Origin of the sequence: Marinobacter halotolerans, assembly GCF_008795985.1 — a bacterium.
Lineage (GTDB): Bacteria > Pseudomonadota > Gammaproteobacteria > Pseudomonadales > Oleiphilaceae > Marinobacter > Marinobacter halotolerans.
In genome coordinates this window covers 1-56,068 of the sequence record NZ_VMHP01000003.1, presented here as the reverse complement: position 1 = coordinate 56,068, position 56,068 = coordinate 1, and the positions used below count along the sequence as shown (strand labels likewise).

64 protein-coding genes and 5 tRNA genes (1 of these 69 cut by a window edge) are annotated in these 56,068 nt (G+C 56.4%); 1 reads left to right on the top strand and 68 read right to left on the bottom strand.

Features of this window, described 5'->3' with window-relative positions; translation table 11 throughout:
- The 18 genes from FPL19_RS16865 to FPL19_RS16775 all read right to left on the bottom strand — a co-directional run.
- Positions 1 to 2,663, bottom strand: the 5' portion of a protein-coding gene (locus FPL19_RS16865) for a DUF6701 domain-containing protein (protein WP_150914395.1). 1,690 nt of this gene lie to the left of the window's left edge; the window shows 2,663 of its 4,353 coding nt (coding positions 1-2,663); its start codon is at positions 2,661 to 2,663; its stop codon lies off the left edge, out of view.
- A 284-nt stretch (positions 2,664 to 2,947) separates the two neighbouring features.
- Positions 2,948 to 3,361: a hypothetical protein gene (locus FPL19_RS16860; RefSeq protein ID WP_150914393.1), complete on the bottom strand. Its 414-nt coding sequence runs from the start codon at positions 3,359 to 3,361 to the stop codon at positions 2,948 to 2,950.
- Positions 3,351 to 4,127: a type II secretion system protein gene (locus FPL19_RS16855; protein ID WP_150914391.1), complete on the bottom strand. Its 777-nt coding sequence runs from the start codon at positions 4,125 to 4,127 to the stop codon at positions 3,351 to 3,353. The genes FPL19_RS16860 and FPL19_RS16855 overlap by 11 nt, the downstream gene beginning before the upstream one ends.
- Positions 4,127 to 4,636, bottom strand: a complete 510-nt coding sequence (locus tag FPL19_RS16850) for a type IV pilus modification PilV family protein (RefSeq protein ID WP_150914389.1) — start codon at positions 4,634 to 4,636, stop codon at positions 4,127 to 4,129. The genes FPL19_RS16855 and FPL19_RS16850 overlap by 1 nt, the downstream gene beginning before the upstream one ends.
- Positions 4,633 to 5,112: a pilus assembly FimT family protein gene (locus FPL19_RS16845; RefSeq protein WP_150914387.1), complete on the bottom strand. Its 480-nt coding sequence runs from the start codon at positions 5,110 to 5,112 to the stop codon at positions 4,633 to 4,635. Before FPL19_RS16845 ends, FPL19_RS16850 begins: the two co-directional genes overlap by 4 nt.
- Positions 5,113 to 5,258: 146 nt before the next feature.
- Positions 5,259 to 5,729, bottom strand: coding sequence for a type II secretion system protein (locus FPL19_RS17800; protein ID WP_318527397.1), 471 nt, complete (start codon positions 5,727 to 5,729; stop codon positions 5,259 to 5,261).
- Positions 5,730 to 5,771: 42 nt separating this feature from the next.
- Positions 5,772 to 6,299 (bottom strand): type II secretion system protein, encoded by a 528-nt coding sequence (locus tag FPL19_RS16835; protein ID WP_150914385.1) that lies wholly within the window; start codon positions 6,297 to 6,299, stop codon positions 5,772 to 5,774.
- Between the two features lie 34 nt (positions 6,300 to 6,333).
- Entirely contained in the window at positions 6,334 to 6,918 is a 585-nt protein-coding gene (locus tag FPL19_RS16830; RefSeq protein WP_150914383.1) for a hypothetical protein, read from the bottom strand.
- Between the two features lie 3 nt (positions 6,919 to 6,921).
- On the bottom strand, positions 6,922 to 8,151 hold the full coding sequence (locus FPL19_RS16825; protein WP_150914381.1) for a type II secretion system F family protein: 1,230 nt from the start codon (positions 8,149 to 8,151) through the stop codon (positions 6,922 to 6,924).
- Positions 8,151 to 9,935 carry a GspE/PulE family protein gene (locus tag FPL19_RS16820; protein WP_150914379.1) on the bottom strand — a complete coding sequence of 595 codons (1,785 nt, stop codon included), beginning with the start codon at positions 9,933 to 9,935 and terminating at the stop codon, positions 8,151 to 8,153. The genes FPL19_RS16825 and FPL19_RS16820 overlap by 1 nt, the downstream gene beginning before the upstream one ends.
- Before the next feature lie 3 nt (positions 9,936 to 9,938).
- Positions 9,939 to 11,078, bottom strand: coding sequence for a tetratricopeptide repeat protein (locus tag FPL19_RS16815; protein WP_150914377.1), 1,140 nt, complete (start codon positions 11,076 to 11,078; stop codon positions 9,939 to 9,941).
- Positions 11,075 to 11,914: an ExeA family protein gene (locus tag FPL19_RS16810; protein ID WP_150914375.1), complete on the bottom strand. Its 840-nt coding sequence runs from the start codon at positions 11,912 to 11,914 to the stop codon at positions 11,075 to 11,077. The genes FPL19_RS16815 and FPL19_RS16810 overlap by 4 nt, the downstream gene beginning before the upstream one ends.
- 1 nt (position 11,915) lies before the next feature.
- On the bottom strand, positions 11,916 to 13,646 hold the full coding sequence (gene mshL / locus FPL19_RS16805) for a pilus (MSHA type) biogenesis protein MshL (protein WP_225314476.1): 1,731 nt from the start codon (positions 13,644 to 13,646) through the stop codon (positions 11,916 to 11,918).
- A complete protein-coding gene (locus FPL19_RS16800; protein WP_225314475.1) occupies positions 13,643 to 13,981 on the bottom strand; it encodes a hypothetical protein in 339 nt (112 codons plus the stop codon). The genes mshL and FPL19_RS16800 overlap by 4 nt, the downstream gene beginning before the upstream one ends.
- A 1-nt stretch (position 13,982) precedes the next feature.
- On the bottom strand, positions 13,983 to 14,678 hold the full coding sequence (gene gspM, locus FPL19_RS16795; protein WP_150914374.1) for a type II secretion system protein GspM: 696 nt from the start codon (positions 14,676 to 14,678) through the stop codon (positions 13,983 to 13,985).
- A complete protein-coding gene (locus FPL19_RS17690; RefSeq protein ID WP_225314474.1) occupies positions 14,675 to 16,027 on the bottom strand; it encodes a PilN domain-containing protein in 1,353 nt (450 codons plus the stop codon). The genes gspM and FPL19_RS17690 overlap by 4 nt, the downstream gene beginning before the upstream one ends.
- A gap of 323 nt (positions 16,028 to 16,350) precedes the next feature.
- Positions 16,351 to 16,851 (bottom strand): single-stranded DNA-binding protein, encoded by a 501-nt coding sequence (ssb, locus tag FPL19_RS16780; protein ID WP_150914372.1) that lies wholly within the window; start codon positions 16,849 to 16,851, stop codon positions 16,351 to 16,353.
- Positions 16,852 to 16,909: 58 nt separating this feature from the next.
- Positions 16,910 to 18,280, bottom strand: coding sequence for an MFS transporter (locus FPL19_RS16775; RefSeq protein WP_150914370.1), 1,371 nt, complete (start codon positions 18,278 to 18,280; stop codon positions 16,910 to 16,912).
- Positions 18,281 to 18,452: 172 nt separating this feature from the next.
- Here FPL19_RS16775 and uvrA point away from each other — a divergent pair, with 172 nt between their 5' ends.
- On the top strand, positions 18,453 to 21,287 hold the full coding sequence (uvrA, locus tag FPL19_RS16770) for an excinuclease ABC subunit UvrA (RefSeq protein ID WP_150914368.1): 2,835 nt from the start codon (positions 18,453 to 18,455) through the stop codon (positions 21,285 to 21,287).
- A gap of 61 nt (positions 21,288 to 21,348) precedes the next feature.
- Here uvrA and rplQ read toward each other — a convergent pair whose 3' ends face one another.
- The 50 genes from rplQ to FPL19_RS17685 all read right to left on the bottom strand — a co-directional run.
- Entirely contained in the window at positions 21,349 to 21,747 is a 399-nt protein-coding gene (gene rplQ / locus FPL19_RS16765) for a 50S ribosomal protein L17 (RefSeq protein WP_150914366.1), read from the bottom strand.
- Between the two features lie 33 nt (positions 21,748 to 21,780).
- Positions 21,781 to 22,785 carry a DNA-directed RNA polymerase subunit alpha gene (locus FPL19_RS16760; protein WP_150914364.1) on the bottom strand — a complete coding sequence of 335 codons (1,005 nt, stop codon included), beginning with the start codon at positions 22,783 to 22,785 and terminating at the stop codon, positions 21,781 to 21,783.
- Positions 22,786 to 22,819: 34 nt separating this feature from the next.
- A complete protein-coding gene (gene rpsD / locus FPL19_RS16755) occupies positions 22,820 to 23,440 on the bottom strand; it encodes a 30S ribosomal protein S4 (RefSeq protein ID WP_150914362.1) in 621 nt (206 codons plus the stop codon).
- 18 nt (positions 23,441 to 23,458) lie between these two features.
- Entirely contained in the window at positions 23,459 to 23,848 is a 390-nt protein-coding gene (rpsK, locus tag FPL19_RS16750; RefSeq protein WP_004580767.1) for a 30S ribosomal protein S11, read from the bottom strand.
- A gap of 13 nt (positions 23,849 to 23,861) precedes the next feature.
- The gene (gene rpsM / locus FPL19_RS16745; protein WP_150914359.1) at positions 23,862 to 24,218 is read right to left on the bottom strand and encodes a 30S ribosomal protein S13; all 357 of its coding nucleotides are present in this window, start codon (positions 24,216 to 24,218) and stop codon (positions 23,862 to 23,864) included.
- Positions 24,219 to 24,359: 141 nt separating this feature from the next.
- On the bottom strand, positions 24,360 to 24,473 hold the full coding sequence (gene rpmJ, locus FPL19_RS16740) for a 50S ribosomal protein L36 (RefSeq protein ID WP_008174902.1): 114 nt from the start codon (positions 24,471 to 24,473) through the stop codon (positions 24,360 to 24,362).
- A gap of 29 nt (positions 24,474 to 24,502) precedes the next feature.
- Positions 24,503 to 25,825: a preprotein translocase subunit SecY gene (gene secY, locus FPL19_RS16735; RefSeq protein WP_150914357.1), complete on the bottom strand. Its 1,323-nt coding sequence runs from the start codon at positions 25,823 to 25,825 to the stop codon at positions 24,503 to 24,505.
- Between the two features lie 17 nt (positions 25,826 to 25,842).
- Complete coding sequence (gene rplO, locus FPL19_RS16730) at positions 25,843 to 26,277, bottom strand: 50S ribosomal protein L15 (RefSeq protein ID WP_150914356.1); 435 nt, start codon at positions 26,275 to 26,277, stop codon at positions 25,843 to 25,845.
- Position 26,278: 1 nt separating this feature from the next.
- Entirely contained in the window at positions 26,279 to 26,467 is a 189-nt protein-coding gene (gene rpmD / locus FPL19_RS16725; RefSeq protein WP_036134920.1) for a 50S ribosomal protein L30, read from the bottom strand.
- 4 nt (positions 26,468 to 26,471) lie between these two features.
- Positions 26,472 to 26,972: a 30S ribosomal protein S5 gene (gene rpsE, locus FPL19_RS16720; RefSeq protein ID WP_150914354.1), complete on the bottom strand. Its 501-nt coding sequence runs from the start codon at positions 26,970 to 26,972 to the stop codon at positions 26,472 to 26,474.
- A 12-nt stretch (positions 26,973 to 26,984) separates the two neighbouring features.
- Positions 26,985 to 27,332 carry a 50S ribosomal protein L18 gene (rplR, locus tag FPL19_RS16715; protein WP_150914352.1) on the bottom strand — a complete coding sequence of 116 codons (348 nt, stop codon included), beginning with the start codon at positions 27,330 to 27,332 and terminating at the stop codon, positions 26,985 to 26,987.
- Positions 27,333 to 27,341: 9 nt separating this feature from the next.
- A complete protein-coding gene (rplF, locus tag FPL19_RS16710) occupies positions 27,342 to 27,875 on the bottom strand; it encodes a 50S ribosomal protein L6 (protein WP_150914350.1) in 534 nt (177 codons plus the stop codon).
- 9 nt (positions 27,876 to 27,884) lie between these two features.
- Positions 27,885 to 28,277: a 30S ribosomal protein S8 gene (rpsH, locus tag FPL19_RS16705; RefSeq protein WP_150914348.1), complete on the bottom strand. Its 393-nt coding sequence runs from the start codon at positions 28,275 to 28,277 to the stop codon at positions 27,885 to 27,887.
- A gap of 88 nt (positions 28,278 to 28,365) precedes the next feature.
- Positions 28,366 to 28,671 carry a 30S ribosomal protein S14 gene (rpsN, locus tag FPL19_RS16700; RefSeq protein ID WP_150914346.1) on the bottom strand — a complete coding sequence of 102 codons (306 nt, stop codon included), beginning with the start codon at positions 28,669 to 28,671 and terminating at the stop codon, positions 28,366 to 28,368.
- A gap of 12 nt (positions 28,672 to 28,683) precedes the next feature.
- The gene (rplE, locus tag FPL19_RS16695) at positions 28,684 to 29,223 is read right to left on the bottom strand and encodes a 50S ribosomal protein L5 (protein WP_150914344.1); all 540 of its coding nucleotides are present in this window, start codon (positions 29,221 to 29,223) and stop codon (positions 28,684 to 28,686) included.
- A 15-nt stretch (positions 29,224 to 29,238) separates the two neighbouring features.
- Positions 29,239 to 29,559 (bottom strand): 50S ribosomal protein L24, encoded by a 321-nt coding sequence (gene rplX / locus FPL19_RS16690; RefSeq protein ID WP_135804367.1) that lies wholly within the window; start codon positions 29,557 to 29,559, stop codon positions 29,239 to 29,241.
- Positions 29,560 to 29,575: 16 nt separating this feature from the next.
- Positions 29,576 to 29,944 (bottom strand): 50S ribosomal protein L14, encoded by a 369-nt coding sequence (gene rplN, locus FPL19_RS16685; RefSeq protein ID WP_008940679.1) that lies wholly within the window; start codon positions 29,942 to 29,944, stop codon positions 29,576 to 29,578.
- A gap of 18 nt (positions 29,945 to 29,962) precedes the next feature.
- On the bottom strand, positions 29,963 to 30,229 hold the full coding sequence (gene rpsQ / locus FPL19_RS16680; RefSeq protein WP_007154006.1) for a 30S ribosomal protein S17: 267 nt from the start codon (positions 30,227 to 30,229) through the stop codon (positions 29,963 to 29,965).
- Position 30,230: 1 nt separating this feature from the next.
- Positions 30,231 to 30,422 (bottom strand): 50S ribosomal protein L29, encoded by a 192-nt coding sequence (rpmC, locus tag FPL19_RS16675; protein ID WP_007154007.1) that lies wholly within the window; start codon positions 30,420 to 30,422, stop codon positions 30,231 to 30,233.
- Positions 30,422 to 30,835 (bottom strand): 50S ribosomal protein L16, encoded by a 414-nt coding sequence (rplP, locus tag FPL19_RS16670; RefSeq protein WP_150914342.1) that lies wholly within the window; start codon positions 30,833 to 30,835, stop codon positions 30,422 to 30,424. Before rplP ends, rpmC begins: the two co-directional genes overlap by 1 nt.
- Positions 30,836 to 30,847: 12 nt before the next feature.
- Entirely contained in the window at positions 30,848 to 31,531 is a 684-nt protein-coding gene (rpsC, locus tag FPL19_RS16665) for a 30S ribosomal protein S3 (RefSeq protein ID WP_007154009.1), read from the bottom strand.
- A gap of 11 nt (positions 31,532 to 31,542) precedes the next feature.
- Complete coding sequence (rplV, locus tag FPL19_RS16660; protein ID WP_127330394.1) at positions 31,543 to 31,875, bottom strand: 50S ribosomal protein L22; 333 nt, start codon at positions 31,873 to 31,875, stop codon at positions 31,543 to 31,545.
- Positions 31,876 to 31,891: 16 nt separating this feature from the next.
- The gene (gene rpsS, locus FPL19_RS16655) at positions 31,892 to 32,167 is read right to left on the bottom strand and encodes a 30S ribosomal protein S19 (RefSeq protein ID WP_150914340.1); all 276 of its coding nucleotides are present in this window, start codon (positions 32,165 to 32,167) and stop codon (positions 31,892 to 31,894) included.
- 23 nt (positions 32,168 to 32,190) lie between these two features.
- Positions 32,191 to 33,018 (bottom strand): 50S ribosomal protein L2, encoded by an 828-nt coding sequence (gene rplB / locus FPL19_RS16650; protein ID WP_150914338.1) that lies wholly within the window; start codon positions 33,016 to 33,018, stop codon positions 32,191 to 32,193.
- 17 nt (positions 33,019 to 33,035) lie between these two features.
- A complete protein-coding gene (rplW, locus tag FPL19_RS16645) occupies positions 33,036 to 33,329 on the bottom strand; it encodes a 50S ribosomal protein L23 (protein ID WP_150914336.1) in 294 nt (97 codons plus the stop codon).
- The gene (gene rplD / locus FPL19_RS16640) at positions 33,326 to 33,931 is read right to left on the bottom strand and encodes a 50S ribosomal protein L4 (protein ID WP_150914334.1); all 606 of its coding nucleotides are present in this window, start codon (positions 33,929 to 33,931) and stop codon (positions 33,326 to 33,328) included. The genes rplW and rplD overlap by 4 nt, the downstream gene beginning before the upstream one ends.
- An 11-nt stretch (positions 33,932 to 33,942) precedes the next feature.
- Complete coding sequence (gene rplC, locus FPL19_RS16635; protein ID WP_150914332.1) at positions 33,943 to 34,581, bottom strand: 50S ribosomal protein L3; 639 nt, start codon at positions 34,579 to 34,581, stop codon at positions 33,943 to 33,945.
- Between the two features lie 74 nt (positions 34,582 to 34,655).
- Positions 34,656 to 34,967 (bottom strand): 30S ribosomal protein S10, encoded by a 312-nt coding sequence (gene rpsJ, locus FPL19_RS16630; RefSeq protein WP_077529290.1) that lies wholly within the window; start codon positions 34,965 to 34,967, stop codon positions 34,656 to 34,658.
- Between the two features lie 189 nt (positions 34,968 to 35,156).
- Complete coding sequence (gene tuf, locus FPL19_RS16625) at positions 35,157 to 36,353, bottom strand: elongation factor Tu (protein ID WP_150914310.1); 1,197 nt, start codon at positions 36,351 to 36,353, stop codon at positions 35,157 to 35,159.
- A gap of 35 nt (positions 36,354 to 36,388) precedes the next feature.
- Entirely contained in the window at positions 36,389 to 38,494 is a 2,106-nt protein-coding gene (fusA, locus tag FPL19_RS16620; RefSeq protein ID WP_150914330.1) for an elongation factor G, read from the bottom strand.
- Positions 38,495 to 38,513: 19 nt separating this feature from the next.
- A complete protein-coding gene (gene rpsG / locus FPL19_RS16615; protein ID WP_150914328.1) occupies positions 38,514 to 38,984 on the bottom strand; it encodes a 30S ribosomal protein S7 in 471 nt (156 codons plus the stop codon).
- A gap of 113 nt (positions 38,985 to 39,097) precedes the next feature.
- Positions 39,098 to 39,472, bottom strand: a complete 375-nt coding sequence (gene rpsL / locus FPL19_RS16610) for a 30S ribosomal protein S12 (RefSeq protein WP_007154021.1) — start codon at positions 39,470 to 39,472, stop codon at positions 39,098 to 39,100.
- A gap of 170 nt (positions 39,473 to 39,642) precedes the next feature.
- Positions 39,643 to 43,857 (bottom strand): DNA-directed RNA polymerase subunit beta', encoded by a 4,215-nt coding sequence (rpoC, locus tag FPL19_RS16605; RefSeq protein ID WP_150914326.1) that lies wholly within the window; start codon positions 43,855 to 43,857, stop codon positions 39,643 to 39,645.
- Between the two features lie 76 nt (positions 43,858 to 43,933).
- The gene (rpoB, locus tag FPL19_RS16600; protein WP_150914325.1) at positions 43,934 to 48,010 is read right to left on the bottom strand and encodes a DNA-directed RNA polymerase subunit beta; all 4,077 of its coding nucleotides are present in this window, start codon (positions 48,008 to 48,010) and stop codon (positions 43,934 to 43,936) included.
- Positions 48,011 to 48,249: 239 nt separating this feature from the next.
- Positions 48,250 to 48,627 (bottom strand): 50S ribosomal protein L7/L12, encoded by a 378-nt coding sequence (gene rplL / locus FPL19_RS16595; protein ID WP_150914323.1) that lies wholly within the window; start codon positions 48,625 to 48,627, stop codon positions 48,250 to 48,252.
- A gap of 39 nt (positions 48,628 to 48,666) precedes the next feature.
- Positions 48,667 to 49,197: a 50S ribosomal protein L10 gene (rplJ, locus tag FPL19_RS16590; protein ID WP_150914320.1), complete on the bottom strand. Its 531-nt coding sequence runs from the start codon at positions 49,195 to 49,197 to the stop codon at positions 48,667 to 48,669.
- 218 nt (positions 49,198 to 49,415) lie between these two features.
- Positions 49,416 to 50,114, bottom strand: coding sequence for a 50S ribosomal protein L1 (gene rplA, locus FPL19_RS16585; protein ID WP_150914318.1), 699 nt, complete (start codon positions 50,112 to 50,114; stop codon positions 49,416 to 49,418).
- 1 nt (position 50,115) lies between these two features.
- Positions 50,116 to 50,547: a 50S ribosomal protein L11 gene (gene rplK, locus FPL19_RS16580; RefSeq protein WP_150914316.1), complete on the bottom strand. Its 432-nt coding sequence runs from the start codon at positions 50,545 to 50,547 to the stop codon at positions 50,116 to 50,118.
- A gap of 121 nt (positions 50,548 to 50,668) precedes the next feature.
- The gene (gene nusG, locus FPL19_RS16575) at positions 50,669 to 51,202 is read right to left on the bottom strand and encodes a transcription termination/antitermination protein NusG (RefSeq protein ID WP_150914314.1); all 534 of its coding nucleotides are present in this window, start codon (positions 51,200 to 51,202) and stop codon (positions 50,669 to 50,671) included.
- Positions 51,203 to 51,214: 12 nt separating this feature from the next.
- Entirely contained in the window at positions 51,215 to 51,583 is a 369-nt protein-coding gene (gene secE / locus FPL19_RS16570) for a preprotein translocase subunit SecE (protein WP_150914312.1), read from the bottom strand.
- Positions 51,584 to 51,613: 30 nt separating this feature from the next.
- Positions 51,614 to 51,689 (bottom strand) — tRNA-Trp (locus tag FPL19_RS16565).
- Between the two features lie 36 nt (positions 51,690 to 51,725).
- Positions 51,726 to 52,922 (bottom strand): elongation factor Tu, encoded by a 1,197-nt coding sequence (gene tuf, locus FPL19_RS16560; protein ID WP_150914310.1) that lies wholly within the window; start codon positions 52,920 to 52,922, stop codon positions 51,726 to 51,728.
- 51 nt (positions 52,923 to 52,973) lie between these two features.
- Positions 52,974 to 53,049, bottom strand: a tRNA-Thr gene (locus tag FPL19_RS16555).
- Positions 53,050 to 53,065: 16 nt separating this feature from the next.
- Positions 53,066 to 53,140, bottom strand: a tRNA-Gly gene (locus FPL19_RS16550).
- Between the two features lie 10 nt (positions 53,141 to 53,150).
- A tRNA-Tyr gene (locus tag FPL19_RS16545) sits at positions 53,151 to 53,234 on the bottom strand.
- Positions 53,235 to 53,277: 43 nt separating this feature from the next.
- Positions 53,278 to 53,353 (bottom strand) — tRNA-Thr (locus tag FPL19_RS16540).
- Between the two features lie 31 nt (positions 53,354 to 53,384).
- Positions 53,385 to 54,143, bottom strand: coding sequence for a hypothetical protein (locus FPL19_RS16535; protein WP_150914308.1), 759 nt, complete (start codon positions 54,141 to 54,143; stop codon positions 53,385 to 53,387).
- Positions 54,140 to 54,874, bottom strand: coding sequence for a type III pantothenate kinase (locus FPL19_RS16530; protein ID WP_150914306.1), 735 nt, complete (start codon positions 54,872 to 54,874; stop codon positions 54,140 to 54,142). Before FPL19_RS16530 ends, FPL19_RS16535 begins: the two co-directional genes overlap by 4 nt.
- A complete protein-coding gene (locus FPL19_RS16525) occupies positions 54,871 to 55,839 on the bottom strand; it encodes a biotin--[acetyl-CoA-carboxylase] ligase (RefSeq protein WP_150914304.1) in 969 nt (322 codons plus the stop codon). The genes FPL19_RS16530 and FPL19_RS16525 overlap by 4 nt, the downstream gene beginning before the upstream one ends.
- Before the next feature lie 39 nt (positions 55,840 to 55,878).
- A partial coding sequence (locus FPL19_RS17685) for a hypothetical protein (protein ID WP_225314473.1) occupies positions 55,879 to 56,068 on the bottom strand: 190 nt, incomplete at its 5' end.

Genomic DNA, 56,068 nt, shown 5'->3' with positions numbered 1-56,068 from the left:
ACCAGGTTCTGGATCCGGCTGGTCAGATCACCGGCCTGATGAAAAATGAATCCCGTTTCCGCAAAGACAATATTCGGATCAAAAGAGGCAAGTTCGCCGATACTGCCCTCAGTGACATTGACGTTAACCGTATCCGCAAGGGTATGTCGAAGGTTGAGCGTAGCCACGCCGCTGTCTGCCGCAGAGAAGCTGTAGGTTGCCCTGCCGGAGTTTCCGGGCCCGCGAACCAACGCGCCACCGGCACCCGTGCCAGACGACCAGTCTCCAAAACCCGTGGAGGTAGTCAGATCCACTGCGCCGGTGTAATCCGTGACCGGCTGACCATTGGCATCGCTGGCTTGAATAGTCACTGGGGCTGGGCTGCAGGTAACGGCATTGCCACCACTGATAATACGAAAATGATCCAGGGCATCAGCGGCCTCGGGGCAATTAAACAGAGCTGACGCCGGCACGATCTCAAAACCGCTCGACTCCGGGGTGTCCCAGAACAATTGCGCCACCGCACCACCGCCGTTTTCGTACATCTCCATCTTTAGAGCGTAGGCCTGACCCTGCTGAAGAGTGAGTACGCCAGATTCATGGTTGGTGGGTGACTGATCGACCCATTCGTTGATGATGGGGTTACTCAGGTCCTGGACCCAGAGCCGCACGCCGTCGTCAGTTCGTGTCCTGAAGCGATAATCCCCGGTTACAGAGGGCACAATGAAGCCGGTCCAGCGGATAGAGAACCGATCATTGTTCACTGTGCCGGGGATTGGGCTGCCATTGCCGTAATTTTCATCAATGGTGGCGGAAACCTCCTGGGCCACAGTCGGACCACTGAGATCGCGATTGTTCCAGTAAAAGGTACTCAGCCCGGTGCTGCTCGCTTCAAACTCAACCGTTGCCGGGTTCGGCGACATAACAACGCCGCCAACATCCTGAATATCCGATACAGTGATCTGGTAGCTTTCCTCGCTTGAAAGGGGCGTCGACAGGTTCAGCAGAACGCTGTAACCGGACGACTCCAGCGAGGCCGATGCCACGCTGATGCTATCGCCTGAACCAACCGCTTCTATTGAGTAGAACGAGGTGTTTTCAACGGAAGCGCTATCAAGCATGCGGGTTCGCGATGACTGGTCAAAGCTTACCCGCAAGAGATCGGAAGCACCGCACACTGCCGACGCAGACTGCAGGACCGGTGCCGACACGGGCAGACAGGCAAAAAGGTTCTGCTCGGGGATGATTTCAAAGCCGCCTCCCCCCGGTCTGTTCCATTGCAACTCCGCCACCGCCTGACCGCCATTCTCATAGAACTGCATGCGGATAGCGTAGCGACGGCCGGCCTCGAGCCTGATAGCATCACTGGTGTTATTGGCAGCTGACTGGTCGTTCCAGTCATCAATGATAGCGGCACCAAAGGTCAGATCCTCAACCCACAGACGGACGCCGTCGTCAGTGCGCGTGCGAAACTCATACAGGCCGGTTTCAGGGACCTCTATCGCCCCCTGCCACTGAGCCGCAAAGTCATTATCATCAACCACCGGGTCCGGAGAACCATTGCCCCAGTCGAAATCCACACCGGGGTCGAGACGGGTCAGAACCGGGGAATCCGGGAAAGGCTGATTGCTCTGGTAGTTATTGTAGAAAGTGGCCTCGAGGCCATTCTGGTAACAGGTACACTGGACCACGTCCGTCCAGCGCTCACCAGCCGCCACCTGGCCCACCTGTATGCTTTCCCCGCCACCGAGGTTCTCGGAACGGAGGCCCAGCTCCGTAATTTCTGTGACCTTGTTACTGGGGTTGCGGAAAATGGTCGCGGAAGGGGTGGGCGGTGGCGAATCGGTACACTGGGGATTCACCCACAGACGCCCCCGATCAAAGAAGTCGCCGCTGTTCTTATCAAAGCGGGCCACCAGCAAGTAGGTCTGGTCCGCCTGGAAATCCGTTGAATAGGCGGCGTTGGTATCAAGTCGAACAAAGAAGTCAGCGTTGCCACCGCCGCCCTCATTGACTTTTACCCCGAACTGCGGCGAGTCACCGAAGCCTGGCCGTTGAACCCAGAAGCCCAGAAAATCATTGTCGCCAGGCGTGCCCTGGAACCGTACCAGCATACTGAGATAGACCTGGTCACTCGAGAAAGCATCCGACAACGCGCGCGAGGCGACCCGGTTATTGTTTCCGACAATTTCAAGGGTCGTTAGCGAGCGAATACTCAGACCATTGCTTGCTTGAAACAGAAGAGGATTAACGCTGGTATCAACGATGCTCTGCCCACTGCTTCCCTGCCAGCTGTCGCCCCAGCCAGTGCCGCCATTGAGTCCAGTTATTGTGCCGGGGGTGTAGGTTTCGAAGTCGTCGAAAACAGGCAATGGGCCAGCCCCTGCGCCGGATTGACAAAGCCCGTCCAGCAAGTCTGGATTGACATCTGATGGTTCAAAATCAATTGGTCGATTGCCCGTCACAACGGCGCCGGCGGCGGCGACTGCACCTTCAATATAAACGTTACTTCCGATGGTTGCGGAACCCGCCGCATAGAGCAGACCGTTGATAACCACCCGGTCGCGGGCGCTATTGCCGCCACCATCAATCGTAAGACTTCCACGGATCACAATGAGCAACTGACTCGGGGAGCCACCCGCATTTAGGCGAGTCCCTCTTTCAATGGTCAGGCTACCATTCACGAAAATGACCGTCTGTGCACTTGACTGGAGGACAAGTTGATAATCTGCGCCCGGATTCCCGGAGACATACTTTCCCCCCCCTGACACTGAGTCGCCAGTAGGTGGCCACGAACCGTTACTCCAACTAACGTCAGCCAGGTCAAGTGTGTTGCCGGAGGCCTGTAGATTATCATTCACACCATTCGAAGCGCTGAAGACATCGGAGCACTGGGCCGCAAATGACTGTGGTGACAAAAGAATAGCGAAAACGATCGCCAGGCCCGACAGGTAACATTTGACAACGCTCATCTCACGCGCACCTCAATTGTTCGTTCTGCCTGTTCACTACCAGACCCGCACTGACCGGCACTGACTAGGGTATAAATCGTCTCGGGTGCGGGACTACCGCTAATATCAGCCTGCACTGCAGAACAACTAAGACCGGCGCTACAACCAGTCAGCCCAGCCTGCGCGAAACTTAATGAACTCGGGACAGAACCACAGCCACTGCCATAAAGCGCCTCCGTGACACCGGCCTGAGCCCCGCTTTCCGCCGCATAAAACGCCCGCTGGGACAGGATCTGCTGACTGACGGCCAACCCCGTACTTTGTTGCTGCTGGGCCATACCCGCAACAATCAGCGCCAGCGCAGTAATCACGAAGATGGCGATGGGCAGGCCTGCACCGCGCTGGTGTTTCCGGAATCTGTCAGGGCACATTGCGGATCTGTACCTCCTGGCTGACGGTGGTGGTTTCTTCGCCGTCCGGGCTTTCCAGCTCAAACGTGAACTGAACAACTGCTGCACGCTGAAGGGTTGCCGGCATTACGCGGAAATCCACGGTGCCGGTCAGGCTGGCTGCCAGCACTTCCGGTGTTCCGGAGGGCGGCTCCGGCTGGGTGTCGCTCGGCGAGTAACCGCTGTACCGATACAGGAAACGCCCGCTCTGGCAAACACTTACCGGCTCGCCCACCACAAAAAGGCGCCGCGACGGGGAGTTGGTATTGAACCGATGGCTGGACGACAGGGTAATGGTTGCCGGTGACGCCGTGTTATTAATGGCAGAAATTGTCGACGACACGGGGCCAGGATCCGATGCGGTATACAGGTCACCGGTACTGGTGCCGTAACCGTAGATCACCGCCCGGGTATTCCCGGTCGCAGGTGGCTGGGCGAAAGCGGCAATCTCGATTTCATCAAAATCCGGGCCCCGGGTGCGCCTGAGATAATTGGTGCCCGCTTCCAGCGGTAGCCACTCAATGCAGGAACCATTGGTTCTTACCGATAGCGGGAAGGCCGCCCGCAGCTCCCGGGTCAGCTGCTCGCTGATCACCACCGACTGCAAGGCCCGCAATTGGCGTGTACTGGTATCCAGCGCCCCCTGTGTGGAGAGGCCGACAAACCGCACCGACACCGTCGCCACAATGCTGAGCAGCACGATCACCATGATCAGTTCAATCAGCGTATAGCCAGTCTGGCGGGTCATCAGAAATTCGCCCTGTACGCTGAGAAACCATAGTCCTGACCGCTGGGATCGGTGATCGTCAGGTCAACGCGCTTGGCCTCGTCCGCCGCCAGTCCGATCTCATCACCGGCACACTGCACCGTCACAGACACACGGAAATTGCCATAGTCCGCCCCCAACGCCGTACCCTCGGCGTTCTCTGGCGTGGCATTGCTGATGGCATTGTAGTCATCCACATCGTCGTAATCCGAACGATCGGCTTCTTCGGTATCGATGTCGCAGCCCGGCTGCCGGGGATTGCCGCCAACCGGGGTGTCCTCGTCGTAACGCCGGCTGAGAATTTCGTCCATGTAGATTTGCGCCAGAGCCACCGCCCGGGTCTGGTTCAGCGGGTCGGCGCTTCGCCCGGTAATCAGCGCAAAGGCGCCCACCACGCCGGCAATTGCCACGCTGATGATCACAATGGTGATGACCAGCTCCACCAGGGTGGCACCGCGTTGAAAGCGCGTGATGCTTTGCCGGCCAGTCATGGGCAGGTCCCTTCAAAGACCGCACCAAGCGAGCTCAGGCAAAGGTTGAAGGTACTATCGCCGGCGATGCGAAAATCGATGCTGGTTCTCGCCGCCGGGGATGCGACTCGCCCGAGATCATCAAATCCGATGGTCACGCCGCCAGAAGGAACGTTGGTGAACGAATTGCCACCCACGCTGAAGGCCATGGTGGCGCCGCTGCGCTGAAGGCTGAATTGGGAAGAGGCCGCTGAAAATAGCAGCTCGTCACTCGTCTGCCGGATGGTCAATGTGTCAGACGCATTCCCTGCCAGCGCTGCCTGCTGAGCAAGCAGCGTGGCCGAGGATAGCTGCTGGGTAGCCAGCAAGGGAGAAAAGGCAGACCGACCTGCAAATAGTCCAATTCCAACCGCCGACAACACGCCGATCAGAATAATGACCATCACCAGCTCGACCAGGGTGAACCCCGATGCCCTCGGGGCGATCTTTGTTCCCATGCCCCCTCCCGGATTCCCCATGCCACCTAGTCACAACGCAAAAAACGTAGGTCGGATTAGGCGAAGCCGTAATCCGACATTGGGTGGCACGGTGATCAGATTTGTCGGATTACGCTGCGCTAATCCGACCTACAGAACTAAACTTTTTAACTGCAAGTTTCATCACCAGCAATCGCAGGTGGCACCGTCTCCGAGGTCGCCTGAGTGTAGGTTACGGTGCAGTCAGATGCGATCGTCACAGTGACCGGATCAGCTGATGCATCAAAATCGACTCCATCCAATTGAGCTGCACCCGCGATTCCAACACCCGAGTCCGCAACAGATGCGGGATAACCGTACACCATATCTACCGTCACACCTTCCAGTGTTATTGTTGATGTAGCGGCTGAATTCGAGCATGTGCTTGATGCAAGACACTTCGCGTGAGCGATGGAGCTAGCGGACCTGATGGCCCCGGCAATTCCATCTCTAGATGCAGAACGTGCATCACCACCAAAATCCGCAAACCGCGGCAACGCAAACGCCGCCAGAATCCCCAGAATCACAATCACCATGACCAGTTCGATCAGGGTGAAACCTTTTTCTTTTCTTGCTGCAATAGCTGTCATCGCTTTCATAAGAGTACTCCGTCTTCGTTCGCCAATTGGCTTTAAGTTTGATCAGTTAATCGTTGTGTTAATTTCGCCAGTGTCGGCGTCATAGGTAATCGTGCTGCCCTGGCCATCCAGCTCATAGGTGAACACACAGTCAGCACCGGGGTCGCCGTCCGCGTCTGGCTGCACGGTAACCGTGTAATCGGCATCTGCGCCTGCAATCGTGGGGGCGTTCGATTGCAGAACACCGGCCCACACCTGCTGACAGCGAGCAACCGTCATGTCGGGACTCGTGTTATCGTTGGTCGCCGTCGGCCAGCCGTCGCCACTCACATCCACATTGTCGTTACCGAAACCCTGAACATCCGTGGTCGCGGCTGTAAATCCATTGGAAACCCACTGGGTTTTCGTCAGTGCCACACCGGCCGCCAATGCGCCAGCGGTAGCCCGAATCGTGGACTGATGCGCCTGCTCCGAAAGCTGCGCAAACCGTGGTAGCGCAAACGCCGCCAGAATCGCCAGGATGGAAATAACCACCACCAGCTCGATCAGGGTGAAACCCCGTTGTTGGTCTTGTCTGTTCATCTGTTTCATGGTCACTATTCCCCCGGCATCTTAGTGTTTAACATCAACGTAGCGCCTCACTTGACGCATTCGCCGACCTTTCAGTCAACGACACTGGCACCATCCTTAGACCGGTAAGTCGTTCGTTTTTTTCGCGCTGTCCGTTTCCATTGCGATCTGAAAATTGCGTTTCCACTTTCCAGGCCAGGGGTTCATCACCTTCAGTTTGCCGACTCTGAATGCTCATCGGCTGCTTTGGGTTGTAAATTAACCACCCCCTGCCCGGCTTTACTGTTTCTTTTTGTGTCCTTTCCCTGAAGCACCAGACCCCTGGCTCCGGCCTGTCACCGCCACACTGCCCGGCGTAGTTAGCCCATTGATGGGTCATCAGTTCAAAAGGGTTGATGCCCTCTTGCTCTGCCAGGCTGGCATGCTGGTCAAGCATGACCTCAGCCCCCTTCACCACCAGTGCCGAGCGCAATTGGCTAAGCACCAGGGCGACGGCCTGCTCTTCGGCTCTCTGCAGTTCCCGCTCCAGCGCGTCCAGCAGGAACCACAACAAAACAAACAACAGGATCACGGCAACCAGGTTCCGGAACCAGCGGGCACTCTTCAGGCCTCCGGAGTCCCTCAGACGCTGCCCTGCCATGGTTTATCCCCGCCCCATGGCGGCCGCCCCCAGATCCCAGATCGGCAGAAACACACCCAGCGCCAGAATCAGAACGAGTATGCCCATGGCTACAATCAGTATTGGCTCTATGGATTCCGCCAGTCGTTTGAGGCCGTAATCCACGTCTTCATCGTAAAAATCCGCAACGTTAACCAGCATATCGTCGACCGAACCGGTCTCTTCACCCACTGCAATCATCTGCAGGATCAGGGGTGTGAACATATTGCTGTGTCTTGCGGTTCGCAGCAGGCTTTCGCCCCTCTCGATACCGTAACGCATCTCTTTGATATGTTTCGATATCCATGCATTGTCGGTGGCATCTGCCACCACGCTGAGGGCGTGGGTCACCGGCATACCAGCCGCCAGCATGCTGGCAAAGTTGCGGGCGAAACGGCTGAGGGTGATCAGCTCAATTAACGGCCCGATGATGGGCATTTTCAGTTTGTAGCGATCCCATATCAGGCGGCCCTGTTCGGTCGCCTTCCACTGTTTCACCAGTATGGAGCCGGCGATAATGGCCGCCAGCAAAAAGTACCAGTAAGCCAGCAGAAAATTGGAGGTGCCCACAAGCACCTGGGTCAGAAACGGCAGGTCGGCGCCCAGCTTGTTGAACACGGTGGCAAATTTGGGAATGACCAGAAAATTCACCACCATAAGCGCAGCGAAAAGGGCAATAACCACAAAAGTCGGATAGCGCAGGGCCTGCTTCAGGCGCCGCTTGGTATCCCGTTCCAGCTCGAGAATCTCCGATAACCGCTTGAAAGCATCATCCAGCTGGCCGGTGTTCTCGCCAACGTGAATCATAGCGATAAACAGGTCCGGAAAAACCTTCGGGTGCGCCTGCATGGCCGTTGCCATGGTGGAGCCGCCTTCGAGTCGGGTAGTAACGTCGTCCAGTACCCGACCCAGTTCCGGCGACCGGGTGGTATCCGCCAGGCCTCGCATGGTGCGGATCAGCGGAATGCCAGCTTTGGTCAGGGCATACATCTGGCGACAAAAAACGATCAGTTCATCCAGGGAAATCTTTTTCCGGAACAGGGGCAGTTCCGACAGCTTGTCCGTCAAGGACTCAGTCTGCTGCACCTCGCGGATGGACAGGGGCGTAATACCACGGCGCATCAGTTCGGATGCGGCGGCGTCCGCATTGGGTGCGGCCAGAGCACCTTGCTGGGTCGAGCCCCGGCTGTCTTTGCCACGGTAGCTAAACTGCATCAGTTACCTCCCCCCGGGGCCGGATGCTCGCTGGCTATTGCATCCTGCAATTCAGGCACGTCTTCCAGGGATACCTCGCCTTCTGATGTCGCTGCTACCCGGGAGACTTCCTCAAGGGTGGTCACGCCCTGCAGAGCAAAGTCCATGGCGCAAAGGCCCAGAGGACGGTAAAGCGAGCTCTCGCGGGCTTCGCGGGTGAACAGGGCAATATCCTGTCGACGCAGGGCATCGAGCATGGATTCGTTCATTTCCAGCATTTCGTAGACGCCAAGGCGTCCGCGATAACCGCTGTTGCCGCACTGGTAGCACCCTTTGCCGTGCACAAAGCCCGCTTCCAGATCCAGCGGGTCCAGATTAAAACCGGACAGCCACACCTTTTCCTGATCCGTGGGCTCGTAGGCCTCGACGCAGTTATCGCAGACCTTGCGCACCAGTCGCTGTGCTACCACGCCCAGCAGCGAGCTGGCCACCAGGAAAGGCTCCACGCCCATGTCGATCAGGCGCATGGCGCTACTGATCGAGTCATTGGTGTGCAGAGTGGAAAGCACAAGGTGACCTGTCATGGCGGCCCGCAGCCCGATCTCGGCGGTTTCGTGGTCCCGCATCTCGCCCACCAGAATCACGTCCGGATCCTGCCGCAAAGCGGCCCGCAGCACGGTGGCGAACTCAAGTCCGATCTTGGGATTGACCTGCACCTGGGTAATCCGCGGTAGCCGGTATTCCACCGGGTCCTCGGCGGTAATGATCTTTACCTCCGGGCGGTTCAGTTCCGTCAAGGCCCCGTAAAGCGTGGTAGTTTTACCGCTACCGGTGGGGCCGGTAACCAGAATCATGCCGTGGGGTTTTTTGATCATCCGTCGGAAGTGCTCTAGCAGCATCGGCGGCATGCCGGTACTTTCCAGGTTCAGCATGCCCTGACTCTGGTCCAGCAGACGCATAACCACGGATTCGCCATACTGCACCGGCATGGTGGACACCCGCACGTCGATACTGCGGCCCTTCACGCGCACGTTGAAGCGCCCGTCCTGGGGAATCCGTTTTTCGGAAATGTTCAGCCCGGCCATCAGTTTCAGGCGCAGGACCAGGGCGGAATTGACCCGTTTCTCCTTCATCACCTGCTCCTGCAGCACGCCATCTACACGCTGTCGAATCCGCACCACAGTCTCGTCCGGTTCGATGTGAATATCCGAACTGCGGGCCTGAACAGCGTCCTCAAACAGAGTCTGAAGCAGTTTAACAACAGGTGCTTCCGCGCTTTCTGATTCGGCAGACAGGTCCGCCAGGTCGAAGGCGTCATCCCCCAGTTCGTCTTCCAGCTCTTCCGCCAGGGACGCAATCTCATCCGTGCGTCGGTAGACCAGATCCAGTGTGCTGAGCAGTTCGCTTTCGCGCACCACCGCCTGTTTGATGGGCTGCTTCAATACACGAACCAGCTCATCGTAGGCAAAAATATCAAGCGGGTCGGCCATGCCCACCAGCAGCTCCCCGCGCTGCTCCGCCAGTACAATACTGCGGAAACGGCGGGCCAGGGCTTCCGGTAGCTTCTTCACCAGCTCGTTGCTGAACTGGTAGTGGCGAAGCTGAACGAAAGGCACATCCAGCTGACTCGATAGGATATTGAGAAGGTTGTCCTCTTCCACGTACCCCAGATCAATCAGCGTGCGCCCCAGCTTGCGACCGGTATTTTTCTGCTCTTTCAGAGCGGTCATCAGCTGTTGCTCGGTGATAACCTCGTTCTGAACCAACAGGTCGCCGATACGGATCTTTTTCTTTGCTTCAGCCATGGATTATCCTGCCCTCAGTGACGCTAGCCGGCGCTGGACGTAATCCGCCAGCGACGGCGGCAGCCCCGGCAATTCAGCTGCCTGCCGGTAGGCCCGGGCGGCACCACGGACTTCTCCCTGATCCTCAAGGGCAATGGCAAGCCCCACCCACCAGGGCGCGCGACTGTCATCCCAGGCGATCAGTTCCGCCCACTGGGCGGCGGCCTCCTGGCCCTGCCCCTGCTGCTGCAGAAGCGTTGCCAGGGTCACCCGATAGGCTGGCAGCTCGGCGACGGCCGGCACGTTCGATTCCAGGGTCGCCACCGCTGCATCAAGCTCGCCACTGGCATGAAGCGCTCTGGCCCGTAGCATGCGCAGATTCGCATCCGCTGCCGCGGCGTCCCGGGGAAGCCAGTCCAGGGCTCGATCGACATCGCCATCCACCAGTAAGGATCGGGCCAATACAAACCGGCTGAGCGGAGCCATTTGAGTCTGCGTCAGTGCCGCCAGGCGGCGTTCTGCCTGGGTCATCTGCCCATTCGCCAGCAGCGTTTCAAGTTCCCGGGCCGTTCTGCGGTCAATCGCTTCCGGAGTCTGTGGGATTGTTTTCACCACTGACGGCGGGTCGGACGCCGCTGGCTCCTCTGAAGCCTTCATTTCAGGGGCTTTCGCAGCTGATGTTTCTGCCTGGATCGTTTCAGGTTCTGGTTCTGGTTCCGGCTCAGGCGGTGCCGCTCTGACTAAAGGCTGCTGCGCTACCTCGGGCTTCGGTGTCGCCCTCTCAACAATAACGTCCTGGCCGGGTGTTTCCGGAGGGACCGGCTCCGGTTCAAGCGAACGTTCCGGTTCAGGCTCGGTCACCGCTTCAGATTGCTGCGCCACCGCCCCGTCTTCCTCTGGTTTTTCCACTGCAGTCCGCTCAACCTGGCCCTGTTCAGGGTCAGGCTGAGCAACAACAGCGGGGTTTTCCGGTATCGCAGGCTCGGTCATACCAAACCAGTAAACGCCGAGACCGGCCAGTACAAGGATCACCAGGACCAACAGAAAAATCAGGCGCGGCGGTCCTTCACGATTCTGCTGAACAGCGCCGGTATAGGCGCCCGCGACTTCCGGGCGGCTCTGACGCTGTTCGGCTTCACGCAGTGCATTGTTGAGCAGGCTCATATCCACCTCGCAAACAGGCCAGGCATCCTGGCGCTGTCGGTGTCGCGGATGGCCAGCATCACGTGGGCACGGTCGACCTGACGGTCGCCCTTGCCCCAGGCCGCCAGCAGGGCTTTGTGAGCAATAATGTTCACCAGCCGGGGAATGCCTCCGGACGATCGGGTGATCAGCTTCAGGGCAGATGACGAAAACAAGTCCCCACCGTTGTAACCGGCCTGGGCAAGCCGGTGTCGCAGATACTGGGCAACCAGCACCTTGTCCAATGGTGCCAGGTGGTATTGAAAGGTAATCCGCTGTTTGAGCTGGCGAAGGCTGTCACGCTTCAACAGTTCATCCAGTTCCGGCTGCCCGAAAAGCACCACCTGCAAAAGGCGGATGCTCTCGGTTTCAAGGTTGGTGAGCAGTCGCAGCGCTTCGATGGTTTCTTCCGGCATGGCCTGGGCCTCATCAATCACCAGCACCACCGGGCGCTGTTCCATGGCGAGGCTGATCAGCCGTTCGTTCAGCGCCTTCAGGATCTGATGGGTGTTGGCGCAGGTATTCACGTCCACGCCCAGCTCTTCCGCCACGGCGGCGTAGAGAGTTTCCGGCGTCAGGTGCGGGTTGGGTATATAGGCGGTGTAGGCTTCCTGCTCCAGTTCATTGAGCAGCAACCGGCACAGCAGGGTTTTGCCGGTGCCCACCTCGCCGGTGATCTTAATAAAGCCCTCGCGCTCACGCAGCGCCACCAGCAGCAGTTCCAGGGCGTCATTATGGCTACGCGCCCGCAGGAAGTAGCGAGTATTGGGCGTCAATGCGAACGGTGCTTCCTGCAGTCCGAAATGGGATTCGTACATGCTAGCGATTGGGCTCCGCAGCCTGGGGCATGGTGGATTCCGCCGATTCCAGCACCTCACGAAGCACGCTCATGCGCTCCCGGCTTGCGGCGACATCGCCTCTCATTTCCTCAGCGCCGGCCACAACCGGGCGCAACAGGATCACCAGCTCGCTCTTGGTGGATTCGAAGCGGCGCTGCTTGAACAGTTCACCCACGACCGGTATTTCACTGAAGAAAGGAACGGCCGAATTCCTGTCCTCACTGCTGTTCTGGATCAGGCCACCGATCACCACGATCTGGCCGCTCTCGGCCCGGATCACGCTGTCGGTTTCGCGGACGGTACTTCTGGCCAGGGGCAGAGTGACATCCTGGTTGCCCACGGTGATCAGTTTTTCCTGATCGTTCACTTCACTGACTGAGGGGTGGACATGGAGAATAATGGTGCCGTTCTCGGAGATCTGCGGCGTCACATCCAGGGAGATACCGGAGAAGAAAGGCGTCAGCTCCACCGAGGTGGACGTGCTGTCAGAAGCGGCATTAATCGACTGGTCGTCCTGAAAATCGATATCAGTGACGAAGAACTCATCGGTGCCAACCTTGATTACCGCCTTCTGGTTGTTCACTGTCGAGATTCTCGGGCTTGACAGTATCTGAACGTTACCCTGCTCACCCAGAAGCTCAATCAGGGCGGTAAAGTCACCGGCCCGGACACTGGCGGAAAACAGCCCGCCAATATCCGCGGTCTGGATCGCCTGGCCAGCCAGGGCCTGGGCGGTAAAATCCTGGGGCAGGCCGTCAGACGCAGTGATACTGGAAGCACTCTGAATATCAGACCAGTTGATGCCCTGCTGATAGCCTTCATTGAGCTGAATTTCCAGAATCTTGGCTTCCAGCACCACCTGGCGCTGCATGATCAGTTGGGTGCGGCGCAGATACTCATCGACCATGGCCATGGCACTGCTGTCGGAGCGAACCATGACCAGCCCCGCATCGGAATTCACGATGACCTGGCTGCCATCGCTGGTGCCCACAATCATCTGTAACGCCTGCCGGATATCCTGCCAGAAATCGGACTGGGTCTCGGTGGAGATCTGTGTGCCCACCAGGTTGGTTGCCTCGGATTGCTGACTGGAGCCGCCCACACCTTCACCAGAGGAGCCGCTCCGGGAGCTGCTGACCTGGCCCGAGCTGACCCGTGTTTCGGAACTGCCACGACGCTTGAAGCTCAGGTAGTCGATGGCAAAGATGCGCGTCTGGGCGCCACCCGACTTCACTTTGAACAGGCGCCCGTTGCGCTCGATATCCAGACCGTAGATATCACCGGCGATATCCATGACCTCCGGAACCGTGACCTCTTTCAGACGCAGATCGATGAGAGCGTCCACTCCCGGGTACACCACTACGTTGTAGCGGCTACCTTCAACCAGGGCCTCAAAAAAGGGCGCCGCCGCCAGCCCGCTGGCATTGACGTCAAACCGGTCCTCACCACCGCCACTGCTGGCCAGCGGTGGCAAAAGCGCCTGACTGAGGGCTTCGTTCATGGCCGGCTCGCCCCTGTTGCCGCTGGACGGCTCCGCATTTTCTGCTTCAGCGGCCTGGGCCAACTCATCGACAATTGCGTCGGCGGCATCCGTGGACGTTGCCTGGCTGGAGCGCAGTAGCGGATTGGTGCTGCATCCCGCCAAAACGCCAGCGAGGATCAGGCTGATGAAGGTCTGGTTCAGTGTCATAGGGGCTCGTTTCTGTTTCATTGCGAACTCCGCACTTGCGGAAGGGTATCAAGCTTTAGAATGCGTACTCGTCCCTGATCAATCAGTTCCACCCGATCCGGGTAGATCCGCCTGAGGCGGACACCCTCAAAAGTCTGCCCTTCCTGACGGGGTCTGCCGTTGATGACGGCCACCTTTCTGTCCGCGCCGATAATGATCGAGGCCAGATCAAAGGCGCGCGCAGGCGTTGGTTCAGCCGGTGCTGAACGAAACCCGCTTGGCCGGGTCGGATCCTGCAGAGCATGGCTCTGCGCCGACACCAGCAGAAGCGCAGTTACCAGGGGCATCCATGCCAGCGATAAGCGAAAAGATGCCATGTCAGACTCCCAGCCAGGCTCGGTCGAGGCTCAGTGTGCGCACACGGATGCGGATTTCATTGCGGGGGTATTCCTTCATCTGATAGTTCAGCGAGACCCACCCCAGCCGGTCGTCCATGGTTTCCAGTGTTTCGATGTAATCCAGCACGTCGAGATAACTTCCGCGCACAACGATTTCCACATCATGGGCATACAGCAGTGGCCCGCTGGTCGCTTCGGGCTCGGCAGCAGCGTCCTCCGGCTTGCCGGTCTGCTCATCAAAAATCGGTGTGGGCGCCAGCAGCTCCACCCCCACCAGTTCCAGCTCGTCCTGGGCCACAAGGATATCCCGCAGCAGCGTAACCATGGCTCGCGGAGCAATCAGTCGGCCGGTGGTTTCCGCCAGTTCGGCATCCAGCCTTTCCAGCCTCGCCCGACGGGCCTCCAGGCGCTGCCGCAGCTCCAGTGACGGATCAGACGACAGCCGGGCGGTCAGGGTTTGCTGCTGTTCCAGCAGAGCCTGCTGTTGTTGTGACAGGGATTTCAAACGCGAGTCCAGAGCATCATTCGTCGCAACGACGGGGGTAACGGCAAGCTCCCAACCCACAACCAGCAACAGCACCAGACAGGTGGCGGTAATAAGTACACGCTCACGAATGGGTCTTTCGTTAAACCAGTCGGCACCTTTCTGCCATGTCTGCTTCAGGCCCTGGCTCACGGTTTACCTCCGTCGCTCTGATCAGTGGCGACGCGGAAATCAATCCAGTTGCCCTGTTCACTTCGCTCCAGTCGGAACGCCCCGAAGGTCTTCCCCTGAAAGGCGGGTTCTTTGCCAAGTGCTTCGAGATAAGCCGGCACCAACCGACCGGCCTGAGCTCGACCTTTGAGCCCGACGTTGCCACTCTGGGCGTTCAATCGAATGTCCGTCAGCCAGAGACCATCCGGCACCTGTTGCGCCAGGGCTTCCAGAGGCGCGGCAAAGCCTGCCGTTGCCGTGGACATGAGGCTTTCAACCTGGGTCAGCAGACGCTGCCGCCGGATAAGAGTCTCGCTAACCCTGGCCAATGCTGCTTCAACCTGCGGGTCCGGCTGCCGGGATTCTGCCTGCCGGGTCAACTGGTCCACCGACTGCTGCAGGCTTTCAACCTGTTGCTCCCGGGAAGCTACCTGCTCGCCGAGCTGCTCATGCTGGTATCGCACGACCCCTGCAGCGACAGCAATGACAACCAGAGCCAGCCCTGCAAGGATCGCGGCCGTGCCTGCCTGAAGTTTTTCCTTACTCGGGCGCAGCTCTTCGGTATAGAGATTGATTCGCTGGGGCACGTCCGGACTTTCAGGCGCAGAAAGTCCGGCACTCCAGGCGGTCAGACAGCGGCTGTCAATGTCACGTTCCAGGCCCAGGTCCGACCACTCCAATGCTTCCACACCGCTGGCAAGATAGGAGCCGAGCATGGAGGAAAGAGGCAGAGCGGTATCCCGTGTAACAAAACGGATTCGAGCGGGCGGGACCTGCCCAAGTTGGCTCTCGTAATAATCCAGGGACCGCTGCATCTCCAACGCAAGCGACTGAACCGCATTCTCCTGTTGAGAGGCATCGTGGAGATCATCAACCGACACATCGAGCCGACGCGAGAGGTAGAGCATGTTGCCCTTACCCACCACCATCTGACCGTAGCGACCGCGCATGTGCACCAACGCTGCCCCGCGCCGGTTCTGGTCCAGCTTCTCTACAAGGTGGCTCAAGGCCAGTTCCGCGATATCAATCTGGACAAGCTCAAGGCCGCAGGCATCAACCAGCTCGATCAGTTCGAGCACCAGGGATTTGCGGGCTGCCACCACGTTGACCAGGTCACCACGACCACGGGAGGCATCTTCAGGGAATGGGAATACATCGGATACGGCGTCGGAAGGACTGAAATCAAGAAAATCCTTCAGCTTCCACTTGAGGGCGTCCCCCAACTCGGATTCGTCAACACCTTCGGGCCGCTCTAGCTGGAAGACCTGATATTGGTCCAGGGGCAGGACCAGTATGGTTCGCGCTCCAGACCAGCCGTGCTGAGCGACCACAGCACTGAGTTCCTGCTCACGCCTGGCCGGAGAGCACTCAATAAAACCGGTATCATCGGCGCTCGTCGCCCACGCAATACCGTCCGGGCGGACTTCAAGATACACCCGCTTTCGACGATCAGAACGACCGGTTATTCTTGTTATTAAGCCTCGGAACACTGGCCAGCCTCAGCGCTCAAACTATGAGCAATTGTGGATACAGCTGAATAATAGTTGAACTATTCACTGTAATTCCATGTTTTTCTGTAAATTTAACCTACGTTTTGCAAGTCGGTAACAAAGAAAGCTCCGATTATTCGGAGCTTTTTGTGGCCATTAATGCGTCAGAAGGGGATGTCGTCATCAAAATCATCAATGGGCTCGGGCATGCTGCCCTGGGAAGGCTGTTGTTGCGGCTGCTGGTTCTGGGCCGGCGCCTGATTTGACTGTTGCGGGCGTCCTGCAGGCGCGCCCTGACTGGCACCGCCGCCTTCGCCGCCACGGCTGTCGAGCATCTGCATCTGGCCGTTGATATCCACCACCACCTCAGTGGTGTAACGGTCCTGACCGTCCTGACCCTGCCACTTGCGGGTCTGAAGCTTGCCCTCGATATAGACCTTGGAACCTTTTTTCAGGTACTGCCCTGCCACTTCGGCGATCTTGCCGAACATGACAATGCGGTGCCACTCGGTCTTGGGCACCAGTTGACCGGTCTGGCGGTCCTTATAGCTTTCATCGGTCGCCAGGTTCAGGTTTACCACCGCATTACCGTTCGGGGTATAGCGGGTTTCAGGGTCCTGCCCCAGATTGCCGATCAGAATAACCTTGTTTACGCCTCGTGCCATGGTTCGCTCCTGATTTTGCGTCAGCGGTTGACCCGATATCCCTTCGGGCTACCTGTGTTCACGTTTCGTTTAGCGGCCGGACAAACGGAAAGTCTGTAAGCCGCATTGCATCAAACTGGCGACGGTCCACCTTCAGATAGGCCGTGTCGGCCTCTTCCAGAATAACAACATCCTGCACGCCCGGCAGCCGCCGAAGGCTTTCATCAATGTCGTCGAACCGGGCCGGCGCCTGGTGCCGCAACTGTACCACGAAACTGGCCGTGTGACCCGGGGCCGACATGGTGAGTGCGGCCAGTAGCCACGACAAAAGAACGCCAACCATCAGCCAGATTACACCCTGCAAACCTGCCTGCTCCAGTAGAACACCGCCCAGGGCACCACCCAGAAATGCACCCATAAACTGGGAGGTTGAGTAGACGCCCATAGCCGTGCCCTTCGCGGCCGCCGGCGATTCCTTGCTGACCAGGGACGGCAGGCTCGCTTCAAGCAGGTTGAAGGCCATGAAAAAGAAGAACAGCACAAACCAGGCCACGAGCAGCGTCTGGGAAAGATAACCGATCGCCGCTGTGGCAAGCGTCAGCATGACAATCGCGCCGCACAGAACGGGCTTCATGAGACGTTTTTTCTCACCAATGATGATGAACGGAACCATGGCGAAGAAGGAAGTCACCATGACCGTAAGGTAAAACCACCAGTGGGAGGATGAGGGTAAACCGAACTGCTCCTGCAACAGGGTGGGGAATATCAGGAAGACTGCGGTCAATACCAGATGCAGGGCGAAGATGCCGAAATCCAGTCGCAACAGGCGCGGATCAGCCAAAACCCCGGCGAGCATTTCCCGTGCGGGCCGGGTGTCGGCACTGGTAGTGTGCTGATGGGGCGTTGGCACCAGTCGCGACACAATGAGCATGGCAATCAGGGCCAGTCCGGCGGTGACATAGAAAATCCCGGCAAGACCAAAGACCGACCCAAGCAGCGGGCCCAGAACCAGCGACAGCGAGAAAGACACACCGATCGAGACGCCCACCATCGCCATGGCCTTGGTGCGTTCCTCTTCCCGAGTCAGATCACTGAGCAGCGCCATCAGCACACTGGCAATTGCGCCGGCCCCCTGAAGAATCCGACCGGCGATTACAACGTATATCGAGTCAGCGGATGCGGCCAGCAAGCTGCCCATCGCGAAAAGCGCGAGGCCAATGTAGATCATTTTTTTGCGACCGAACCGGTCAGATAGCATGCCAAAGGGGATCTGCAGGACCGCCTGCCCCAAACCATAGATACCAATGGCCAGGCCGATCAGGGCGGGCGTGGCGCCCTCAAGCTCATCGCCGAGCAACACAAACACTGGCATCACCATGAAAAGCCCAAGCATGCGCATGGCGTAAACCGATGCCAGTGCTGCTACAGAGCGCCTTTCAAGAGAATTCATGGCTTGCCTTCTTCAGGGTGTTTCAGGATTGGGTCGTGCGTCATCAGGCCGCGTATTGTATCAGAAGCACCGCATTCGGGGCAGTTCCACCTGCTGCGGAATCGTGGTCTTGCCTTAGCAGCGGGGCCACCAAACACGGTATACTTATCGTTTTTCTTGACCGAGGAGAGTTATGGATCATATCCAGATCAGAGGGGCACGAACCCACAACCTGAAGAACATTGACCTGGATATGCCGAGGGACAAGCTGATCGTTATCACCGGGCTGTCCGGCTCCGGAAAGTCCTCCCTGGCGTTTGATACTCTTTATGCGGAAGGCCAGCGGCGTTATGTCGAGTCCCTATCGACCTACGCAAGGCAATTCCTGTCGATGATGGAAAAGCCCGATGTGGACCATATCGAAGGGCTGTCGCCAGCGATTTCCATCGAGCAGAAGAGCACCTCCCACAACCCCCGCTCGACTGTCGGCACCATCACCGAGATTTACGACTATTTACGGCTTCTGTTCGCCAGGGCCGGCGAGCCCAGGTGCCCCGATCACGGCCAGCCACTGGAAGCGCAAACCGTAAGCCAGATGGTTGACCAGGTCCTGGCGATGGAGGAAGGCAGCAAGCTGATGATTCTGGCGCCGGTTATCCGTGACCGTAAGGGCGAACACCAGCAGGTCATTGATTCCATGAAAAGCCAGGGTTTCATTCGGCTGAGGGTGGACGGCATCGTCTACGATATCGACGACGTTCCCGCCCTGGACAAGAAACGCAAACACCAGATTGACGTTGTGGTCGACCGCTTCAAGGTAAAAGCCGGCCTGGAGCAGCGTCTGGCGGAGAGCTTTGAAACCTCTCTGGGACTGGCAGACGGCATCGCGCTGGTCGCACCCATGGAAGTGGATGGGAAAAAAGGCGATGGCGAGGAGCAGACGTTTTCTGCCCGTTATGCCTGCACCCAGTGCGGTTATGCGCTCAGTGAACTTGAACCCAAACTGTTTTCCTTCAACAACCCCGCTGGCGCCTGCCCCACCTGCGACGGCCTGGGCGTTAAGCAGTTTTTCGACCCGGAGAAGATCGTACAGCACCCGGAAGCGACCCTGGCGGAAGGTGCAATCAAGGGCTGGGACCGTCGTGCGGTCTATTACTTCCAAATGCTGGCCAGCGTGGCCGAGCATTTCGGTATCGACATGGATACCCCCTGGGTGGACCTGCCGGAAGGTTTCCGGGAAACCTTGCTGTATGGCACCGATGAGGACGTACCGTTCCGCTACGTCAATTCCCGCGGCCACATCATGGAAAAGGCCCATCCGTTCGAAGGCATATTGCCGAATCTGGAACGCCGGTATCGGGAGACCGATTCCCAAAGCATGCGGGAAGAGCTGGCCCGTCACCTTAGCCAGCAGTGGTGCAAAACCTGCGGGGGCTCGCGGCTGCGCCAGAGTGCGAGGCACGTTTTCATTGAGCAGAACAATATTTCTGATCTCACTCACCTGCCGGTGGGTGAAGCCCACGACTACTTCCAGACCCTGGCACTCCCAGGCAGAAAAGGCGAAATCGCCGAGAAAATCCTCAAGGAAGTTCGCCAGCGCCTGCAGTTTCTGGTTAACGTCGGCCTTGAATACCTCACCCTGGAACGCAGTGCCGACACCCTGTCGGGCGGTGAGGCCCAGCGTATACGTCTGGCCAGTCAGATCGGTGCCGGCCTGGTAGGCGTCATGTACATTCTTGACGAACCCTCCATCGGCCTCCACCAGCGCGACAATGACCGACTGCTGGCGACCCTCACCCACCTGCGGGACCTGGGCAATACCGTGATTGTGGTGGAACACGACGAAGATGCCATACGCGCCGCCGACCACGTGATTGATATCGGCCCCGGCGCCGGCGTTCATGGCGGTCACATCATCGCCCAGGGAACGCCGGAACAGATCATTGCCAACGAAAACTCCCTGACCGGACAATACCTTTGTGGCACCAAGGAGATTGCCATCCCGGCGAAACGGGAGAAAGGCAATGGCAAGCAGCTGGTACTGACCGGCGCCACGGGGAACAATCTGCAGAACGTATCATTGACCCTGCCTTTAGGGGTGATGACCTGCGTGACGGGTGTTTCCGGTTCTGGCAAATCGACTTTGATCAACGCCACCCTCTACCCGGTGTGCGCTGCAAAGCTCAACAAGGCGACCAGCCTGAGCCATGCCCCCTACCAGACTCTGAAGGGACTGGATAACCTGGATAAGGTGATCGACATTGATCAAAGCCCGATTGGGCGAACTCCCAGATCCAACCCCGCCACCTACACCGGGCTGTTCACCCCCATCCGCGAGCTGTTTGCCGGCACCCAGGAGGCGCGTTCAAGGGGCTACAAGCCCGGGCGCTTCTCCTTCAACGTCAAGGGCGGACGCTGCGAAGCCTGCCAGGGCGACGGTGTGATCAAGGTGGAGATGCACTTCCTGCCCGACGTCTATGTGCCCTGCGATGTCTGCAAAGCCAGACGCTACAACCGGGAAACCCTGGAAGTCCGCTACAAAGGCAAGAACATCCACGAAGTCCTGGAAATGACCGTGGAAGAGGCGCGAGAGTTTTTCGACCCGGTCCCCTTTCTGGCGAGAAAATTACAGACGCTGATGGACGTAGGGCTGTCCTACATCCGGCTGGGCCAGAGCGCTGTCACCCTGTCCGGTGGCGAGGCCCAGCGGGTGAAACTGGCCAAGGAGCTTTCAAAGCGGGATACGGGTAAAACCCTCTATATTCTGGACGAGCCAACCACCGGCCTGCACTTCTATGACATCCAGCAGCTACTGAATGTATTGCAGCGGCTGCGCGAACACGGCAACACCGTTGTGGTTATCGAGCACAACCTGGACGTGATCAAGACCGCAGACTGGATTGTCGACCTGGGACCGGAGGGTGGCTCCGGTGGCGGACGGATTATCGCAGAAGGTACACCGGAAGAAGTCGCCCAGAATGTAGACTCACATACGGGCCACTACCTGAAACCCCTGCTTGAAAAATAACAATCAGACATAAAAAAACCGGAGGTCGAGACCTCCGGTTTTTTATGATTCCAGCTAGAGCTTACTCTTCGCCTTCCTCGACTTCTTCTACTTCCACATCCAGCGGACGACCGATTACTTCGACGTATGCCATTGGGGCATTGTCGCCTGCACGGAAGCCACACTTGAGGATACGGAGATATCCACCCGGACGCTCGCTGAACCGCGGGCCAAGCTCATTGAAAAGCTTGGCAACGGCTGCATCGTCACGCAGGCGTGAAAACGCCAGACGACGGTTCGCGACCGAATCATTCTTTGACAGCGTGATCAAAGGCTCTGCCACTCGACGAAGCTCTTTCGCTTTGGGCAAAGTAGTTTTGATCAGCTCGTGTTCAACCAGTGACGAAGTCATGTTACGGAACATGGCTTTACGATGCGCACTGGTCCTGCTGAACTTACGACCACTCTTACGATGACGCATTGCTCTAATTCCTTACCTTAAACTAATCGGCGATTAACCGCCCAGTACCCGGTCGTCGCCACGGAGGCTAGCCGGCGGCCAGTTATCAAGACGCATACCCAGGGACAGGCCACGAGAGGCCAGAACGTCCTTGATCTCGGTCAGCGACTTTTTACCAAGGTTAGGCGTCTTCAGCAGCTCAACTTCTGTGCGCTGGATCAGATCGCCGATGTAGTAAATGTTCTCAGCCTTCAAGCAGTTCGCTGAACGAACTGTCAATTCCAGATCATCAACCGGACGCAGCAGGATCGGATCAATTTCTTCCTCTTCCTCGACGCGCTCTGGCTCTTTCTCGTGATCGAAATCGACAAATACAGCCAGCTGCTGCTGGAGAATGGTGGCCGCCCGGCGAATCGCTTCCTCCGGATCGATCGTCCCATTGGTCTCCAGATCAATAACCAGCTTGTCCAGGTCAGTGCGCTGCTCGACACGGGCGCTTTCTACTGCATAAGCGACACGGCGAACAGGACTGAAGGTTGCGTCCAGTTGCAGACGTCCAATGGCACGGGTTTCGTCCTCATCAAGACCGCGCTGATCCGCAGGCTCATAGCCCCGACCACGAGAGACCTTCAGACGCATGTTGATTTCGCCTTTGGCACTGAGGTGACAAATCACGTGATCCGGGTTGGTAATCTCCACATCGTGATCAAGCGTGATGTCGCCAGCGGTCACAACGCCCGGACCCTTCTTGCTCAGGGTAACCTCAGCATCGTCCCGGCTGCCCATTTTTACAGCGACGCCTTTGAGATTCAGAAGAATCTCGATGACGTCCTCCTGGACACCCTCGATCGCGCTGTACTCGTGCAGAACACCGTCAATCTGTGCTTCGGTGATCGCGCAACCCGGCATTGAGGACAAAAGAATACGGCGCAGGGCACTGCCCAGGGTATGGCCAAAGCCTCTTTCCAGAGGCTCCAGCGTGACCTTGGCGCGCATCGCGCTGGACTCTTTCACGTCAATGGTACGAGGTGTCAATAACTCATGTACTGAACGCTGCATAGACGCCCCTATTGCTATCGTTGCTAACTCGGCTTTACTTGGAGTAAAGCTCGACGATGAGGTTCTCGTTGATGTCGGCCGGCAGTTCAGTACGCTCTGGTACGGAACTGTAAACGCCGGACATCTTGCTGGCGTCGACCTCTACCCAGCTCACCGGTGCACGGCTGGAAGACAGATCCAGCGCGCCTTTAACGCGAAGCTGGTTTTTTGCCTTCTCACGCACGCTCACGACGTCACCTGGCTTAACCTGATAAGACGGAATGTTCACCAGCTTATCGTTAACCAGAATCGCCTTGTGCGAAACGAGCTGACGGCATTCAGCACGGGTAGAACCAAAACCCATGCGGTACACAACGTTATCAAGACGACCCTCGAGCAGCTGCAACAGGTTTTCACCGGTTGCACCCTTGCCTCGGGCGGCTTCTTTGTAATAGTTGCGGAATTGCTTTTCCAGAACGCCGTAGATACGACGGACTTTCTGTTTTTCACGAAGCTGTACGCCATATTCGGACAGACGACCGCGACGCGCGCCGTGCATACCCGGCGGAGTCTCGATGTTGCACTTCGTATCGAGCGCGCGAACACCGCTCTTCAGAAAAAGATCTGTCCCTTCACGACGAGACAGCTTGCACTTCGGGCCTATGTAACGAGCCATAATTCACTGTCTCCTGTGTTAGACGCGGCGCTTTTTGGGCGGACGACAACCGTTATGGGGAATCGGCGTCACATCAGTGATGTTGGTGATCTTGTACCCGCAGCCGTTAAGCGCGCGTACAGCGGATTCACGTCCGGGCCCCGGACCTTTAACCTCTACGTCCAGGTTTTTAAGGCCGTATTCAGCAGCCGCATTACCGGCTCTTTCAGCTGCTACCTGCGCAGCAAAAGGTGTACTCTTGCGTGACCCACGGAAACCAGAACCACCAGAGGTGGCCCAGGACAGTACGTTGCCCTGACGGTCAGAAATGGTCACGATAGTGTTGTTGAAGGACGCGTGAATGTGCGCGACGCCATCAACAACCGTCTTTTTCACCTTTTTACGGGTACGTGTACCTGGCTTTGCCATGTTTGCCTACCTGTTACTTACGAATAGGTTTGCGAGGACCTTTACGGGTGCGTGCGTTGGTCTTTGTGCGCTGGCCACGGACTGGAAGCCCATGACGGTGGCGCAGACCACGGTGGCAACCGAGATCCTTCAAACGCTTAATGTTCATCTGAACTTCACGACGCAGATCGCCTTCAACGGCCAGTTTGCCCACTTCAGTACGAAGTGATTCAAGCTGCTCGTCGGACAGGTCTTTGACCTTGACGTCCGGCTTTACACCGGTTGCATCGCAAAGCTTCTGGGCTGCTGTCTTGCCGACTCCAAAAATGTAAGTCAGGGAAACAACAGCATGTTTGTGATCGGGTATATTGACACCGGCTATACGTGCCATCCAAATTACTCCGCGTTCAAAGCTTTGCTGTGTGAATTTTCCGCCACTATAAAAGGGCGCGAAATAATAGCGCCTGACCCCATGCGAGGTCAAGCGCCATTATTCGTACCCTCTACAATGTCAGTGCTGAATCCGTAAGGATTAACCCTGACGCTGCTTGTGACGAGGCTCCGAGCAGATGACCCTTACCGAGCCATTGCGACGAATTACTTTGCAGTTACGGCAAATTTTCTTTACCGAAGCGCGTACTTTCATTGTCGACTCCAGTTTTCAAGGGGAACGGATTAACCGTTCCGACCATAGCCCTTGAGATTGGATTTCTTCATCAACGAATCATATTGATGAGACATCAGGTGCGACTGAACCTGCGCCATGAAATCCATCACCACGACTACAACAATCAGCAGTGAGGTGCCGCCCAGATAGAAGGGCACATTTCCTGCAACCATCAGAAACTGTGGAAACAGGGACACTGCTGCGATGTACATTGCACCGAACAGAGTCAGGCGAGTCAGCACACCGTCAATATACTTGGCGGTCTGATCGCCCGGACGGATGCCCGGAATAAAGGCGCCTGAGCGCTTGAGATTATCGGCAACTTCCTTCGGGTTATACATCAACGCCGTATAGAAGAAGCAGAAGAACACAACGGCTGCGGCGAACAGAATGATGTACAGGGGCTGACTGGGCGCCAGAGCCTGGGATACATCACTAAGCCACCCCATGCCCTCTCCCTGGCCAAACCACTGCCCAAGCGATGCCGGAAACAGCAGAATGGAAGAGGCAAAAATGGGCGGGATTACACCGGCCATATTAACCTTCAGCGGAAGATGGCTGGACTGCTGGGCGAACACCCTGCGACCCTGTTGCCGTTTGGCATAGTTGATCGTCAGCCGACGCTGACCGCGCTCCATGAAGACCACGAAGCCGATAACAGCAACGGCCAGAATCGCGATGCCCAGAACCATCAACAGGCTCATTTCGCCATTTCTGGCCTGAGTCAGAGTCTGCCCAATCGCGCCCGGGAGGCCCGCAACGATACCGGCAAAGATCAGCAGGGAAATGCCGTTACCGACACCTCTCTCTGTGATCTGCTCACCCAGCCACATCATGAATACAGCGCCGCTGACAAAGGACACGACCGCCACAAAGTGAAAGCTGAAGCTGTCGTTGAAGGTGACGCCCTGAGACGCCAGCCCTACGGAAATACCCGCACCCTGAACCAGAGCCAGAATCACCGTGCCGTAGCGAGTGTACTGGCTGATCTTTCTGCGACCTGCCTCTCCCTCTTTCTTCAGCTGCTCAAGCGTCGGGCTGACCGCCGTCATGAGCTGCATGATAATAGAGGCAGAGATATAAGGCATGATGCCCAGCGCGAAGATACTCATGCGCTCAAGCGCACCACCGGAAAACATGTTGAACATGCTCAGGATTGTGCCCTGGTTCTGCTCAAACAATGCTGCCAGGCGGTCAGGATTGATACCCGGCACCGGAATATGGGCACCGATCCGGTACACCAACAGTGCCAGGAAGACAAACCAGAGCCGGGATTTCAGCTCTGATAGTCCTTTTCCCCCGCCAGGAGGCAATGATGCTGTCTTGGCCATTTAGTCCTCGACTCGCCTTAGTCTTCGACTTTTCCGCCCGCGGCAGTAATAGCCTCGCGTGCGCCTTTGGTCACTTTAAGACCTTTGACGGTCACCGCACGGCTCAACTCGCCGGACAGGATAACCTTTGCTTCGCGAATCTCTTCACGAACAATGTCTGCCTTTTTAAGAGCATCCAGGTCTGCGACGTCGCCTTCGACCTTTGCCAGTTCGTTCAGACGAATTTCGGCAACATAGCGCTGCTGGCGCGATGTGAAACCGAACTTCGGCAGACGACGGGCCAAAGGCTGCTGACCACCCTCAAAACCGGGTGCAACACTGCCCCCTGAACGGGCTTTCAGACCCTTGTGGCCACGACCGCCGGTCTTGCCGAGACCGCTACCGATACCACGACCGACGCGCTTGGCATCGGGACGTGAACCAGGTTCCGGACTAAGTTCGTTCAGACGCATCCTAGTTCTCCTCTACCCGAACCAGGTAGTTAACCCGGTTGATCATGCCGCGGACAGAAGGTGTATCTTCCACTTCCACGGTGTGACCGATTTTGCGAAGACCCAAGCCCTTTACACACAACTTGTGCTTGGGCTGACAGCCGATAGGGCTGCGGGTCAGAGTTACTTTAATCGTTTTTGCGTTCGCCATGACTTCAACCCAGAATCTCTTCCACGGATTTACCGCGCTTGGCTGCAATATCTTCAGGCGCTTGAGTAGCCTGGAGACCCTTGATGGTGGAACGTACCACGTTCACCGGGTTGGTGGACCCGTAACACTTGGACAGTACGTTCTGCACACCGGCAACTTCCAGTACGGCGCGCATCGCGCCGCCGGCGATGATGCCGGTACCTTCAGACGCAGGCTGCATGTAGACCTTGGAGCCGCCATGCTGAGCCTTTACGGCGTATTGCAGAGTTGTTCCGTCCAGCGGAACCTCAACCATATTCTTGCGTGCAGCTTCCATCGCTTTCTGGATCGCAACCGGCACTTCACGCGCCTTGCCACGACCGAAACCAACGCGACCTTTGCCATCACCAACGACTGTCAGTGCGGTAAAAGCGAAGATACGACCGCCCTTGACCACCTTGGCAACACGATTGACCTGGACCAGCTTTTCCTGGAGCTCAGGCGCCTTCTGTTCGTTAACGCTCATCTTCTCCACCTCTTAGAATTGCAAGCCAGCTTCACGGGCTGCATCGGCCAGAGCCTGAACACGGCCGTGATAACGGTAACCGGAACGGTCGAATGCGACCTTTTCGATGCCTGCCGCTTTGGCACGCTCAGCAATCAGCTGACCGACCTTTTTGGCGGCGTCCACGTTACCGGTTGCACCCTGGCGCAGGTCCTTATCCAACGTGGAGGCAGCGGCAATTACTTTGCTGCCGTCTGCAGTCGTAACCTGAGCATACATGTGACGCGGTGTGCGATGAACGCACAGACGGTCAGTACCCAACCTACGGATTTTCATGCGCACTTTACGTGCGCGACGCAATCTTTCGTTATTCGCGCTCATAGTCCCGCCTTATTTCTTCTTGGCTTCTTTGCGTCTGACCTGCTCATCCGCATAACGAACACCCTTACCCTTATAAGGCTCGGGCGGACGGAACGCGCGGACTTCAGCAGCGACCTGGCCAACCTGTTGCTTGTCGATACCGCGGATTACGACTTCCGTGTTGGACGGAGTCTCTGCGGTAATCCCCTCGGGCAGCTCATACTCGACCGGGTGAGAAAAACCCAGTGTAAGGTTGAGCTTCTTACCTTGCGCCTGCGCACGGTAGCCTACGCCCGTCAGTGCCAGCTTACGCTCCCAGCCTGTCGTCACGCCGGTGACCATGTTGTTAACCAGCGCACGGGTCGTACCAGCAAGAGCGCGGGACTGTTTAGCACCATCGCGAGCGATGAAACGCAGGACATTTTCTTCCTGCTTCACTTCGACCGCCTGGTGGATATTGATCTGAAGCGCACCTTTGGAGCCCTTCACATTGATTTCCTGTCCGTTCAGCTTAACTTCAACACCGGAAGGCAGAACGACAGGATTATTGGCAACCCTGGACATAATGTTCTCCTAAAATACGGTGCAGATGACTTCGCCACCCACGCCGGCGGCACGTGCGGCACGGTCGGTCATTACGCCCTTGGACGTAGACACAATCGCGACTCCCAAACCACCGGAAACCTTCGGCAGCTCCCCTGTGCCCTTGTACTGGCGCAGACTTGGACGACTAACCCGCGTGATTTTCTCAATAACCGGCTTGCCGCCGAAATACTTGAGATTAATCGTCAACTGGGGTTTGGCATCAGCTGAAACGGAAAAATCTGCCACATAGCCTTCGTCCTTCAGGACCTGGGCTACGGAGATCTTCATCTTTGAAGACGGCATGGCCACATCGACCTTTTGTGCCATCTGTGCGTTACGAATACGTGTAAACATATCCGCAAGCGTATCTTGCATACTCATCGGTATGAGACTCCTGCTCTTTTTAGTTGTGCAGCGGTGCGCTACACCGCTTACCAACGGGTATCGGGCTTATCGCCTGATACCTGCCTTACCAGCTTGCTTTGGTCAGACCCGGAACGTCACCGCGCATGCCAGCTTCACGCAACTTAATACGAGAAAGCTTGAACTTGCGCAGAACGCCGTGAGGACGACCTGTCACCTGGCAACGATTACGAAGACGCGATGGAGACGCATTGCGAGGCAGCTTTTGCAGCTTCACCTGTGCGTCCCAGCGGTCATCATCGTTGGTATTCGGGTTTTTGATAATCGCCTTGAGCTCGGCGCGCTTGGCTGCGTACTTCGCAACCGTTTCTTCGCGCTTGAACTCACGGTTCTTCATGGAAACCTTAGCCATTACACTCGTTCCTTATTTCTTGAACGGAAAGCCGAACGCTCTCAACAGTTCACGACCTTCATCGTCGGTACCGGCAGTGGTGGTAATGGTGATGTCCAGACCACGGATCTTGTCGACTCTGTCGTACTCGATCTCGGGGAAAATGATCTGCTCACGCACGCCCATGCTGTAGTTACCACGACCATCGAAGGACTTGGGATTCAGACCGCGGAAGTCACGAATGCGGGGAACCGCAATGTGAACCAGACGATCAAAGAAATCCCACATGCGCTCACCGCGCAGGGTAACCTTGCAGCCGATCGGCCAACCTTCACGGATCTTGAAACCCGCCACGGACTTCCGGGCAAGCGTGACAACAGCCTTCTGGCCAGCCAGCTTTTCCAGGTCTGCGACGGCGTTTTCGATCAGCTTCTTGTCGCCAACAGCTTCGCCGACACCCATGTTCAGGGTGATCTTCTCGATACGCGGCACCTGCATAATGTTCTTGTAGCTGAACTCTTTCTGCAGGGCGGGTACCACTTCCTTACTGTACTGCTCTTTCATATTAAGCATCGTAACCACCACCGCTTACTGGTTATCGACGACTTCTTTCGTGGACTTGAAAATCCGCACCTTGGCGCCGTCTTCCTTGATCTGGAAGCCTACGCGATCGGCTTTGCCGGTCTGCGGATTAAAAATAGCCACGTTGGAAGCCTGGATAGGTGCTTCTTTCTCGACGATGCCACCCTGGGTGCCAAGCATCGGGTTTGGTTTCGTGTGCTTCTTGATCATATTGATCCCTGAAACAAGCACTCGACCATCGTCCTGAACTTTCAGGACTTTACCACGTTTGCCTTGGTCTTTACCCGTTGTGACGATGACTTCGTCATCTCGTTTGATCTTTTTCATAACCGGCCTCTGGTCCTTAAAGTACTTCGGGTGCCAGTGAAATAATTTTCATGAACTTCTCATTTCGCAGTTCACGGGTAACCGGTCCGAAGATACGGGTACCGATAGGTGCGTCCTGATTGTTCAGAAGTACCGCCGCGTTTCCGTCGAAACGGATCAGCGAACCGTCTGGACGACGCACGCCTTTACGAGTACGCACAACAACAGCTTTCAGGACCTGGCCTTTCTTCACTTTACCGCGGGGGATGGCTTCCTTGACGGTTACCTTGATGATATCCCCAACGCTGGCATAACGCCTATGTGAACCGCCCAGGACCTTGATGCACTGAACCTGCCGTGCACCGCTGTTGTCCGCGACTTCAAGCATTGTTTGAGTCTGAATCATGGTTGTTCTCCGGGCGAATTACACCTTGGATGCACGCTCGGTGACCTCAACCAGAGCCCAGCTCTTGGTCTTGGAGACCGGACGGGTTTCCTGGATTGTAACGGTGTCACCAATGTTGCACTGATTGCTTTCATCGTGAGCATGGATCTTGGATGAACGCTTCATGTACTTACCGTACAGAGGATGTTTCACCTGGCGCTCAACCAGAACCACGATGGATTTCTCCATCTTGTTGCTCACGACCTTGCCGCTCAGGGTTCTGGCAGTTTGGGTAGCTTCAGTCATGTTACTGTCCTGCCTTTTCGTTCATAACTGTCTTCACGCGAGCGATGTCGCGCTTCACCTTCGGAAGAAGGTGAGACTGATTCAGCTGACCTGTCGCCTTGCGCATGCGCAGGTTGAACTGCTCCTTCAGGAGGTCGATCAGCTCTTTGTTCAGCTCCTCGACTGACTTGTCACGCAGCTCTGTTGCTTTCATCACATCACCTTCCTCGTTACAAAGGTGGTCTGTACGGGCAGTTTCGCCGCCGCCAGAGTGAAAGCTTCGCGTGCGATATCTTCCGCAACACCTTCCATCTCATAGAGCATGCGGCCTGGCTGAATTTCAGCCACCCAATACTCGACAGAACCCTTACCTTTACCCATTCGTACTTCCAGCGGCTTACTGGAGATCGGCTTGTCCGGGAATATCCGGATCCAGATCTTCCCGCCCCGCTTGATGCGGCGAGTCATGGTACGACGCGCTGCCTCAATCTGGCGCGCAGTTATACGTCCACGGCTGGTCGCCTTCAATCCGTATTCACCGAAGCTCACCTTGTTAGCGCGGTGTGCAAGACCGGTGTTACGGCCTTTCATTACCTTGCGAAATTTGGTGCGTTTTGGTTGCAGCATAAGAGTGCCCCTTTACTTAGAACCTTTCTTCCCAGAGGCTTTCTTGTCAGCACGGACCTGCTCCATACCACCAAGAATCTCACCTTTGAAGATCCATACCTTGACGCCGATAATGCCGTAGGTGGTTTTCGCTTCGTAGGTCGAGTAATCAATATCTGCACGCAGTGTGTGCAGCGGTACACGACCTTCGCGATACCACTCGGAACGGGCAATTTCAGCACCCCCGAGACGACCGCCGACCTGAATCTTGATGCCTTTCGCACCCTGGCGCATGGCGTTCTGCACGGCGCGCTTCATGGCGCGACGGAACATAACGCGACGCTCCAGCTGACCGGCAACGTTCTGCGCGACCAGGCGGGCATCAAGGTCCGGCTTGCGGACTTCTTCGATGTTGATGTGCACCGGCACACCCATCATGTCGCTGACTTCGCGACGAAGACGGTCAACATCCTCACCCTTCTTACCGATAACGATACCGGGACGGGCGGTATGGATCGTGATACGGGCGTTCTGAGCCGGGCGCTCGATCACAATCTTGCTGACAGACGCCTTAACCAGACGCTTGTCGAGGAATTCACGAACCTGAATATCATTCAACAGGTTGTTCGCGTATTCCGCTTTTTCGGCGTACCACACTGAGTTGTGCTCTTTGATCACACCCAGGCGCATGCCGGTTGGATTTACTTTATGACCCATCTGAGCATCTCCTACTTGTCGGCGACCTTGACGGTGATATGACAGGTGCGCTTGAAAATTCGGTCAGCGCGCCCCTTGGCTCGAGCTTTGATTCGCTTGAGCGTCGGACCCTCATCCACCATTACGGTGGAAACCCGCAGATCATCTACGTCCAGACCTTCGTTGTGCTCAGCGTTGGCAATGGCAGACTCAAGAGCTTTCTTGAGCACGACCGCCGCCTTCTTAGGGCTGAAAGTCAGAATATTCAGGGCATCCTCAACAGCCTTGCCGCGTACTTGGTCAGCGACAAGACGTGCTTTCTGAGCTGAGAGGCGAGCGCCCTTGTACTTGGCTGCTACTTCCATTTCTATTACCTCACAATCAGCGTTTAGCTTTCTTGTCGGCCGCATGACCACGATAAGTACGCGTTGCCGCGAACTCACCCAGCTTATGTCCAACCATATCTTCGGTGACATAAACCGGCACGTGCTGCTTGCCGTTGTGGACTGCAATGGTCAAGCCTACGAACTCTGGAAAGACCGTGGAACGACGCGACCAGGTCTTGATCGGTCGCTTGTCGTTCGCTTCCAGAGCTGCCTCGACCTTCTTCAACAGATGCAGGTCTATAAAAGGACCTTTCTTCAAAGAACGTGGCACAGCAATTACCTCTATGTAGTCGTTTACTTGGCTGAACGACGACGTACTATCATTTTGTCAGTACGTTTGTTCTTACGAGTCTTATGTCCTTTGGTCGGAACACCCCACGGAGTAACCGGGTGACGCCCGCCAGAGGTACGCCCTTCACCACCACCATGTGGGTGGTCAACTGGGTTCATAGCAACACCACGTACTGTTGGACGTTTACCGCGCCAACGTGATGCACCCGCTTTGCCAAGCTGCTTGAGGCTGTGTTCGCTGTTGGACACTTCGCCCAACGTTGCACGACAGTCAACAAGCACCTTACGCATTTCACCTGAGCGCAGGCGGATGGTGGCATAAGCACCTTCCCGAGCAACCAGCTGTACGGATGCGCCCGCAGAGCGAGCCAGCTGAGCACCTTTGCCAGGCTTGATTTCGACGCAGTGAATCACAGAACCGACCGGAATATTCCGGAGCGGCAGCGTGCTTCCTACTTTAATCGGCGCGTCGATGCCGGAGCGCACAGGATCACCGATCTGCATGCCTTTGGGAGCGATAATGTAGCGACGCTCGCCATCGGCATACTTGATCAGCGCAATGTGCGCAGAGCGGTTAGGATCGTATTCCAGGCGCTCAATTGTCGCCGGGATACCATCTTTGGTCCGCTTAAAGTCGATAACTCGGTAGTGCTTCTTGTGACCACCACCAACGTGACGGGTAGTGATGCGACCAAAATGGTTACGACCACCCGATTTACTCAGTGTTTCCAACAACGGCTCGTAAGGGCGCCCCTTGTGAAGATCAGGGTTAAAGAGCTTAACAACGTGACGGCGGCCGGCAGATGTTGGTTTGGTTTTGACGATCGGCATTTTACGACCCCTTTACCTTATTCCACATCCAGAAAATCGATGTCCTGACCTTCCGCAAGCTGCACATAAGCCTTGCGAAGATCATTACGCTTGCCGAAGCCGCGAGCGGTACGCTTAAGCTTACCCTTACGGTTCAGAACCTGAACACCTTCGACGGTGACGTTGAACAACTGCTCAACGGCTTTCTTGATCTCGGGCTTGGTTGCGTCAGGCGCAACCCGGAAAACCACTTGGCTTTTCTCACCAACCAGAGAAGATTTCTCTGACACGTGCGGCCCAAGAAGAACCTGATAAATACGTTCCTGATTCATCCCAGCATCTCCTCAATCTTCTTCAGAGCGGGAACAGTCACCACAACACTCTCGAAGGCGACCAGGCTGACCGGATCCAGGCCGGCAACATCGCGCACGTCTACGTGAGGAATGTTGCGGGACGCCAGATGCAGGTTCTGCTCAACGCTGTCGGACAGAATCAGCGCATTGCTGACACCGAGATCTTTCAGCTTGGCAGTGAAGGCCTTGGTTTTGGGCGTATCGACAGTCATGTCGTCAACCACAACCAAACGCTCCTGACGAACCAGCTCGGAGAAAATGGACTGCATCGCGGCGCGGTACATCTTACGGTTAACCTTCTGCTCAAAGCTGCGTGGCTTTGCTGCAAAGGTTACACCGCCGGCACGCCAGATCGGGCTGCGGATGGTACCGGCACGGGCACGGCCTGTGCCTTTCTGACGCCACGGCTTCTTACCACCGCCGGACACTTCAGAGCGCGTTTTCTGAGCCTTGGTACCCTGACGACCGCCTGCCATATAAGCAGTGACCACCTGGTGAACCAGCGACTCGTTAAAATCTTTGGCAAATGCAGCGTCGGAAACAGAAATCCCCTTGCCGCTACCTGTAATAGTTAATTCCATCGCACCGCTCCTCAGGCTTTAACTGCAGGCTTGATGACAACGTTCCCGCCGGTTGCACCGGGAACAGCGCCACGAATCAGCAGAAGGTTGCGTTCGGCGTCTACGCGGACAACCTCAAGGTTTTGCACAGTTACCTGCGCATTGCCCATCTGGCCCGCCATTTTCTTGCCCTTGAATACCTTACCCGGAGTCTGGTTCTGACCGATGGAACCCGGAGCACGATGAGAAAGGGAGTTGCCGTGTGTGGCGTCCTGCATGGAGAAGTTCCAGCGCTTAACGCCGCCCTGGAAACCTTTACCCTTGGACTGACCAGTAGCATCAACAACCTGACCGTCTGCAAAGATGGAGGCTGTAATTTCGCCGCCTGCAGTCAGTTCGTCGCCTTCGCCGTCAGCGAGCCGGAATTCCCACAAACCGCGACCAGCCTCAACACCGGCTTTCGCATAGTGGCCCGCTTCGCTTTTGGTCACACGAGAGGAACGACGCTTACCAACGGTTACCTGAACCGCACGATAGCCATCGCTTTCGAGAGTTTTCAGCTGGGTAATTCGGTTGGGTTCAACCTCAACTACCGTGACAGGCACTGCTTGCCCATCTTCCGTAAAAATACGGGTCATACCGGCCTTGCGACCGACAATACCAATTGCCATGTTTCACCTCTTAGTGTGTACGGGGCTCTCACCCTCTATGGCCTTATGACAGTTACACAGACTAACGCTTCGCGTTAGCCGAGGCTGATCTGAACGTCTACACCCGCTGCCAGATCCAGCTTCATCAAAGCATCTACTGTCTTTTCCGTCGGCTCAACAATGTCGAGCAAACGCTTGTGAGTACGAATTTCATACTGATCACGCGCGTCCTTGTTGACGTGCGGGGAGATCAGGATGGTGTACTTTTCCTTCCGCGTCGGCAGAGGGATTGGTCCACGCACTTGGGCGCCGGTCCGCTTGGCGGTATCGACGATCTCCTGCGTTGACTGGTCGATCAGGCGGTAATCAAACGCCTTCAACCGAATTCGAATTTTTTGGCTTTGCATGATGCACCAAACTCCACTCGTACGTAGCAGCTAGCTCGCTAGCCGACCTTCAAAAAAAGGAGCCGCATTGTATGCATAATACCCAGCAGTGTCAACTGCGATCAGCAGCGACTCCACTGGGTCAGATTCTGCGACAGAAACAGAAAAAGGGGCTGAGTTGCAGCCCCTTTTTCCAAGATCGAACGAGAGTTACTCGATGATCTTTGAGACCACACCGGCACCAACGGTACGGCCGCCTTCGCGAATCGCGAAACGCAGGCCATCTTCCATGGCGATCGGGTTGATCAGGGTAACACTCATCTTGACGTTGTCACCCGGCATTACCATTTCCACGCCTTCCGGCAGCTCACAGGAACCTGTGACGTCGGTGGTACGGAAGTAGAACTGTGGACGATAGCCCTTGAAGAAAGGCGTATGACGACCACCCTCTTCCTTGGACAGTACGTACACTTCACACTCAAACTTGGTGTGCGGCTTGATAGTGCCCGGCTTACACAGAACCTGGCCACGCTCAACGTCGTCACGCTTGGTACCACGCAGCAGTACACCAACGTTCTCGCCTGCACGACCTTCGTCCAGCAGCTTGCGGAACATCTCAACGCCGGTGCAGGTGGTCTTGACGGTATCTTTGATACCAACAATCTCAATCTCTTCACCCACCTTGATAACGCCACGCTCGACACGGCCAGTTACCACGGTGCCACGACCGGAGATAGAGAACACGTCCTCGATCGGCATCAGGAACGGCTGATCAATCGCACGCTCAGGATCCGGGATGTACGCGTCCAGGGCCTCAACCAGCTTCTTGACAGCGGTGGTACCCATTTCGTTGTCGTCTTTACCTTCCAGCGCCATCAGCGCGGAACCGGTAACGATCGGCGTGTCGTCGCCCGGGAAGTCGTACTGGCTCAGCAGTTCACGAACTTCCATCTCAACCAGCTCAAGCAGCTCTTCATCATCAACCATGTCCGCCTTGTTCAGGAACACAACGATGAAAGGAACGCCTACCTGACGAGACAGCAGGATGTGCTCGCGAGTCTGCGGCATGGGGCCGTCAGCTGCGGAACAAACCAGAATCGCGCCGTCCATCTGCGCCGCACCAGTGATCATGTTCTTCACATAGTCAGCGTGGCCCGGGCAGTCAACGTGCGCGTAATGACGCTCCGGTGACGTGTACTCAACGTGAGAGGTCGCGATAGTGATACCACGAGCCTTCTCTTCCGGCGCGTTATCGATCATGTCGAATGCGCTGGCGCTACCACTGCCCCACACCTCGTGACATACACGAGTCAGGGCGGCTGTCAGCGTGGTCTTACCATGGTCTACGTGACCAATGGTGCCCACGTTTACGTGCGGTTTACTACGCTCAAATTTTTCTTTAGACACGGTTACACCTCTTCCTGTTTCTTAAGTCCTGGGGATCAACCCTTTTTAATGATCGCTTCGGCAATGTTCGAAGGAGCTTCCATATAGCGAGAGAACTCCATCGCATAAGACGCCCGACCCTGCGTTGCGGAACGCAGATCGGTGGCATAACCGAACATCTCCGACAACGGAACTTCTGCACGAATCGTCTTGCCAGCCGGGGTATCTTCCATACCCTGAACGAGACCACGACGACGGTTAAGGTCACCAACGACGTCACCCATGTAATCTTCCGGGGTGGCAACCTCGACGCGCATCAAAGGCTCCAGAAGTGCAGGGCTTGCCTCAAGGGCACCCTTCTTCATAGCCATCGATCCGGCAACCTTGAACGCCATCTCGTTCGAGTCGACATCGTGGTAAGAACCGTCGTACAGCGTGGCCTTGATCCGCAGCAGCGGGTACCCCGCCAGACAACCATTCTTCATCTGCTCAGCAATACCCTGCTGAACCGCCGGTATGTATTCCTTGGGAACCACACCACCCACGATTTCGTTGACGAAAATAAAGTTTTCGCCATCTTCGTCATCCAACGGCAGTGGTTCAAGCTTGATCTTGACGTGACCGTACTGACCGCGACCACCAGACTGACGTACGAATTTGCCTTCGACATCAACCGGCTTGCGAATGCACTCACGGTACGCAACCTGCGGCTTACCGATATTGGCTTCTACTTTGAACTCGCGACGCATACGGTCAACGATGATGTCCAAGTGAAGCTCACCCATACCGGAAATGATGGTCTGGCCTGATTCTTCGTCCGTGCGAACCTGGAAAGAAGGATCTTCCTGAGCCAGCTTGCCAAGGGCAATGCCCATTTTTTCCTGATCGGCCTTTGACTTCGGCTCAACGGCAACAGAGATAACCGGATCCGGGAACTCCATGCGCTCGAGAATGATCTTGTGGTTCTCGTCGCACAAGGTATCACCGGTCGTTACGTTCTTCAGACCGATCGCAGCAGCGATGTCGCCAGCAAGAACCTCTTTGATCTCCTGACGATCCTTCGAGTGCATCTGAACCATACGGCCGACGCGCTCTTTCTTGCCTTTGACGGAGTTGTAAACCGCGTTACCGGACTCAAGCTTGCCGGAATAAACCCGGAAGAAGGTCAAGGTGCCGACGAACGGATCCGTTGCAATCTTGAATGCCAGGGCGGCAAAAGGTGCATCGTCATCTGCCTGACGTGTCTCTTCGGTGCCGTCTTCATCAATCTCGCCACGGATAGCCTTAACTTCATCCGGGGCAGGAAGGAATTCGATAACCGCATCCAGAACCGCTTGAACACCTTTATTCTTGAAAGCTGAACCACAGGTCGCCACGACAATCTCGTTGGCCAGGGTGCGCAGGCGAAGACCTCTCTTGATGTCTTCAATGCTCAGCTCGCCCTCGTCGAGGTAGCGCTCCATGAGCTCTTCATTCGCTTCGGCGGCCGCTTCCATCATCTCTTCGCGGTACTTGGCGACTTCCTCAACCATATTCTCGGGAACGTCGCGCTGGTCATAGGTAGCACCGGCGTCGTCTTCGTTCCAGTAAATCGCCTTGTTACGAATCAGGTCGATAACCCCTGCGAACTCGTCCTCAGCACCGATCGGCAACTGAACAGGTACACAAGTTGCGCCCAGGCGCTTCTTGATCTGCTCGACGACGCGGATGAAGTTGGCGCCGGCACGGTCCATCTTGTTGACGAACACCATGCGCGGAACTTCATACTTGTTAGCCTGACGCCATACAGTTTCTGACTGCGGCTCAACACCTGAGGAACCACAGAACACAACCACTGCACCGTCGAGAACGCGCAATGAACGCTCTACTTCGATGGTGAAGTCAACGTGTCCCGGGGTGTCGATGATGTTGATACGGTGCTCAGGGTACTGCTTGTCCATGCCCTGCCAGAAACAGGTCGTTGCAGCAGACGTGATGGTAATACCACGCTCCTGCTCCTGCTCCATCCAGTCCATGGTCGCAGCACCGTCGTGAACTTCACCGATTTTGTGGGAAATACCTGTGTAGAACAGGACCCGCTCGGTGGTGGTCGTCTTGCCCGCGTCAACGTGGGCGACGATACCAATATTTCTGTACTTTTTAATCGGAGTCTTGCGTGCCACTGTAATAAACCTCGGCTGATTAGAAACGGAAGTGAGAGAACGCCTTGTTGGCTTCTGCCATGCGATGAACGTCTTCGCGCTTCTTAACAGCGGAGCCCTTGCTGTCAGCGGCATCCAGGATTTCACCTGCCAGACGCTGAGCCATGGACTTTTCGCCACGCTTCCGTGAAAACTCTACGAGCCAGCGCATTGCCAGCGCGTTCTGACGCGAAGGCCGCACTTCAACAGGCACCTGGTAGGTAGCACCACCCACACGACGGGATTTAACCTCAACCATCGGCTGGATGTTCTCCAGTGCCTTCTCGAACATGTCGATCGGCTCTTCTTTTGACTTGTCGGCAACGATATCGAGCGCGCCATAAACAATGCGCTCTGCAACTGCCTTCTTGCCACTTTCCATTACGTGGTTGATAAACTTTGCCAACCGCGCACTATGGAACTTGGGATCCGGGATGATTTCCCGTTTTGCTGCAACTCTTCTTCTAGGCATCGATAAGCCCTTATCTGTTAAAAGGTCTTCAGGAACCCCTGAGATAGCATTAGCTACTCAGCCTTACTCTTACCGTTATTCTTAGCAACGATAAAAGATACCCGTTCGGTACATCAGGACTTGGGTCGTTTTGCACCGTACTTGGAGCGACCCTGCTTACGGTTCTGTACACCCTGGGTGTCCAGCGTTCCGCGAACAGTGTGATAACGCACACCCGGAAGGTCTTTTACTCGACCGCCACGGATAAGCACAACACTGTGCTCCTGAAGGTTGTGGCCTTCACCGCCAATGTATGAGGAAACCTCGTAGCCGTTAGTCAGGCGAACACGGCACACTTTACGCAGTGCTGAGTTCGGCTTCTTCGGCGTGGTGGTGTATACACGAGTGCAAACACCACGGCGCTGCGGACAAGCCTGCAGAGCAGGAACGTCGCTCTTGGCCGCTTTACGTTTACGAGGCTTACGCACCAACTGATTAATCGTTGCCATGTAAGCAAACTCCAAAAAACCGTATCAATGAAACTTACCCCCGACAGGCGGGGGTAAAATTTGAGGGTCGCAAGTTTAAGCCTGCACCCCCGAACAGTCAAGATGACTGGTCTCTTTTTGACCACCTGCCGGATAGGTATCTTCCGGCGGGTGGTCACGCTGTCGCGAACTTAGCTTTCGCGGTTCAGCTCTGCGCTCAGCGCTTCTTCTACGTCGGCTGCGGTTACGCCCTGCTGGTCCAGCTCACGCTTACGCTTGCGCTCAGCATGATAGGCAAGACCGGTACCGGCCGGAATCAGACGACCAACAACCACGTTTTCCTTCAGGCCGCGCAGATAATCCCGCTTGCCAGTGACGGCGCCTTCGGTGAGAACCCGCGTGGTCTCCTGGAACGAGGCCGCGGAAATAAACGACTCCGTCGCCAGTGACGCTTTGGTGATACCGAGCAGCAGGCGCTCGCACCGTGCAGGCTCTTTGTCCGCCGCTTCCGCTTTCTCGTTCTCTTCCATGAACTGGGTGATCTCGACCTGATCGCCGCCGAGCAGACTGGTGTCGCCAGCGTCGGTGATCTCAACCTTGCGCAGCATCTGCCGAACGATAACCTCGATATGTTTATCGTTGATGACAACACCTTGCAGACGGTAGACGTCCTGGATCTCGTTGGTGATGTACTTCGCCAACGCTACAACGCCCAGCAGGCGCAAGATGTCGTGCGGGTTGGACGGACCATCAGAAATGACCTCGCCCTTCTCAACCGTTTCGCCTTCGAACACGTTCATCTGACGATGCTTGGGAATTAGAACCTCATAGGGATCAGCATCCTTGGGCGTAATCACCAGACGCTTCTTGCCCTTGGTTTCCTTGCCGAATGAAACCACACCGCTGATTTCCGCCAGAATCGAGGATTCTTTCGGACGACGGGCTTCAAACAGATCGGCAACACGGGGCAGACCACCTGTGATGTCACGTGTTTTCGAGCTTTCCTGAGGAATACGGGCAACCACGTCACCCAACTCGATTTTCGCGCCATTCGCCATGGTGACCAGCGCGTTTGCCGGCAGGAAGAAGATCGCGGTACCACCACCTGGCAGATCAACCTCTTCACCCTTGTCGTCAATCAACTGAATGGCAGGACGGATGTCCTTACCGGCAGCCGGACGTTCTTTCGGGTCGATCACTTCCATGGTGGACAGACCGGTCAGTTCGTCGGTCTGGGTACGGACAGTGATGCCCTGGTCCATGTTGACAAACCGTGCGGTACCTTCCGCCTCGGCGATGATCGGGTGAGTGTGCGGATCCCACTTGGCCACCGCAACTCCGGCTTCGACAGCGTCGCCGTGTTTGACGGACAGCACTGCACCATAGGGCAGCTTGTACCACTCGCGCTCACGACCCTGCTCATCGGCAATGGCCAGCGCAGAGGAGCGGGAAACCACGACCAGTGTACCGTCGCTCTTCTCGATGGACTTCAGGTTGTGCAGGCGAACGGTGCCGCCATGCTTGACCTGAATATTGTCGACCGCAGACGCCCGGCTCGCAGCACCACCAATGTGGAACGTACGCATGGTCAGCTGTGTGCCCGGTTCGCCGATAGACTGTGCCGCGATGACACCGACGGCCTCGCCCACGTTGACCTGATGCCCGCGGGCAAGGTCACGACCGTAACACTTCGAGCAGATACCGTGGCGGGTTTCACAGGTAATCGCTGAGCGAACCCATACCTCGTCCACACCGGCACGCTCGAGAGACTCGACCGCTTTCTCGTCCAGCAGTGTGCCCACGTCGACAACCGCATTGTCTTTGTCGGTCGGGGTGTAGGCTGCGCGTGCAGTAACACGACCCAGCACTCGGTCACCCAGCGGCACAACAACGTCGCCACCCTCGATGTGGGGCGTCATCAGCAGGCCTTCGTCGGTACCGCAGTCTTCCTCGGTAACAACCAGGTCCTGGGAAACGTCCACCAGACGACGGGTCAGGTAACCGGAGTTCGCAGTCTTCAGCGCCGTATCCGCCAGACCCTTACGGGCACCGTGGGTGGAGATGAAGTACTGAAGTACGTTCAGACCTTCACGGAAGTTGGCGGTGATCGGCGTTTCGATGATTGAACCGTCCGGCTTGGCCATCAGACCACGCATACCGGCCAGCTGACGGATCTGGGCGGGGGAGCCCCGGGCACCAGAGTCGGCCATCATGTAAACGGAGTTGAAAGACTCCTGCATCAGATCTTCGCCGTTCTCGCCTTTCACAGGCTTGCCATCCGGGCCAATAACCTGCTCCTGGGAGAGCCGATCCATCATCGCCTTGGACACCTTGTCGTTGGCGCGGGACCAGATATCGATAACCTTGTTGTACTTCTCGCCCTGGGTCAGCAGACCGGACGCGTACTGGGTCTCGATATCCTTTACTTCTTCAGAGGCCGCATCAACGAGCTCGTACTTCTCGGGCGGGATCTCGAAATCGTTAAAGCCGATGGAGATACCGGAAACCGTTGCGAAGTGATAACCCATATACATCAGTTGGTCCGCAAAAATGACGGTGTCTTTCAGACCCGCATCGCGGTAACAGGTGTTGATGAGGTTGGAAATCGCCTTTTTGACCATCGGCTTGTTGACGATGTCATAGGAAAGACCATCCGGCACGATGTCAAACAGCAGAGCGCGACCGACGGTGGTGTCCACAATTTTCTGGACTTCCACTTTCTCGCCGTTCTCGTCATAGGTCACTTCTTTGACCCGTACCTTGACCATCGCCTGCAGATCAACCTTGCCGGCGCCGTAGGCGCGATGCGCTTCTTTCACATCGGCAAACACCATGCCTTCGCCCAGGGCGCTCTTACGATCACGGGTCATGTAATATAGACCCAGAACCACGTCCTGTGACGGCACGATGATGGGCTCGCCATTGGCAGGTGACAGCACGTTGTTGGTGGACATCATCAACGCACGGGCTTCAAGCTGGGCTTCCAGGGTCAGCGGAACGTGTACCGCCATCTGGTCACCGTCGAAGTCGGCGTTGTAGGCCGCACACACCAGCGGGTGCAGCTGAATAGCCTTGCCTTCAATGAGTACCGGCTCAAACGCCTGGATACCCAGACGGTGCAGGGTCGGCGCCCGGTTGAGCATGATCGGGTGTTCGCGAATGACTTCGTCCAGGATGTCCCAGACCACGCCTTCCTCACGCTCGACCATCTTCTTGGCGGCTTTAATCGTTGTGGCCAGACCACGGTGCTCAAGCTTGGAGAAAATAAACGGCTTGAACAGCTCCAGAGCCATCTTCTTCGGAAGACCACACTGGTGCAGACGCAGATAGGGACCGACCACGATCACCGAACGACCGGAATAGTCCACACGCTTGCCCAGCAGGTTCTGACGGAAACGACCCTGCTTACCCTTGATCATGTCAGCCAGGGACTTCAGCGGACGCTTGTTGGTGCCGGTAATGGCACGACCGCGACGGCCGTTATCCAGCAGAGCGTCCACAGCTTCCTGCAGCATCCGCTTCTCGTTGCGCACGATGATATCCGGAGCATTCAGCTCCAGCAGACGCTTGAGGCGGTTGTTACGGTTGATCACCCGACGGTAAAGATCGTTCAGATCGGAGGTCGCAAAACGGCCACCGTCCAGTGGTACCAGCGGGCGTAGATCCGGTGGCAGAACCGGCAGCACGGTCATGACCATGTCGCCTGGCTTGTTGCCGGAGTACAGGAAAGCCTCAAGAATCTTCAGGCGCTTGCTGAACTTCTTGATCTTGGTTTCGGAGTTGGTCTGGGGAATCTCTTCCCGCAGGGCTTCAACTTCCGCCTGCAGGTCAATCCCTTCCAGCAGTTCCTGGACGGCTTCAGCACCCATGCGGGCGTCGAACTCGTCACCGAACTCTTCCAGGGCTTCGTAATACTGCTCGTCGTTCAGCAGCTGCCCTTTTTCCAGGGTCGTCATGCCCGGCTCGATCACGATGAAGGATTCGAAATACAGAACCCGTTCAATATCGCGCAGGGTCATGTCCAGCATCAGACCGATGCGGGACGGCAATGATTTCAGGAACCAGATGTGGGCGACCGGGCTCGCAAGCTCGATGTGACCCATGCGCTCACGGCGCACACTGGCCAGTGCCACTTCAACACCACACTTCTCGCAGATAACACCACGGTGCTTGAGGCGCTTGTACTTGCCACAAAGGCACTCGTAATCCTTGATCGGACCGAAGATTTTGGCACAGAAAAGACCGTCACGCTCAGGCTTGAACGTACGGTAGTTAATGGTCTCAGGCTTTTTGACCTCACCAAAAGACCATGATCGGATCATGTCAGGGGACGCCAGCCCAATACGGATGGCGTCAAATTCCTGCTTCTGGTTCTGGTTTTTGAGAAGATTCAGCAAATCTTTCATCAGTAACAGCTCCGGATGGCGTTATTCTCGGGCGGGCACCGACGGTGCCCGCTCTCGCTGCCAAAAACAATTCGGCTCACTCGGATTCCAGCTCGATGTCGATACCCAACGAGCGGATTTCCTTGACCAGAACATTGAAGGATTCGGGCATGCCCGGCTCCATACGATGATCGCCATCGACAATGTTCTTGTACATCTTGGTCCGACCATTCACATCATCAGACTTAACGGTGAGCATTTCCTGCAGCGTATACGCTGCGCCGTAAGCCTCAAGGGCCCACACTTCCATCTCACCGAAGCGCTGACCACCGAACTGCGCCTTACCACCCAGCGGCTGCTGGGTAACCAGGCTGTACGAACCGGTGGAACGAGCGTGCATCTTGTCGTCGATCAGGTGGTTCAGCTTCAGGATGTACATGTAGCCAACAGTCACCGGGCGATCAAACTCATCGCCGGTACGGCCATCGTACAACACGGTCTGACCTGTGGTGCTAAGGCCTGCCAGCTCAAGCATATGCTTGACCTCAGCTTCCTTGGCGCCGTCGAACACCGGTGTTGCCATGGGCACACCAGCGCGCAGGTTATTGGCCAGCGCAAAGATCTCTTCATCATTCAGCGAATCCAGGTCCACTTTCGTGACCTCATCCGAATGGTTGTAGATCTCGTCCAGAAGCTTACGCATCTCGGCCACCTTGCGCTGCTCGTCCAGCATGCGACTGATACGCTCACCCAGCCCCTTGGCGGCGGCACCCAGGTGAGTTTCAAGAACCTGACCAACGTTCATCCGTGACGGAACACCCAGAGGGTTCAGCACGATATCAACGGTGTTGCCATACTCGTCGTAGGGCATGTCCTCTATCGGCATCACCGCAGAGATAACACCCTTGTTACCGTGACGGCCGGCCATCTTGTCGCCTGGCTGGATCCGACGCTTGATCGCAAGGTAAACCTTGACGATTTTAAGAACACCCGGGGCAAGGTCATCACCCTGTTGCAGCTTGCCTTTCTTGTCATCAAAGCGAGCTTCATGGTCCTTCTTGCGATCCTCAAGGCCCTGCTCGGACTTCTCCAGCAACTCATTCAGGGCTTCGTCTTTCATCCGCAGCTTGAACCAGTCATCCCGTGGCAGTTCTGCCAGGTAAGACTCGTCCAGCTTTGCGCCCTTCTTGAGGCCGGGGCCGCTAATCACTTCCTGGCCGTTCAGCGCGGAAGTCAGACGCTCATAAGTCGCGCCTTCAACGATGCGGTACTCGTCCTTCAGATCCTTGCGGTACTCGTCCAGCTGTTCTTTCTCGATAGCCTGGGCGCGAGCATCCTTCTCGATGCCATCACGGGTAAAGACCTGAACGTCGATAACCGTGCCACGAGTGCCGGTGGGCACACGTGAGGACGTATCTTTCACGTCCGACGCCTTCTCGCCAAAGATGGCCCTCAGCAGTTTCTCCTCCGGAGTCAACTGGGTCTCACCCTTGGGCGTCACCTTGCCCACGAGGATATCGCCGGCGCCCACTTCGGCACCGATGTAGACGATACCGGACTCATCCAGCTTGGACAGCGCGCTCTCGCCAACGTTCGGGATGTCCGCGGTGATTTCCTCGCTACCCAGTTTGGTGTCCCGGGCCACACAGGTCAGTTCCTGGATGTGGATGGTGGTCAGGCGATCTTCCTGAACCACTTTCTCCGAGATCAGGATGGAGTCCTCGAAGTTGTAACCGTTCCAGGGCATGAACGCGATGCGCATGTTCTGACCCAGAGCCAGCTCGCCCAGATCGATGGACGGACCATCGGCCAACACGTCACCGCGGGCGATCTGATCACCTTCCCGCACAATGGAGCGCTGGTTGATACAGGTGTTCTGGTTCGAACGGGTGTACTTGGTGAGGTTGTAGATATCCACACCAGCATCACCGGCATCGGTTTCGTCGTTGTTAACTCGCACCACGATACGGGCCGCATCGACACTCTCGATCACACCACCTCGGCGGGCCGACACACAGACACCGGAGTCCTGGGCCACGGTGCGTTCTACACCGGTACCTACCAGGGGCACCTCTGAGCGCAGGGTCGGCACAGCCTGACGCTGCATGTTTGAACCCATCAGTGCGCGGTTGGCGTCATCATGCTCCAGGAACGGAATCAACGAGGCTGCAACAGACACAACCTGACGCGGAGATACGTCCATGAAGTTAACGTTCTCCGGCGGCGTGACGGTGAACTCGTTCTGGTGACGAACCGTTACCAGCTCGTCAGACAGATGGTTCTTGTCGTCCATCGCGGCGCTTGCCTGGGCGATGATGTAATTGCTTTCTTCAATCGCTGACAGGTAAACCACCTCGTCGGTGACCTTGCCTTCAACAACCTTCCGATACGGGCTCTCGAGGAAACCGTAGGAGTTGGAGCGTGCATAAGTCGCCAGCGAGTTGATCAGACCGATGTTCGGACCTTCCGGAGTCTCGATTGGACACACACGACCATAGTGAGTCGGGTGTACGTCGCGAACCTCGAAGCCTGCACGCTCACGGGTCAGACCACCTGGACCGAGGGCCGAGATACGACGCTTGTGAGTGACCTCGGACAGCGGGTTGTTCTGGTCCATGAACTGCGACAGCTGGCTGGAACCGAAGAACTCTTTCACCGCCGCGGCAACGGGCTTGGCATTGATCAGGTCCTGAGGCATCAGGCCTTCACTCTCGGCCAGGCTCAGACGCTCGCGGACGGCGCGCTCAACACGGACCAGACCGACACGGAACTGGTTTTCGGCCATCTCGCCAACACAACGGACGCGCCGGTTACCCAGGTTGTCGATGTCATCGACATTGCCTTCACCGTTGCGGATATCGATCAGCGTTTTGAGAACGTCGATGATGTCATCGTGGGTCAGCGTGCCTTCGCCGGTGCTTTCTTCACGACGCAGGCGACGGTTGAGCTTCATCCGGCCAACCGAGGACAGGTCATACCGCTCTTCAGAGAAGAACAGGTTGTTGAACAGGTTCTCGGCTGATTCCTTGGTGGGCGGCTCGCCCGGACGCATCATGCGGTAGATCTCGACCAACGCCTCAAGCGGGCTACGGGTCGGATCAATGCGCAGCGTGTCGGACATGAAGGGACCGCAGTCCAGATCGTTGGTGTACAGGGTCTCAATATCTGTGACGCCGGAATCCAGGATCTTGGTAACGATTTCTTCAGTCAGCTCGGTGTTGCACTCTACCAGCACTTCGCCGGACTTGGTGTCCACCATGTCTTTTGCCAGGACGCGGCCGTAAAGGTACTCGGTCGGCACTTCCAGCTCGGTCAGGCCAGCCTTTTCAAGCTGCTTGATGTGGCGCGCGGTAATACGGCGGCCTTCCTCAACGATGACCTTACCCTTCTTGTCCTTGATGTCGAAGGTGGCAATATCGCCGCGCAGGCGGCTAGGCACCAGCTCCAGCTTGCACACTTCTGGACCAATGCCGAACTTACTGGTATCAAAGAACATCTCGAGCATCTGCTCGGAGGTGTAGCCCAGTGCGCGCAGCAGGATAGAGGCAGGCAGCTTGCGGCGACGGTCAATACGGACAAAGACCGAATCCTTGGCGTCGAACTCGAAATCGAGCCAGGAACCACGGTAAGGAATCACCCGCGCCGAATACAGCAGCTTGCCTGATGAGTGGGTCTTGCCCTTGTCATGATCGAAGAACACACCCGGTGAACGGTGGAGCTGGGAAACGATAACCCGCTCGGTACCGTTGATAACGAAGGTACCGTTCTCGGTCATCAGGGGCATTTCGCCCATGTAGACTTCCTGCTCTTTAATATCTTTAATCGCCTTGTTGGACGATTCCTTATCATAAATGATAAGTCTTACTTTGACCCGCAGCGGTGCTGCGTAGGTTACGCCCCTAAGCTGGCATTCCTTGACGTCAAATACCGGCTCGCCGATGCGGTAACTCACGTATTCGAGCGCGGCGTTGCCAGAATAACTGACAATCGGGAATACGGATTTGAATGCTGCGTGGAGACCGGTTTCCCGACGATTATCGGGCTCGGCTTCACTTTGGAGGAAGTCCCGGAACGAATCCAGCTGAATAGACAGCAAATAGGGGACATCCATCACGGAAGGCAATTTACTAAAATCTTTGCGAATCCGCTTTTTCTCAGTATAGGAGTAAGTCATCTGCATTCCCCAGCTTTAGACCTGATACCTGGTATCAAGAAGCAACCATTTTTCTGCTTCGGGGCCGAATTGCTCGGCTTACTGCGCCGTCTTGAACAAGACCCTGGCTGTAGGTTAAAGGCTCCGACAGCGTAATGGTCCTGACGTTCCGAACCTGCAGCATATACAACAGAAAAAGGCCGGTGGCACTGGGCCACCAGCCTATCCATGCTTAATGCATGGTTTCGATCAACAACAGCTTACTTGAGCTCAACAGAAGCGCCTGCTTCCTCAAGCTTCTTCTTGGCTGCTTCAGCGTCGTCTTTGCTCGCTGCTTCCTTGATTACGGAAGGCGCGCTATCGACCATTTCTTTCGCTTCCTTCAGACCCAGGCCAGTCAGTTCACGAACGGCCTTGATCACGTTGACCTTCTTCTCACCAGGACCGGTCAGAACAACGTCAAATTCTGTCTGCTCTTCAGCAGCGGCAGCTTCGCCACCAGCAGCGGCAGGAGCAGCAGCAACTGCTGCAGCAGCAGATACGCCAAACTTCTCTTCCATTGCTTCAACCAGCGCAACAACGTCCATTACGCTCATTTCAGCAATTGCGTTCAAAATGTCTTCGTTAGACAGAGCCATGACTTTCTCCCAAAAATATAAAAATGGTGTTCAACAGAATCAAGCAGCTTCTTGCTTCTGGTCTCGAACTGCCGCTACTGCACGGGTCACTTTCGTTGGAACTTCGTTCAGTGTCCGCGCAAGCTTGGTGATCGGTGCCTGTGTGGTTGCGGCCAGCATCGTCAATGCTTCGTGACGTGTTGGCAGCTTGGCAAGGCGATCAATCTGGTCTGCGCCCATCAGCTCACCGCCGACAGCCAGGCCTTTGATCTCAAATGCCTCTTTCTCTTTGGCAAAATCCTTCAGCAGACGCGCAGCCGCGCCTGGATCTTCCATAGAGAATGCCAGAATGGTCGGGCCAACCAATGCTTCGTCGATGCACTCGTACTCGGTACCACGAATCGCAATCTTCGCCAGGTTGTTACGAACAACCTTCAGGATTACGTTCTCGGCACGAGCCTTGGCACGAAGCGCCGTCATATCACCAGAGGTGACACCACGGTAATCAGCCATAACCACAGACAGAGCACCACCGGCAGTCTCGTTGACTTCAGCGACGATCGCCTTCTTGTCTTCGAGTCTAATTGCCACTGGATTTCTCCTCGATTTCGCCGGGTTTATCCCGGCAAACCCACATATACCCCTCGCGGGGCTCCTAACGGTGTTTGGGTTCAGAGAGAACGTCTTCACACCGTCTGCGCAGGCATTGCTTTAACCCCTCTGACTGCCTCGCAAGGCAGCCTCAGGGGCCTGCGGTCTTTGACAGCCTTGGCTTCCGCCCAGACTACAAAGCACTACCGACCAAAGACTTAAATGCTCAAAGCACTCTGGTCGATAGCCAGGCCAGGACCCATCGTCGACGACAGGGTTACCTTCTTGAGGTAAACACCTTTCGACGAAGAGGGCTTGGCCTTTTTCAGATCTGCAATCAGAGCCTCAATATTTTCCTTGATGTTCTGAGCAGAGAATTCCACGTTACCCATAGGCGCATGGATAATGCCGTTTTTGTCCGTACGATACCGTACCTGACCTGCCTTGGCGTTCTTGACCGCAGTCTCAACGTCCGGAGTCACAGTACCAACCTTCGGGTTCGGCATCAGGCCGCGAGGACCAAGAATCTGGCCCAGCTGACCTACGACACGCATGGCATCTGGTGTGGCAATAACCACGTCAAAATCCATGTTGCCTTTCTTAACTTCTTCAGCCAGATCATCCATGCCAACAATGTCAGCACCAGCAGCGGTGGCTTTCTCAGCGTTGGCGCCCTGGGTGAATACTGCAACACGGACGGTCTTGCCAGTGCCGTGAGGCAGAACAGTGCTGCTACGAACAACCTGATCGGATTTACGTGCGTCAACGCCAAGGTTTACCGCAACGTCCACGGACTCCTTGAACTTCACGCTTGAGCCCAGCTCTACCAGCAGTGCAACTGCCTCATCAACGGTATAGGAACGGGCACTGTCGACTTTTTCACGAATCAGCTTCTGACGCTTGCTAAGCTTTGCCATGTTACAGGCCCTCCACGTTGAGGCCCATGCTACGGGCGGTTCCGGCGATGGTGCGAAGAGCGGCATCCATATTTGCAGCGGTCAGATCGGGCTCTTTGGTCTTGACGATCTCTTCCAGCTGCTCACGGGTAACCGTGCCAACCTTCTCGGTGTTCGGACGACCGGATCCGCTTTTGATGCCAGCTGCTTTTTTCAGCAGAACTGGTGCCGGCGGCGTCTTGGTGATAAAGGTAAAGCTGCGATCGCTGTATACGGTGATCACGGTAGGAATCGGCAGCCCAGGCTCCATGTCCTGAGTCTCGGCGTTAAACGCCTTACAGAATTCCATGATGTTCACGCCACGCTGACCCAGTGCAGGACCAACGGGAGGACTCGGGTTGGCCTTACCGGCAGCAACCTGAAGCTTGATATACGCTTCGATTTTCTTAGCCATGATTTTCTCCTAATGGGTTCAAACGCCTTTCGGCTCCCCGGTTTCTTTCAACTGCAACAAAGCAGACACAAAAAGCCCGCGTCGCCTGGGCGCGCGAGCTCTCAGCATAAACAGCCGCTGATCAGTCTTTCTCGACCTGTCCGAACTCCAGCTCAACCGGCGTAGACCGACCGAAAATAAGAACAGCAACCTTGACCCGACTCTTGTCGTAGTCAACTTCTTCTACCACGCCGTTGAAGTCGGCAAACGGGCCTTCTGTAACCCGAACCACTTCGCCCGGCTCAAACAGTGTCTTGGGCTTGGGCTTGTCGGCACCACTTTCAACGCGGCGCAGAATAGCTTCTGCCTCACGCTCTGTGATCGGTGCCGGCTTGTCTTTTGTGCCACCAATGAAGCCCAGAACACGCGGAGTGTTCTTGACCAGGTGCCAGGTAGCGTCGTCCATTTCCATCTGAACAAGCACATAACCCGGATAGAATTTCCGCTCGCTCTTGCGCTTCTTTCCTTCGCGCATTTCGACGACTTCTTCTGTTGGAACCAGAATCTCGCCGAACTTGTCTTCCATTCCATTGAGCGCAATGCGCTCTCCGAGAGTGCGCATTACGTGCTTTTCAAAGCCAGAATACGCATGTACGACGTACCAGCGCTTAGCCATTGCCCACTCCTGTTACCCGATAACTCCGGAGACCAGCCAACTGATCAACGAATCCATACCCCACAAGATCAAAGCTACTACCAATACAAAAACCACAACAATAAACGTGGTCTGGATAAGCTCCGGCCGGGTGGGCCATACGACTTTCCGGATTTCAACCCGTGCTTCTTTCAGGAGTGCTGCAAACCGACGTCCACGGTCGGTCTGCAACGCAACGAGTGCTGCCAAAAGCGCAAGCACCACAAGACCCAGCACCCGATACAGTAGTGACTCGGCACTGAAATACTGATTGCCAACGACACCGATGGCAATCAGGACAAATACGACCAGCCACTTGACAATATCAAAGCTGCTGGTTGAACGATCGGCTTTTGACTCCATGGGAATCAGCTTTATCCGGATGTTAAAAAATGGCAGGCCAGGAGGGAATCGAACCCCCAACCTGCGGTTTTGGAGACCGCTGCTCTGCCAATTGAGCTACTGGCCTGCACCGAAACAACTCAGCGCACTTACTTCGAGCAAATCACTCGATGATCTTTGAGACCACACCGGCACCAACGGTACGGCCGCCTTCGCGAATCGCGAAACGCAGGCCATCTTCCATGGCGATCGGGTTGATCAGGGTAACACTCATCTTGACGTTGTCACCCGGCATTACCATTTCCACGCCTTCCGGCAGCTCACAGGAACCTGTGACGTCGGTGGTACGGAAGTAGAACTGTGGACGATAGCCCTTGAAGAAAGGCGTATGACGACCACCCTCTTCCTTGGACAGTACGTACACTTCACACTCAAACTTGGTGTGCGGCTTGATAGTGCCCGGCTTACACAGAACCTGGCCACGCTCAACGTCGTCACGCTTGGTACCACGCAGCAGTACACCAACGTTCTCGCCTGCACGACCTTCGTCCAGCAGCTTGCGGAACATCTCAACGCCGGTGCAGGTGGTCTTGACGGTATCTTTGATACCAACAATCTCAATCTCTTCACCCACCTTGATAACGCCACGCTCGACACGGCCAGTTACCACGGTGCCACGACCGGAGATAGAGAACACGTCCTCGATCGGCATCAGGAACGGCTGATCAATCGCACGCTCAGGATCCGGGATGTACGCGTCCAGGGCCTCAACCAGCTTCTTGACAGCGGTGGTACCCATTTCGTTGTCGTCTTTACCTTCCAGCGCCATCAGCGCGGAACCGGTAACGATCGGCGTGTCGTCGCCCGGGAAGTCGTACTGGCTCAGCAGTTCACGAACTTCCATCTCAACCAGCTCAAGCAGCTCTTCATCATCAACCATGTCCGCCTTGTTCAGGAACACAACGATGAAAGGAACGCCTACCTGACGAGACAGCAGGATGTGCTCGCGAGTCTGCGGCATGGGGCCGTCAGCTGCGGAACAAACCAGAATCGCGCCGTCCATCTGCGCCGCACCAGTGATCATGTTCTTCACATAGTCAGCGTGGCCCGGGCAGTCAACGTGCGCGTAATGACGCTCCGGTGACGTGTACTCAACGTGAGAGGTCGCGATAGTGATACCACGAGCCTTCTCTTCCGGCGCGTTATCGATCATGTCGAATGCGCTGGCGCTACCACTGCCCCACACCTCGTGACATACACGAGTCAGGGCGGCTGTCAGCGTGGTCTTACCATGGTCTACGTGACCAATGGTGCCCACGTTTACGTGCGGTTTACTACGCTCAAATTTTTCTTTAGACATTCGACCTATCTCCCTAATCAACCTGACCGTAACGTTGACCGGACAAAATGATGGAGCTCATGGGCGGATTTGAACCGCCGACCTCACCCTTACCAAGGGTGTGCTCTACCAACTGAGCTACATGAGCGTTTCGCACTTCAAATTGGAGCGGGCAGCGGGAATCGAACCCGCGTCATCAGCTTGGAAGGCTGAGGTAATAGCCACTATACGATGCCCGCGAGCAATAAGTGGTGGAGGGGGCAGGATTCGAACCTGCGAAGCTTTCGCGTCAGATTTACAGTCTGATCCCTTTGGCCACTCGGGAACCCCTCCCGATCGGACCTGCCAATCGGCAAATCCGCTAAAACTTAAAAAGTGGAGCTGGCGGACGGAATCGAACCCCCGACCTGCTGATTACAAGTCAGCTGCTCTACCAACTGAGCTACGCCAGCCCACATTCGCCTCTTCAGCGAGGGCGGTATACTACGGATTTTCAGGATTCGTTGCAATACCTGCGCAACGACTGATTTCAACCATTTCGAAATCGTCCCGGTAATCCTCTAACCGCCCGACTCCTTGCTCTGCATCGGCAGAAGAAGGTACTTCAAAAACGAGGGCGTAGCTTAGCTGATTACGCGGGAAGTTGGCCAGTACTGCATTGAGATTCTGACGTTTTTTTGCCTCAAGCACCCGCAGAGCAGCCTCTCTTGATTCAAAAAGCCCCAGTGAGATGGCATTGGTGTTCTCTCCACGGGTCACAAGGTAGGAATCCACTCCCTTGCGCTGCAGTTCGTTGAACAGCGCCAGCGCCTTGTTCCCGGGCTGCGGCGGGATAATAACCCAGTGCAGGGGCTCAAGCGTCCGCTGCTGCTCCAGCACCGTCATGTTCTCGCCCGGCTGGCCCATTGAAGCGTAGCGCTCCCGGGCGCCATCTGCCGTATCAAACCAGCCCAGGCGCACGCAAACGGGCTCCGGTGCTGCGGTCGCAACGGCCCGCTCAGATTCAGGTTCGGGCTCGGGTTCAGGGTCGGGTGGCGGCATTTCGGTCTCCACCGGCTCCCCTTCAACCGAATCCACCTCTTCTCTTTTCTCCTCAGGAACTGCAGCACCGAGCTTCAACGTTGATACCCGTGGCAGCGTTCGGTCCTCTGCTACCATCTGAACCCTGCCGGGCATCCAGATGTCATCTGCGAACCAGACCAGAACATTAACGGCCAGCAGAATCAGGACCAACCACCTCATATACCCGCACTCTCTGAATCAATCGCTGCCAGCCCCTTGATAACCAGATCAGAGTCGTGCACCCCGGGCAAGCCAGCAGACAGAAGCAACCCGGCATCGCCACCGGTACACAAGATACGCTCAAGGCCATACTCGCGGCAGTCCGCAACCAGATGCTGGATCAGGCCTTCCCAGAGCCAGACAACACCGTGCTGGACGCATTCGGTTGTCGATACCCCTGGCTGGCCACCACCAGCATCTACCTCTTCGAAACCAATCCGCGCAGCATCCTGCTGAAGCGAACGCAGCATCATCTGCTTGCCCGGCAGGATATAACCGCCAAGATGGGTGCCATCGGGAGCCACATAATCCACGGTTATGGCACTGCCCGCATCAACCACGGCAAACCCACCCGGTTTCTGATGCCACCCTGCGTACATGGCATGCCAACGATCAGCGCCCATCTTTGCGGTATCGGTATAGGCGTTTATCAGGCCGGCGCGCCGGGCTTCAGACCAGTAAAACTGCACATCTGTTCCAGTAAGACGGTTCAGCTGCTCGTCCAGGACGGACCGACGGCTTTCGGAAGCAACGGTTGAAACCGCGATACGCTCAATATCAGCCGCATATGAGGCCAGCTCACTCAGCCAACTCTCACTGTCGCACAGGCAAACCCCGCTCTTGACAACCGCGCCCTGCCGGTCAAGCCGCCACTTTAGACGGGTGTTTCCCGCGTCGATCAGCAGCCTCATGACTGAACCCGCAGGCTGATCTCACCGGCGCGGACTTTTTCCAGCTTGCCATTTACATCCATCAAATAGTTTCCATGCTCGTCGACTCCCCGCCCCGTACCGGACAGCTTTCCGGAATCACTCGTCAGCGGCCGGCCCGTGAAAATATCCCTGGCCTCCCATGGCGCCCGGAAACTCGTAAAGCCGGTCTTCGCAAATTCGGTAGCGGCATCGAGTAGCGAAGCAATCACGCCCGCCGCAATAAGGTTTCTGTGCCACTGCTGCGCGGGCATAGCACGGGCAAGACTGGTCCAGGCCTGATCGACCCCTTCGGCTGCAGACATATGAACATTGATTCCGATGCCGGCAACCACCTGCACCACGCCCTCTTCCAGCTCACCCTGCAGTTCGACCAGAATACCCGCTAGCTTGCTTCCCCCAACATAGATATCGTTGGGCCACTTCAGCCCGACATCCCGGACTCCCTGGGCCTCCAGCGCCTCGGCCACTGCCAGGCCCAGCACCAGGCTCAAGCCATCGAGCATGGCAAAGCCGCCACGAAAGGTCAGCCCCAAGCTCAGGTACAGATTTTCGCCGCGCGGGCTCTGCCATTGCCGGCCACGACGCCCTCGCCCGGCAGTCTGGCACTCGGCCAGGCAGACCATTGTTCTTCCGCTGCTCTGGCGGGCCCTTTGCCGAATGACTTCCGCATTGGTCGAGTCCAGTTCCTCGTGAACCTGGAGGTCGATAGTGGAATGAAGCCGGGCAGGAAGCTGTCGGACTATCTCATTGCCATCCAGCAGGTCCACTGGCGTGACCAACCGATAGCCCTTGCCGCGGATGGTTTCGATGCTAAAGCCCTCGTCCGCCGCTCGCTTTATCTGCTTCCAGACGGCGGTGCGGCTGACACCCAGGGATGCAGCAAGTGATTCGCCGGAGTGAACCCGACCGTCGGCAAGGAGGCCTATTAGCGCTCTGGATTTCATGGAGGATCGCCCGATAAATAGATCAGCATCAGGGCGCGATTAAACACCACGCTGAGACAAAAAACAAAGGTGGTCGCTGCTGCTCAGAGAAGGACTTCTTTTAGGCAATAAAAAACCCCAGTCCGTATCCGAACTGGGGTTTTTGGTATTAGGAGCCTGACGATGACCTACTCTCACATGGGCAGAAGCCACACTACCATCGGCGCTGGTCTGTTTCACGGCTGAGTTC

Coding starts and splice junctions, on each gene's coding strand:
- FPL19_RS16860 (WP_150914393.1), bottom strand. CDS start 3,361: ATGTGCCCTGACAGATTCCGGAAACACCAGCGCGGTGCAGGCCTGCCC.
- FPL19_RS16855 (WP_150914391.1), bottom strand. CDS start 4,127: ATGACCCGCCAGACTGGCTATACGCTGATTGAACTGATCATGGTGATC.
- FPL19_RS16850 (WP_150914389.1), bottom strand. CDS start 4,636: ATGACTGGCCGGCAAAGCATCACGCGCTTTCAACGCGGTGCCACCCTG.
- FPL19_RS16845 (WP_150914387.1), bottom strand. CDS start 5,112: ATGGGAACAAAGATCGCCCCGAGGGCATCGGGGTTCACCCTGGTCGAG.
- FPL19_RS17800 (WP_318527397.1), bottom strand. CDS start 5,729: ATGAAAGCGATGACAGCTATTGCAGCAAGAAAAGAAAAAGGTTTCACC.
- FPL19_RS16835 (WP_150914385.1), bottom strand. CDS start 6,299: ATGAAACAGATGAACAGACAAGACCAACAACGGGGTTTCACCCTGATC.
- FPL19_RS16830 (WP_150914383.1), bottom strand. CDS start 6,918: ATGGCAGGGCAGCGTCTGAGGGACTCCGGAGGCCTGAAGAGTGCCCGC.
- FPL19_RS16825 (WP_150914381.1), bottom strand. CDS start 8,151: ATGCAGTTTAGCTACCGTGGCAAAGACAGCCGGGGCTCGACCCAGCAA.
- FPL19_RS16820 (WP_150914379.1), bottom strand. CDS start 9,935: ATGGCTGAAGCAAAGAAAAAGATCCGTATCGGCGACCTGTTGGTTCAG.
- FPL19_RS16815 (WP_150914377.1), bottom strand. CDS start 11,078: ATGAGCCTGCTCAACAATGCACTGCGTGAAGCCGAACAGCGTCAGAGC.
- FPL19_RS16810 (WP_150914375.1), bottom strand. CDS start 11,914: ATGTACGAATCCCATTTCGGACTGCAGGAAGCACCGTTCGCATTGACG.
- mshL (WP_225314476.1), bottom strand. CDS start 13,646: ATGAAACAGAAACGAGCCCCTATGACACTGAACCAGACCTTCATCAGC.
- FPL19_RS16800 (WP_225314475.1), bottom strand. CDS start 13,981: ATGGCATCTTTTCGCTTATCGCTGGCATGGATGCCCCTGGTAACTGCG.
- ssb (WP_150914372.1), bottom strand. CDS start 16,851: ATGGCACGAGGCGTAAACAAGGTTATTCTGATCGGCAATCTGGGGCAG.
- FPL19_RS16775 (WP_150914370.1), bottom strand. CDS start 18,280: ATGAATTCTCTTGAAAGGCGCTCTGTAGCAGCACTGGCATCGGTTTAC.
- uvrA (WP_150914368.1), top strand. CDS start 18,453: ATGGATCATATCCAGATCAGAGGGGCACGAACCCACAACCTGAAGAAC.
- rplQ (WP_150914366.1), bottom strand. CDS start 21,747: ATGCGTCATCGTAAGAGTGGTCGTAAGTTCAGCAGGACCAGTGCGCAT.
- FPL19_RS16760 (WP_150914364.1), bottom strand. CDS start 22,785: ATGCAGCGTTCAGTACATGAGTTATTGACACCTCGTACCATTGACGTG.
- rpsD (WP_150914362.1), bottom strand. CDS start 23,440: ATGGCTCGTTACATAGGCCCGAAGTGCAAGCTGTCTCGTCGTGAAGGG.
- rpsK (WP_004580767.1), bottom strand. CDS start 23,848: ATGGCAAAGCCAGGTACACGTACCCGTAAAAAGGTGAAAAAGACGGTT.
- rpsM (WP_150914359.1), bottom strand. CDS start 24,218: ATGGCACGTATAGCCGGTGTCAATATACCCGATCACAAACATGCTGTT.
- rpmJ (WP_008174902.1), bottom strand. CDS start 24,473: ATGAAAGTACGCGCTTCGGTAAAGAAAATTTGCCGTAACTGCAAAGTA.
- secY (WP_150914357.1), bottom strand. CDS start 25,825: ATGGCCAAGACAGCATCATTGCCTCCTGGCGGGGGAAAAGGACTATCA.
- rplO (WP_150914356.1), bottom strand. CDS start 26,277: ATGCGTCTGAACGAACTTAGTCCGGAACCTGGTTCACGTCCCGATGCC.
- rpmD (WP_036134920.1), bottom strand. CDS start 26,467: ATGGCGAACGCAAAAACGATTAAAGTAACTCTGACCCGCAGCCCTATC.
- rpsE (WP_150914354.1), bottom strand. CDS start 26,972: ATGAGCGTTAACGAACAGAAGGCGCCTGAGCTCCAGGAAAAGCTGGTC.
- rplR (WP_150914352.1), bottom strand. CDS start 27,332: ATGAGCGCGAATAACGAAAGATTGCGTCGCGCACGTAAAGTGCGCATG.
- rplF (WP_150914350.1), bottom strand. CDS start 27,875: ATGTCCAGGGTTGCCAATAATCCTGTCGTTCTGCCTTCCGGTGTTGAA.
- rpsH (WP_150914348.1), bottom strand. CDS start 28,277: ATGAGTATGCAAGATACGCTTGCGGATATGTTTACACGTATTCGTAAC.
- rpsN (WP_150914346.1), bottom strand. CDS start 28,671: ATGGCTAAGGTTTCCATGAAGAACCGTGAGTTCAAGCGCGAAGAAACG.
- rplE (WP_150914344.1), bottom strand. CDS start 29,223: ATGCTTAATATGAAAGAGCAGTACAGTAAGGAAGTGGTACCCGCCCTG.
- rplX (WP_135804367.1), bottom strand. CDS start 29,559: ATGAAAAAGATCAAACGAGATGACGAAGTCATCGTCACAACGGGTAAA.
- rplN (WP_008940679.1), bottom strand. CDS start 29,944: ATGATTCAGACTCAAACAATGCTTGAAGTCGCGGACAACAGCGGTGCA.
- rpsQ (WP_007154006.1), bottom strand. CDS start 30,229: ATGACTGAAGCTACCCAAACTGCCAGAACCCTGAGCGGCAAGGTCGTG.
- rpmC (WP_007154007.1), bottom strand. CDS start 30,422: ATGAAAGCAACAGAGCTGCGTGACAAGTCAGTCGAGGAGCTGAACAAA.
- rplP (WP_150914342.1), bottom strand. CDS start 30,835: ATGCTGCAACCAAAACGCACCAAATTTCGCAAGGTAATGAAAGGCCGT.
- rpsC (WP_007154009.1), bottom strand. CDS start 31,531: ATGGGTCATAAAGTAAATCCAACCGGCATGCGCCTGGGTGTGATCAAA.
- rplV (WP_127330394.1), bottom strand. CDS start 31,875: ATGGAAGTAGCAGCCAAGTACAAGGGCGCTCGCCTCTCAGCTCAGAAA.
- rplB (WP_150914338.1), bottom strand. CDS start 33,018: ATGCCGATCGTCAAAACCAAACCAACATCTGCCGGCCGCCGTCACGTT.
- rplW (WP_150914336.1), bottom strand. CDS start 33,329: ATGAATCAGGAACGTATTTATCAGGTTCTTCTTGGGCCGCACGTGTCA.
- rplD (WP_150914334.1), bottom strand. CDS start 33,931: ATGGAATTAACTATTACAGGTAGCGGCAAGGGGATTTCTGTTTCCGAC.
- rplC (WP_150914332.1), bottom strand. CDS start 34,581: ATGGCAATTGGTATTGTCGGTCGCAAGGCCGGTATGACCCGTATTTTT.
- rpsJ (WP_077529290.1), bottom strand. CDS start 34,967: ATGCAAAGCCAAAAAATTCGAATTCGGTTGAAGGCGTTTGATTACCGC.
- rpsG (WP_150914328.1), bottom strand. CDS start 38,984: ATGCCTAGAAGAAGAGTTGCAGCAAAACGGGAAATCATCCCGGATCCC.
- rpsL (WP_007154021.1), bottom strand. CDS start 39,472: ATGGCAACGATTAATCAGTTGGTGCGTAAGCCTCGTAAACGTAAAGCG.
- rpoC (WP_150914326.1), bottom strand. CDS start 43,857: ATGAAAGATTTGCTGAATCTTCTCAAAAACCAGAACCAGAAGCAGGAA.
- rpoB (WP_150914325.1), bottom strand. CDS start 48,010: ATGACTTACTCCTATACTGAGAAAAAGCGGATTCGCAAAGATTTTAGT.
- rplL (WP_150914323.1), bottom strand. CDS start 48,627: ATGGCTCTGTCTAACGAAGACATTTTGAACGCAATTGCTGAAATGAGC.
- rplA (WP_150914318.1), bottom strand. CDS start 50,114: ATGGCAAAGCTTAGCAAGCGTCAGAAGCTGATTCGTGAAAAAGTCGAC.
- rplK (WP_150914316.1), bottom strand. CDS start 50,547: ATGGCTAAGAAAATCGAAGCGTATATCAAGCTTCAGGTTGCTGCCGGT.
- nusG (WP_150914314.1), bottom strand. CDS start 51,202: ATGGCTAAGCGCTGGTACGTCGTACATGCGTATTCTGGCTTTGAAAAG.
- secE (WP_150914312.1), bottom strand. CDS start 51,583: ATGGAGTCAAAAGCCGATCGTTCAACCAGCAGCTTTGATATTGTCAAG.
- tuf (WP_150914310.1), bottom strand. CDS start 52,922: ATGTCTAAAGAAAAATTTGAGCGTAGTAAACCGCACGTAAACGTGGGC.
- FPL19_RS16535 (WP_150914308.1), bottom strand. CDS start 54,143: ATGAGGTGGTTGGTCCTGATTCTGCTGGCCGTTAATGTTCTGGTCTGG.
- FPL19_RS16530 (WP_150914306.1), bottom strand. CDS start 54,874: ATGAGGCTGCTGATCGACGCGGGAAACACCCGTCTAAAGTGGCGGCTT.
- FPL19_RS16525 (WP_150914304.1), bottom strand. CDS start 55,839: ATGAAATCCAGAGCGCTAATAGGCCTCCTTGCCGACGGTCGGGTTCAC.